The 42203-nt window shown below is 61.5% G+C and carries 39 protein-coding genes and 1 pseudogene (1 of these 40 only partly in view); 19 read left to right on the plus strand and 21 right to left on the minus strand.

The window, feature by feature from the left end:
* From glyA to NKJ01_RS20865, 6 genes are all read right to left on the minus strand, one after another.
* On the minus strand, positions 1 to 425 hold the start of the coding sequence (glyA, locus tag NKJ01_RS20840) for a serine hydroxymethyltransferase (protein WP_352730585.1). 889 nt of this gene lie to the left of the window's left edge; only the first 425 of its 1314 coding nucleotides appear in the window; the start codon lies at positions 423 to 425; its stop codon lies beyond the left edge, outside the window.
* Between the two features lie 176 nt (positions 426 to 601).
* Entirely contained in the window at positions 602 to 2248 is a 1647-nt protein-coding gene (locus NKJ01_RS20845; RefSeq protein WP_352730587.1) for a Na+/H+ antiporter, read from the minus strand.
* A 139-nt stretch (positions 2249 to 2387) separates the two neighbouring features.
* A complete protein-coding gene (locus tag NKJ01_RS20850; protein ID WP_352605224.1) occupies positions 2388 to 3641 on the minus strand; it encodes a L,D-transpeptidase family protein in 1254 nt (417 codons plus the stop codon).
* Between the two features lie 349 nt (positions 3642 to 3990).
* Positions 3991 to 4506 (minus strand): transcriptional regulator LdtR, encoded by a 516-nt coding sequence (gene ldtR / locus NKJ01_RS20855; RefSeq protein ID WP_008875359.1) that lies wholly within the window; start codon positions 4504 to 4506, stop codon positions 3991 to 3993.
* Positions 4507 to 4744: 238 nt separating this feature from the next.
* On the minus strand, positions 4745 to 5167 hold the full coding sequence (locus NKJ01_RS20860) for a DUF6163 family protein (RefSeq protein WP_352605222.1): 423 nt from the start codon (positions 5165 to 5167) through the stop codon (positions 4745 to 4747).
* Positions 5164 to 6207: an enoyl-CoA hydratase/isomerase family protein gene (locus NKJ01_RS20865; RefSeq protein ID WP_352730590.1), complete on the minus strand. Its 1044-nt coding sequence runs from the start codon at positions 6205 to 6207 to the stop codon at positions 5164 to 5166. Before NKJ01_RS20865 ends, NKJ01_RS20860 begins: the two co-directional genes overlap by 4 nt.
* Positions 6208 to 6520: 313 nt before the next feature.
* Here NKJ01_RS20865 and NKJ01_RS20870 point away from each other — a divergent pair, with 313 nt between their 5' ends.
* From NKJ01_RS20870 to NKJ01_RS20880, 3 genes are all read left to right on the plus strand, one after another.
* Positions 6521 to 7348 (plus strand): DUF2066 domain-containing protein, encoded by an 828-nt coding sequence (locus NKJ01_RS20870; RefSeq protein ID WP_352730592.1) that lies wholly within the window; start codon positions 6521 to 6523, stop codon positions 7346 to 7348.
* Positions 7349 to 7447: 99 nt separating this feature from the next.
* Positions 7448 to 8479, plus strand: coding sequence for a porphobilinogen synthase (gene hemB, locus NKJ01_RS20875; RefSeq protein ID WP_352730594.1), 1032 nt, complete (start codon positions 7448 to 7450; stop codon positions 8477 to 8479).
* 213 nt (positions 8480 to 8692) lie between these two features.
* Positions 8693 to 9340: a dihydrofolate reductase family protein gene (locus NKJ01_RS20880; RefSeq protein ID WP_023759914.1), complete on the plus strand. Its 648-nt coding sequence runs from the start codon at positions 8693 to 8695 to the stop codon at positions 9338 to 9340.
* A 60-nt stretch (positions 9341 to 9400) separates the two neighbouring features.
* On the opposite strand, the gene ppk2 is transcribed toward NKJ01_RS20880, so the two are convergent.
* Positions 9401 to 10321, minus strand: coding sequence for a polyphosphate kinase 2 (gene ppk2 / locus NKJ01_RS20885; protein WP_023759915.1), 921 nt, complete (start codon positions 10319 to 10321; stop codon positions 9401 to 9403).
* A 279-nt stretch (positions 10322 to 10600) separates the two neighbouring features.
* Here ppk2 and NKJ01_RS20890 point away from each other — a divergent pair, with 279 nt between their 5' ends.
* A complete protein-coding gene (locus NKJ01_RS20890; protein WP_352730596.1) occupies positions 10601 to 11644 on the plus strand; it encodes an aldo/keto reductase in 1044 nt (347 codons plus the stop codon).
* A 33-nt stretch (positions 11645 to 11677) separates the two neighbouring features.
* Here NKJ01_RS20890 and NKJ01_RS20895 read toward each other — a convergent pair whose 3' ends face one another.
* Positions 11678 to 12649, minus strand: a complete 972-nt coding sequence (locus NKJ01_RS20895; RefSeq protein WP_352730598.1) for a glycosyl transferase family 90 — start codon at positions 12647 to 12649, stop codon at positions 11678 to 11680.
* A gap of 349 nt (positions 12650 to 12998) precedes the next feature.
* Here NKJ01_RS20895 and NKJ01_RS20900 point away from each other — a divergent pair, with 349 nt between their 5' ends.
* Complete coding sequence (locus NKJ01_RS20900; protein WP_023759918.1) at positions 12999 to 13151, plus strand: hypothetical protein; 153 nt, start codon at positions 12999 to 13001, stop codon at positions 13149 to 13151.
* A gap of 85 nt (positions 13152 to 13236) precedes the next feature.
* On the opposite strand, the gene NKJ01_RS20905 is transcribed toward NKJ01_RS20900, so the two are convergent.
* Positions 13237 to 13497, minus strand: coding sequence for a DUF982 domain-containing protein (locus NKJ01_RS20905; protein WP_023759919.1), 261 nt, complete (start codon positions 13495 to 13497; stop codon positions 13237 to 13239).
* Between the two features lie 154 nt (positions 13498 to 13651).
* The gene (locus NKJ01_RS20910) at positions 13652 to 14317 is read right to left on the minus strand and encodes a GntR family transcriptional regulator (protein ID WP_352730601.1); all 666 of its coding nucleotides are present in this window, start codon (positions 14315 to 14317) and stop codon (positions 13652 to 13654) included.
* A 177-nt stretch (positions 14318 to 14494) separates the two neighbouring features.
* On the opposite strand from NKJ01_RS20910, the gene NKJ01_RS20915 reads away from it, so the two are divergent.
* Together NKJ01_RS20915 and NKJ01_RS20920 are read left to right on the plus strand one after the other, a co-directional pair.
* Positions 14495 to 15754 carry a multidrug efflux MFS transporter gene (locus tag NKJ01_RS20915; protein WP_352730603.1) on the plus strand — a complete coding sequence of 420 codons (1260 nt, stop codon included), beginning with the start codon at positions 14495 to 14497 and terminating at the stop codon, positions 15752 to 15754.
* A gap of 29 nt (positions 15755 to 15783) precedes the next feature.
* Complete coding sequence (locus NKJ01_RS20920; RefSeq protein WP_352730604.1) at positions 15784 to 16155, plus strand: DUF423 domain-containing protein; 372 nt, start codon at positions 15784 to 15786, stop codon at positions 16153 to 16155.
* A 51-nt stretch (positions 16156 to 16206) separates the two neighbouring features.
* Here NKJ01_RS20920 and NKJ01_RS20925 read toward each other — a convergent pair whose 3' ends face one another.
* Complete coding sequence (locus NKJ01_RS20925) at positions 16207 to 16356, minus strand: hypothetical protein (protein ID WP_023759923.1); 150 nt, start codon at positions 16354 to 16356, stop codon at positions 16207 to 16209.
* Positions 16357 to 16711: 355 nt separating this feature from the next.
* Between NKJ01_RS20925 and NKJ01_RS20930 the strand changes: the two genes are divergently transcribed.
* A complete protein-coding gene (locus NKJ01_RS20930) occupies positions 16712 to 17839 on the plus strand; it encodes a LacI family DNA-binding transcriptional regulator (RefSeq protein WP_352730607.1) in 1128 nt (375 codons plus the stop codon).
* Here the strand turns inward: NKJ01_RS20930 and NKJ01_RS20935 are convergent.
* Entirely contained in the window at positions 17805 to 19025 is a 1221-nt protein-coding gene (locus NKJ01_RS20935) for an OpgC family protein (protein ID WP_352730609.1), read from the minus strand. The genes NKJ01_RS20930 and NKJ01_RS20935 overlap by 35 nt on opposite strands.
* A gap of 201 nt (positions 19026 to 19226) precedes the next feature.
* Between NKJ01_RS20935 and NKJ01_RS20940 the strand changes: the two genes are divergently transcribed.
* Positions 19227 to 19895 (plus strand): alpha/beta hydrolase, encoded by a 669-nt coding sequence (locus tag NKJ01_RS20940; RefSeq protein WP_352730611.1) that lies wholly within the window; start codon positions 19227 to 19229, stop codon positions 19893 to 19895.
* Between the two features lie 26 nt (positions 19896 to 19921).
* Here the strand turns inward: NKJ01_RS20940 and sthA are convergent, their stop codons facing one another.
* Positions 19922 to 21310, minus strand: a complete 1389-nt coding sequence (gene sthA / locus NKJ01_RS20945; RefSeq protein ID WP_352730641.1) for a Si-specific NAD(P)(+) transhydrogenase — start codon at positions 21308 to 21310, stop codon at positions 19922 to 19924.
* Positions 21311 to 21513: 203 nt separating this feature from the next.
* Here sthA and NKJ01_RS20950 point away from each other — a divergent pair, with 203 nt between their 5' ends.
* From NKJ01_RS20950 to NKJ01_RS20960, 3 genes are all read left to right on the plus strand, one after another.
* The gene (locus NKJ01_RS20950) at positions 21514 to 21984 is read left to right on the plus strand and encodes an RDD family protein (protein WP_352730612.1); all 471 of its coding nucleotides are present in this window, start codon (positions 21514 to 21516) and stop codon (positions 21982 to 21984) included.
* Positions 21985 to 22124: 140 nt separating this feature from the next.
* The gene (locus NKJ01_RS20955; RefSeq protein WP_352730614.1) at positions 22125 to 22889 is read left to right on the plus strand and encodes an arginyltransferase; all 765 of its coding nucleotides are present in this window, start codon (positions 22125 to 22127) and stop codon (positions 22887 to 22889) included.
* 128 nt (positions 22890 to 23017) lie between these two features.
* Entirely contained in the window at positions 23018 to 23914 is an 897-nt protein-coding gene (locus NKJ01_RS20960) for a DMT family transporter (protein WP_352730615.1), read from the plus strand.
* Between the two features lie 19 nt (positions 23915 to 23933).
* Here the strand turns inward: NKJ01_RS20960 and NKJ01_RS20965 are convergent, their stop codons facing one another.
* Complete coding sequence (locus NKJ01_RS20965) at positions 23934 to 25151, minus strand: AI-2E family transporter (RefSeq protein WP_352605192.1); 1218 nt, start codon at positions 25149 to 25151, stop codon at positions 23934 to 23936.
* Between the two features lie 253 nt (positions 25152 to 25404).
* Positions 25405 to 27657, minus strand: a complete 2253-nt coding sequence (gene parC / locus NKJ01_RS20970; RefSeq protein ID WP_352730617.1) for a DNA topoisomerase IV subunit A — start codon at positions 27655 to 27657, stop codon at positions 25405 to 25407.
* A 326-nt stretch (positions 27658 to 27983) separates the two neighbouring features.
* On the opposite strand from parC, the gene NKJ01_RS20975 reads away from it, so the two are divergent.
* Entirely contained in the window at positions 27984 to 29174 is a 1191-nt protein-coding gene (locus NKJ01_RS20975; protein ID WP_352730619.1) for an aq_1923 C-terminal domain, read from the plus strand.
* 110 nt (positions 29175 to 29284) lie between these two features.
* Here NKJ01_RS20975 and aspS read toward each other — a convergent pair whose 3' ends face one another.
* On the minus strand, positions 29285 to 31075 hold the full coding sequence (gene aspS / locus NKJ01_RS20980) for an aspartate--tRNA ligase (protein WP_352730642.1): 1791 nt from the start codon (positions 31073 to 31075) through the stop codon (positions 29285 to 29287).
* Positions 31076 to 31290: 215 nt separating this feature from the next.
* On the opposite strand from aspS, the gene NKJ01_RS20985 reads away from it, so the two are divergent.
* The 3 genes from NKJ01_RS20985 (at position 31291) to rnd (ending at position 34295) form a co-directional block, all read left to right on the plus strand.
* Complete coding sequence (locus tag NKJ01_RS20985) at positions 31291 to 31710, plus strand: hemin receptor (protein WP_352608365.1); 420 nt, start codon at positions 31291 to 31293, stop codon at positions 31708 to 31710.
* A gap of 113 nt (positions 31711 to 31823) precedes the next feature.
* Positions 31824 to 33068 carry an MFS transporter gene (locus tag NKJ01_RS20990; protein ID WP_352485765.1) on the plus strand — a complete coding sequence of 415 codons (1245 nt, stop codon included), beginning with the start codon at positions 31824 to 31826 and terminating at the stop codon, positions 33066 to 33068.
* Positions 33069 to 33143: 75 nt separating this feature from the next.
* Positions 33144 to 34295 carry a ribonuclease D gene (rnd, locus tag NKJ01_RS20995; protein ID WP_352608367.1) on the plus strand — a complete coding sequence of 384 codons (1152 nt, stop codon included), beginning with the start codon at positions 33144 to 33146 and terminating at the stop codon, positions 34293 to 34295.
* Positions 34296 to 34340: 45 nt separating this feature from the next.
* Here the strand turns inward: rnd and NKJ01_RS21000 are convergent.
* The 4 genes and pseudogenes from NKJ01_RS21000 to NKJ01_RS21015 all read right to left on the minus strand — a co-directional run bounded on the left by NKJ01_RS21000 (position 34341) and on the right by NKJ01_RS21015 (position 38146).
* Positions 34341 to 34760, minus strand: a pseudogene (locus NKJ01_RS21000) (MAPEG family protein).
* 25 nt (positions 34761 to 34785) lie between these two features.
* Positions 34786 to 35409, minus strand: coding sequence for a hypothetical protein (locus NKJ01_RS21005; RefSeq protein WP_352730622.1), 624 nt, complete (start codon positions 35407 to 35409; stop codon positions 34786 to 34788).
* The gene (guaB, locus tag NKJ01_RS21010) at positions 35360 to 36862 is read right to left on the minus strand and encodes an IMP dehydrogenase (RefSeq protein ID WP_023762205.1); all 1503 of its coding nucleotides are present in this window, start codon (positions 36860 to 36862) and stop codon (positions 35360 to 35362) included. The genes NKJ01_RS21005 and guaB overlap by 50 nt, the downstream gene beginning before the upstream one ends.
* A 651-nt stretch (positions 36863 to 37513) precedes the next feature.
* Positions 37514 to 38146 (minus strand): hypothetical protein, encoded by a 633-nt coding sequence (locus NKJ01_RS21015; protein WP_352730625.1) that lies wholly within the window; start codon positions 38144 to 38146, stop codon positions 37514 to 37516.
* Positions 38147 to 38767: 621 nt separating this feature from the next.
* Here NKJ01_RS21015 and NKJ01_RS21020 point away from each other — a divergent pair.
* From NKJ01_RS21020 to NKJ01_RS21030, 3 genes are all read left to right on the plus strand, one after another.
* Complete coding sequence (locus NKJ01_RS21020; protein ID WP_352730627.1) at positions 38768 to 39016, plus strand: hypothetical protein; 249 nt, start codon at positions 38768 to 38770, stop codon at positions 39014 to 39016.
* A 13-nt stretch (positions 39017 to 39029) separates the two neighbouring features.
* Positions 39030 to 39263 (plus strand): hypothetical protein, encoded by a 234-nt coding sequence (locus NKJ01_RS21025; protein WP_352730629.1) that lies wholly within the window; start codon positions 39030 to 39032, stop codon positions 39261 to 39263.
* A 400-nt stretch (positions 39264 to 39663) separates the two neighbouring features.
* A complete protein-coding gene (locus NKJ01_RS21030) occupies positions 39664 to 41085 on the plus strand; it encodes an MFS transporter (protein WP_352730631.1) in 1422 nt (473 codons plus the stop codon).
* A 6-nt stretch (positions 41086 to 41091) separates the two neighbouring features.
* Here NKJ01_RS21030 and NKJ01_RS21035 read toward each other — a convergent pair whose 3' ends face one another.
* Positions 41092 to 41838 carry an RlmE family RNA methyltransferase gene (locus NKJ01_RS21035; RefSeq protein WP_352730633.1) on the minus strand — a complete coding sequence of 249 codons (747 nt, stop codon included), beginning with the start codon at positions 41836 to 41838 and terminating at the stop codon, positions 41092 to 41094.
* Positions 41839 to 42203: the final 365 nt, after the last annotated feature.

Raw genomic sequence — 42203 nt, forward strand, 5'->3', positions numbered from 1 at the left:
GAACCGTGGGTCAGATGCCCGCCCGAATTGAGGTCGAGGCCCATGAAAGTGTCGCCGGGCTGCAAGAGCGCCAGGAACACCGCCTGGTTCATCTGGCTGCCGGAATTCGGCTGGACGTTGGCGAAGTTGCAGCCGAACAGCTTCTTGGCCCGCTCGATGGCCAGTTCCTCGGCTATGTCGACGAACTGGCAACCGCCATAATAGCGCTTGCCTGGATAGCCCTCGGCATATTTGTTAGTCATGATCGAGCCCTGCGCCTCAAGTACAGCGCGGGAAACAATGTTTTCCGAGGCGATCAGCTCGATCTCATGGCGCTGGCGGCCAAGTTCGTTGCGGATGGCGCCGAAAATCTCCGGATCGGCATCTTCCAGCGTGGTTTCGAAGAAAGATTCAAACTTGTTCGACACTGCCGCTGCTGTTGCCATGGGCTGAAATCCTCGGGGGTTCGGGGGCAATTTTGTCTATGCATGTCGTTGCCCATAACCGCTGCACACTTTTGGGCGACATGCATTTGCCGGGCCATTAACACAGTTGTTTTCGCCCCGCCACGTTTGCGGCGCGAAATTTGCTGGCCGGTTTGCGCCAGCGAGGCAACAAGAGACTATTTCCTCGTCTTCCGACCTTTCAGCAAGGCTTCGGTGAGCGTGATCTCGGTAAACAGCGCCTGCGACGTATGGTCATTGATCTCGCCGGCGCGAAACATGTCACGCACGGCCGCGCGCTCGGCCTCGATGCCGGCGAGCCGCAGCTCCAGCTCCAGCCTTCCGGATTCGCGGGCCTCGGCGCGGCCCTCATCGGCTTCATCCGAGGCGGCGATGCGACGCCGGTAACCGGCGACGATGTTCTCGGCGGCGGCAATCCTGACGCCGGGCACCTCGCCTTCGCCCTCATCCTCCGCCGCCGCAATGCTCTCGATGCGCGCGATTGCCGCCTTGGCAGCACCGACACGCGCCATGCGTTCCTCGGCGGCACCGGCATCCCCGCCCGGTTCGACCAGCCCCTTGGCGATTGCCGGCAGAGCGAGACTGGCGAAGACCAGCGAGCAGATGATCACGCCGGCGGCGAGGAAGATGACCAGATTGCGCGCCGGAAACGGCGATCCGTCCGGCATGGCGAGCGGCAGCGACAATATGCCGGCCAGCGTGATCGCGCCGCGCACACCGGCCACGGAACCGGCGAGCCGCACGCGCAGCCCGAACGGCTCCGCCTTGCGCTTGCCCAGACGCGCGGCGATACCGGCTGCGATATCGCCGACCCAAATCCACAGGAACCGTAGCGCGATCAGGCACAGCGTCAGCGCAATGACAATCGCGATCGGTTGGATGATCGGATGCAGGCTCATCAGTTCCGGCGGCACATGGCGGATGATGTCGGGAAGCTGCAGGCCGAGCACGATGAAGAGAGCGCCGTTGAAAACGAAGGAAAGCGTCGTCCACAGCGACATCGTCTGCATGCGCGCCGAGACGCCGAGGAAGCGGAACACGCCGGAGCCACCGGCGAGCAGGCCGGCGGCGACCGCCGCCAGGATGCCGGACGCTCCGACGTGCTCGGCGCCGAGATAAGCTATGAACGGCAGCAGGATCATGACCAACACCTGCGCCTCGGCTGGCACGCCGCCGATGCGGTTGAGCACTTGCAGCAGTTTGGCGGCGACGAACAACGCGGCGACGCCGATCAGGATGCCGATAGCCACGGCATAGAGGAAACTCAGTGATGCCGCGGTGAAGGAAAAGCTGCCGGTCAGCACTGCTGCAACGGCGAAGCGGAACATGACGAGGCCCGACGCATCGTTGAGCAGCGACTCACCTTCGAGAATGTGCATCAGCCGCGCCGGAACGACATTCTTGTCGACGATCGAAGACACTGCCACAGCATCGGTCGGCGACAGCACCGCGGCCAATGCGAAAGCGACAACCAGTGGGATGCTCGGCACCAGCCAGTGCAAGGCGTAGCCGAAGCCGACGATGGTAAAGAAGACGAGCCCGATGGCAAGATCCAGGATCGGTCCGCGCAGAGCCACCAATTCACGCTTCGGCGCGCCATAGGCATCGCCAAACAGCAGCGGCGGGATGAACACCAGCAGAAACAGTTCCGGATCGATCTCGACATGGATGCCGCGCACCGGCCATGCGAGTGCGGCGCCCATGGCAATCTGCAGCACCGGTAGCGGCACCCGAACCAGGCGCACCAGCGCGCCGGAAAGCGCGACGAAGGCGAGCACAACCAGAATGAAGACGGCGACTTCCATGGTCCGGTTCCAGACTTGTCCGCCGACCATGCGCAAAGCCGGCCAATCCGTCCAGCCGCCCTCCCATGAAACTGCGGCGAGACCGAGTAACGAAAAGGCCGCCTTGAACGGCGGCCTTTTTAATAAAAGATTCAGTTACTTAAAGCGACGACGTGATCTGCAGCTCGTTGGCGCCGTCGAGCGCGTAGACGTCGTCGCGGAACTGCACGACGCCCGGACCCGTCGACCAGGCCGAGAGATAGAGGAAGTGGACCGGCACCGGGTTGGTGACCTGGATCGGCGTGTTTTCACCAGTCTTGATCGCCGCCTCGAAATGCTGGCGGTCCCAGCCGGGAGTGTCGCGCAAGATCCAGGTGACGAGATCGCGCACATTCTGCACACGCACGCAGCCCGAGGAATCGAAACGCATCATCTTCCCAAACAGGCTCTGCTGCGGGGTGTCGTGCATGTAGACGCCGTCGGGGCTCGGGAAATTAATCTTGACCGAAGCCATCGCGTTGCCCGCACCCGGGTCCTGGCGGAAGCGATACTTGGCGGCATCGTCGGTCGACCAGTCGACATTGAGAGGATCGACCTCGCTGCCGTCCGGCGCGAACAGGCGGATATGGCTGTCCTTCAGATAATCGGGATTCTTCCGCATCAGCGGAATGATGTCCTTGCGCACGATCGAAACCGGCGCGTTCCAGTACGGATTGACGATGATCTCGTTGATCTTGGAATTGACGATCGGCGTCTGGCGATCGATCTTGCCGACGATGGCGGTGTGGCGAAGCACGACGCGGTCGTTCTCGACGGCTTCGATCTGTGCGGCCGGAATGTCGACCAGCACATAGCGGTTGCCCAACGTGCCGGCCTTCTCGCGCAGCCGCTGCAGATTGGTCTGCAACTGGCCAAGCCGGATCTGCGCCGAAACGTTCATCGCCGCGTAGGTGTATTTGCCGAGCGAACCGTCGGCAGGCAGGCCGTGGCGCAACTGGAAGCGCTTGACCGCCGAGTCGACATAGGAATCGAAGGCCGTCGAAATGCCGGCGCCTTGTGCCAGGTCGCCGGAAACCATCAACCGCTTGCGCAACGGCACCACATCGGGATCATCGACGCCGAGCTGCAGCTTCTTGGTCGCGGGAACCTCTACCCAGCCGCCCTGCCCGACGATATTCTGATATTGCGCGACCGCCTGTTCGGTGAAAGCGACGGTCTGCAGGCTGAAGATCGGCAGCGTCGAGGCCACCTTGCCGCCCTCGCTGGCGCGGGCGTCGAACTGATCGTCCCAATTGCCGCGCGCCGAGGACTTCAGGATATCACCGATCACATCCTGCGCATTGGCGCCGCCGGCAACCAGCGCGGCTGCGAGCGCGGAGGCCCCGGAGAGGAAAAAACGACGGCTGGTCTTCATGGACGTTCCAGACATTTGTAGCAGTTCGATCACTTGCTGCGTTGATCACCGGGCGATCTCGCCCGCACTCTAAAATTGGCAATCTTAACAATTAGCCAACCATGCTCCGCATCACCTTGGTGCAACGCACGAGGCGCGATATGGATTGCGGGTGAACGCAGGGTCTTCACCACAGCATCACTGCCACTCTCGGTTCCATTGGAATATGGCGGCAACGTGGCTTGGCGTCCAAATCCGGCCGGCCGGCATCCCGAAAAGAAATGGACCGATGCTTTTCGGCACCGGCCCTGACTGAAGGTCGATATTTCGGCCGCGCTTCTGTGGCGCGGGCCGGATACGATGTTGCACCTTACATCCGGTAGGCGATCGTGTCGTTCCAGAAGCGGTCGAGCCGCTGCAAAGCGCGGTTCATCTGCTTGAACTCGTCGGTGTTGATGCCGCCGACCTGCTCGATCGAGCCGACATGGCGCTCGTAGAGACCGGCGACGACTTCCGCGACCTCGTTACCCTTCGGGGTCAGCGAGACGCGGACCGAACGGCGGTCGATGCGTGAGCGCTGGTGATTGATGAAGCCGAGATCGACCAGCTTCTTCAGATTGTAGGAGACGTTGGAGCCGAGATAGTAGCCACGCGAGCGCAGCTCGCCGGCTGTCAGTTCGGAATTGCCGATGTTGAACAGCAGCAGCGCCTGGATGGCATTGATGTCGGAACGGCCGTTGCGGTCGAACTCGTCCTTGATGACATCAAGCAGGCGGCGGTGAAGCCGTTCAACAAGCTGCAGCGATTCCATGTACAGGGAACGGATAGCCTCGCGGCGATCGTCGGATACGTTGGCGGTCTTCGCCGCCGGACGCGAATTGATCATTGTCTTTGCCTCTCGTTTGTCGCCCTGGTGATTTTTTGTTTTTCACCTTGATCGCGACACTATCGAATACTCATAAAATTCGACTTAAACGCTAGGGCTAACAAGAGCTTACCGGTAATAGGTTTCGAAAGAGGCTTAACGAACGGTCACCCGAGCAAGGATAATTAACCTAAAGATTTCGGCAGTGATTTCGGGGCTGAATTCAGGCAGCCGCCAGGTCGCCAATGTGCTCAAGGGCTTAGTGGCGGACGGGGCGCTTCTGCAGGTAGATGATGACGCGGAAGACGATGTAAAGCACCGCCACCGCGGCATGCGAGACGACAATCAGCAGGTGGTGGCCGAAAAGCTCGGGAAAGCCGGCATACATCACTGTCTCGGTCGCCGCGCAAATGAACCAGATCACCGGGCCCCAGGACGCCAGCATCCACAGGCCCGCAGCGGCGAAGGGAAAGAAAACGGCGAGCACCACGGCGGCGACTTGCCAGTGCACGGGCATCAGGTCAAAACGCCACAGCGGGCCCGGATAGAAGCCGATCAGCTTGATCCAGTACAGGATGCCGAACAGCAGGCAGTAACTTGATATGACCCGCTGGAACCAGGCAAAGATCACCTCCACCCCGGAAGGCTGCAGCACGACGCGTCTCGAGGTCACCTCGCTCAAAGCACGAGCTCCCGTTCCCCAAGCGGAGCGAAATAGGCGTCGACATCCGCCTCGCTGATCGCATCGAGGCTAGCCGGACGCCATTGCGGTTTTGCGTCCTTGTCGATGACGGCGGCGCGGATGCCCTCGTAGAAATCGTGGCCGGCAAGCATCCTGTTGAGGATGCGGAACTCCATCTTCATGCAAGCGTCCATGGACAGTGTCAGCCCGGCGCTGATCTGGCGCCAGGCGACGCGCAGGCTGGTCGGCGAGCGAGTGCGGATCGTCGCCAGCGTCTTGGCGGCGAACTCGTCAGTGTCCGCCGCGCGCTCCAGGCTGTCGATGACGCGTTTCAAGGATGGTTGCGAAAAATGGCGAGATATCGCCTCCAGCGTCGACCTGTCGGTCTCTCGCTTAGCGTGAGAGAAGAAGCCGCGCAGCGCCGGTTCCGGATCGCCGGTCAACGTCAGCCATTCGAGGAAGCTGCCCTGATCCTCGGCCTTGATGGTGTGGGTAGCCAGCCCCGACCACAGTGCATCGCCATAGCGGATACGATTGCCCGTCAGCGCCAGATACATCCCGAACGAGCCACTGAGATCGGGCAGCAGGTGGCTGGCGCCGACATCCGGGAAAAAGCCGATGCCGACCTCCGGCATGGCGAACTGGGCATTTTCGGTCATCACCCGGTGCGAGCCGTGGAACGAGATGCCGACGCCGCCGCCCATGACGATGCCGTCGATCAGCGCGACATAGGGTTTCCTGAAGCTGCTGATGCGGGCGTTGAGCCGGTATTCGTCGGCGAAGAAATCGACCGGCGGTTTTCCCGCCCGGCCGGTCTCATAGATATGCAGTATGTCGCCGCCTGCCGAAAAGGCCCTGCCCTCGGCCTTGACGACGACGATATCGACGCCCTGGTCGGCTTCCCAGGCGGAAAGGGCAGCGTCGAGCGCCCTGATCATGCGATGCGTCAAGGCATTGAGCGCCTGCGGCCGCGTCAACGTAATGACGCCGGCACGGCCCAGATGTTCGAAGCGGATCTCGTCGCCTCCGCCAAAATCCATCGTGAAAGAATCCCTTCTCCCGCGCCGCCGGGATTGAAGTGCTAGAGCGTGGCGCATGGGCGCGTCAATGCCAAGCCCTGCCGGTCGGGGTCAGTTTGGATCTCGAGGGCAGAAAGAGGCCATCCTTTGCGGCCCAGCCAAATCGGTGCGCATCGGCATTGGAACCTCCAACCGACTTCAGGACATTCGTCGAAGATGCAGCCGTGACCGGATCCAGGATAAAGTTAAAACTGGGCCGCCAGCGCGTCGTCTTGGCCACCGGCGGCAGCCGATGCTAGAGAGTGGCTGACAGCCTCGAACCGGACGGTAAGACATGCGGCCGTTTTTGCGCCTTGCCCTTGTTCTGGGTGGCCTGCTGGCCATCTGCGCCGCCAATGGCCTGGCCGAGGCGGCTGATATCGACGATCTCTATAAATCCCAAACCATCGTCACTGGCCAGGACGAGCCAAACCGCCAAGCAGGTTTCAAGATCTGCCTCGATGAGGTCCTGGTGCGGGTTTCCGGCGACCAGCGCCTGCTGGAAAAACCAGAGATGACGGCACTGCGCGACAAGGCCGGCAGCTTCGTCACCGGCTTCCGTTACCGCGACCGCATGGAAGGCATTCCGGTTCATGACGAGCAAGGTACGCATGACCGGCCGCATGACCTTTATTGCCAGTACACGCCGGCGACGATCGATCCGGTTCTGGCTTCGCTCGGCAGCAAGCCCTGGCTGGCCGAACGGCCGACGCTCTCGGTAGTCCTGGCTGTGGACGACTCGCGCCGACATTTCGTCCTTGCCAGTGATGGGGACGAAAACCCGTACATGATAGAGTCTTTTCAATCGGCCGCCGGCCCCATGGCGATGTCGATTGTCGTTCCGAACAAGGCCACGCTCGCCAAGGCCGGACTCACTTTCGAAGAGGTGGGTCCTATCTCACCCGAACTGCTAGGCAATGTTGCAAGAAGTATCGGCAGCCGCCAGGTCTTGGCCGGCAGCATCGTGTGGAGCGACAAGGACCTCGGCTGGATCGCCGATTGGCGGCTTAAAGCGGACGGGAAGACCTATCATTGGCAAGTGCGCGGCGTTAGTTTCGATGAAGCGTTTCGTGTCGCCATGCGGGGTGCTGCTCAGATCCTTTCGGGCAATGGATCGCCTTGACAGGCCGTGCTGCCCTCCAGGCGATTTGCTGGCACAAACGTGTCGCATTGGTCAGCGGCAAGGGCTCGTGATAAAAGCCGCCGATCTGGAGTTTTGGCGATGAACAAATTCACCCCCGCAAAGCCAGCCGGCGCTCGCAGCGTCGACGACATCACCGGCAGCCGCCGTTTGCGCCGCATGCGCAAGGCCGACTGGTCGCGCCGCCTGGTGCAGGAGAACAGGCTCTCGGTCGATGATCTGATCTGGCCGATCTTCGTCGTTGACGGCAGACAAGTGCGCGAGCCGATCGCCGCCATGCCGGGCGTCTTCCGGCTGTCGATCGATCTCGCGGTCAAGGAGGCCGAACGCGCGGCAAAGCTCGGCATTCCCGCACTCGCCACCTTCCCGAATGTCGACATTTCGCTGCGCGACCAGACCGGCTCGCACATCCTCGACCCCAACAACGTCATCAACCGCGCCACCCGCGCGATCAAGGACGCGGTGCCGGAGATCGGCATCATCACCGACGCCGCGCTCGACCCGTTCACCAGCCACGGCCATGACGGCATCCTGCGCGACGGCATCGTCGTCAACGACGAGACGGTGGAACAGGTGACCGCTGCGGCCGTCATCCAGGCGGCGGCCGGCGCCGACATCATCGCACCGTCCGACATGATGGACGGCCGCATCGGCGCTATCCGCGACGCGCTCGACGCCAACGGTTTCCAGGACGTGGCGATCATGTCCTACGCGACTAAGTTCGCCTCGGCCTTCTACGGCCCCTATCGCGAGGCGGTCGGCACCGCCGGCCTGCTCAAGGGCGACAAGAAGACCTATTACATCGACCATGCCAATTCCGACGAGGCGGTGCGCGAAGCCGAACAGGATATCGCGGAAGGCGCCGACATGCTGATGGTCAAGCCCGGCCTGCCCTATCTCGACATCATCCGGCGGTTGAAGGACGAATTCCAGATGCCGACCTTCGCCTACCAGGTGTCCGGCGAATATTCGATGATCAAGGCCGCTGCCGCCAATGGCTGGATCGATGGCGAGAAGGCGATGCTGGAAAGCCTGCTGGCCTTCAAGCGCGCCGGCTGCGACGGCATCCTCACCTACTTCGCCCCCGAAGTGGCGAAGCTGTTGAAGGGATAGTTTCTCTTCCACCGGCGGCCGGTCGCGGCGAGCAAATGCCGACCATTCGCCTCTGCATCCAACAATTTCCGGTTCTGGCGAGAGCCACGGCGATGCCTCGCCAGTGCCATCGCATGAGGTCGGTTTGCGCTGAAAAACCGCTTGCATTTCGCAAGCAGTTTGTTACAAGACAACAGCTTGCAAAAATACCAATTGGCTACCGAGGAGGCCCTTATGCCCAAACTTCGTGTCAACGCTTTCACCCTATCGCTCGACGGTTATGGCGCCGGTCCCGATCAGGATCTGCAAAATCCGCTCGGCGTCGGTGGGGAATCCTTGCACAAGTGGTTTGTCGACACTCGCACCTTCCGTGAGATGGTGCTCGGACAAGATGGCGGCACCACCGATATAAACGAGGCGTTCGCGGCGCGCAGTTTCGAGAATGTCGGCGCATGGATCCTCGGCCGCAACATGTTCGGACCGATCCGCGGCGAATGGCCCGATGACAGCTGGAAGGGCTGGTGGGGCGATAACCCGCCCTACCATGTGCCGGTTTTCGTGTTGACCCATCACAAGCGCGAACCGATCGTCATGGAGGGCGGCACGACCTTCTATTTCATCACCGACGGCATCCATTCGGCACTTGAACAGGCAAAAGCAGCGGCTAATGGCAAGGACGTGCGGGTGGGCGGCGGCGTCGCCACCATCCAGCAATATCTCCAGGAGAAGCTGATCGATGAGATGCATCTGGCGATCGCGCCGGTGCTGCTCGGTACGGGCGAGAACCTTTTTGGCGGCCTGGACATGGTCAAGCTCGGCTATGTCTGCAGCGAGCAGGTTGCGACGCCGCTCGCCACGCACGTCACCATCAAGCGGGCTTAGGTGGAGAGCCAATCTCCCCCGCGAGGGCCCCGCGAGGGGGAGATCGCAGCTTCGTCTATCTCAATACTTCTCAGGCACATAAAGCTCGCGCGGTAGCGTCTGGCGCTCGTATTCGGGGTTGAAGACGCGCTCGGGCAGTGTGATCTCCTCGTGCGGCACCTCCTCATATGGCATCTGCTTGAGCAGGTGGTCGATGCAGTTCAGCCGCGCCCGCTTCTTGTCGTTGCCCTCGACGATGAACCAAGGGGCCTCCGGGATGTTGGTGCGGATGAAAGTTTCTTCCTTGGCCTTGGTGTACTGTTCCCAGCGCACACGCGACTGCAGGTCCATCGGCGACAGTTTCCACTGCTTCATGGGATCGTGGATGCGCATCAGAAAGCGCATCTGCTGTTCCTCGTCGGTGATCGAGAACCAGTATTTGACGACGGTGATGCCCGAGCGGACCAGCATGCGCTCGAACTCCGGCACGTCGCGGAAGAATTCTTCGACCTGATCGGGCTGTGCAAAGCCCATCACCCGTTCGACGCCCGAGCGGTTGTACCAGGAGCGGTCGAACAGCACGATTTCGCCTCCGGCCGGCAGATGCGGGACATAACGCTGGAAATACCATTGCGACTTCTCGCGTTCTGTCGGCGCCGGCAGTGCCACGACACGGCAGATGCGCGGGTTGAGCCGCTGGGTGATGCGCTTGATGACGCCGCCCTTGCCGGCCGAATCGCGGCCCTCGAAAATCACCACCAGCTTTTTCTTGTGGTATGCGACCCAGGACTGCAGCTTGATCAGTTCGGACTGCAAGGTAATCAAGTCGCGAAAATACTGCATGCGTTCGATCGAAGGCGGATGCGCGTTCTTGTAGATCTTGGCGATCTCCATCGACAGCGCCGGCTCCGATATTTCGAGCTCATAGTCCTCGTCTAGCGTGTCGGCGAGCTCGGCTTCAAGCCAGTCCCTGGCTGGAGAATTCTGCTTTAGCTCGGTCATATCAGTTGCTCCGCTTGCAAGCGCTGTCGGTCCACGTCGGCGCCCCTAGTTGCTGGCTTGCGTCTTGGAGCGGCAACACCTGAGCCGACTTCAATATAGGCCGGTAATGACGGTTTTATTGCAGCCTGGAACATGACGTCGCCGCTGCAAATCCCGTGAGGCATGATCGATCCGTCGTCGTGGCATGGCGACAAGCCGCTCAAATTGTCCTACAAATAGCAGTCACATTCGGGGCACCCCTCCCCAGCCCCTTTCCCAATGCAATCACGAGGATCTGACATGGAATACCGCACTCTCGGCCGTTCCGGCTTGAAGGTTTCGACGCTGACCATGGGCACCATGACTTTCGGCGGCGCCGGCGCGTTTTCGGCTGTCGGCAAGACCGACCTCGACGAGGCGCGCCGGATGATCGACCTCTGTATCGATGCCGGCATCAACGTCATCGACACCGCCAATGTCTATTCGAACGGCATTTCGGAAGAGATCATTGGCGAAGCCCTCGGCGGCAAGCGCAAGGGCGACGTGTTGATCGCATCGAAGGCGCGGATGCGGATCGGCAAAGGTCCCAACGATGAGGGCCTGTCGCGCCATCACCTGATCCGCGAATGCGAAAGGAGCCTGAAGCGGCTCAAGACCGACGTCATCGACATCTACTTCCTGCACGAATGGGATGGCGTGACGCCGCTGGAAGAAACCATCGCCGCGCTCGATACGCTGGTTGCCCAGGGCAAGATCCGTTACGTCGGCTGTTCCAACTATTCCGGCTGGCAGGTGATGAAGGCGCTCGGCATCAGCGACAGCCATCACCAGCCGCGCTTCGTCACCCAGCAGATCCACTACACGCTGGAAGCGCGCGAGGCGGAATATGAATTGCTGCCGATTTCCGTCGACCAGGGGCTCGGCGTCCTGGTCTGGAGCCCACTGGCCGGCGGATTGCTGTCGGGCAAATACCGCCGCGACAGCCCCACCGCCCGCCAGCTCGCCGGCTGGTCCGAACCGCCGATCCGCGACGAGGACCGGCTGTGGCGGATCGTCGATGTGCTTGTCGAGATCGGCACGCAGCGCGGTGTGTCGGCGGCGCAGGTGGCACTGGCCTGGCTGCTCGGCCGGCCGGCGGTCAGTTCGCTGGTGATCGGCGGTAGAACCGAAGCGCAGTTCCAGGACAACATCGCGGCGGCGAGCCTGGTGCTCACCGGCGACGAACGCGGTCGCCTCGACGCGGTCAGCCGGCCGCCCTTGCTCTATCCCTACTGGCACCAGCAGCTGACGGCAAAGGACCGCTTCGGCCCCGCCGATCTGGTGATTGACCGAAGCGGCATCTGACGAGCGAAATTCGGCGCCAAAGCCCGCGACGCTCTAACTCTGGATAAAGCGCCAGACCTCGGGATCAGGCTCGATCTGGCCGCTGAGGACAAAATATTTGTAGAGCACGAGCAGCGAGATCGCCTGCTCGTGCTGCTGGTTGGAGAATTGGCGGCAATAGGCATTTGCCGCTGCGATAATGCGTTGCGCCTCGGCCGGGTGTCGTCCGAAATAACGCACCTTATCGGCGACATCGGCGAAATCCGGGTCGAGCGGCACATAGTGGACACCAGCCTCAAGTTGCCTTTCCGCAAACCATGTCTCGTATGTCGGCGGCGGCATCAGGCAGAGCGAATTCGAATTCAGGATCCATTTGAGGTTGGTCGCCACGTCGTTGCCTTCGATCGAGACAATGTAGCGGTAAAGCAGCTGCTGGCTGACGCTGAGAAAAGGCTTGCTGTATTCGGCCGGCGCGTTTGGCTTGTGCGAGCCGGCGTCGCAGAACGGCAAGTCACGCACAGCGTCGATAAATCTTGTCCGTTTGGGATTGTTGAGATCGCCGCGCCAGACCACGGTCGGGCGCTTGTCGGCGAATGCTGTTGTATCGGCCGGCATGTGGAAGTGCCGGAACTTGTTGAATTTCATGATCACCGCATTTTTGTCGTCAGCGCGGATCGGCCGATCCTTGACGAGCGTCGGCACCTTCGGCACCTCGATGACGTCGCCGAATTCGATGTCGACGAGCAATGCCGGATCGAAATAGCGGGCAAATTCCTTGAGGTCGTAATAGTACATGGTCGGCGTGGAAGGCAGCTTGTCGATCCGCACCGCGGCAGGGCTGGGCGTAAACGCGTCGTACAGCTTGTTGTAATAGTTCAGCCGCCGCTGCACCACCTCATCCGAGAGCCTGGCCTGTTCGAGACGGCCCGCCAACCGTCGGCGGAAGAGTGCCTGTGGAGCGATGTCGCGCAAGACGTTTCGCGCGTAGTAGAAAACCTTCGCCGTCGTTCGGGGAATCGTGGCCATAGTTCACTTGATCAAAACAAACGGGCAGCGCTCAATATGTTGGATACCTTGGCACCCCGGCTCTCCCTACATCATTGTGCCGCGCATCTTGCAAGCCCCGCATCTTGCAAGCCCCGGCCATCATCGACGCGAACGGCCCGGGGACTATCGCTTCAGCTGTTGTGTTTGACGGCTAATGCTCCTAGGCAGGACCAGAGCCGCTAAAAGCAATTCCAGGAAAAGTGTCAAACGGTTTTCCCGGAAAAAAGCGCGTGCGCTTTCTCCTAGGGGATTGCGCCAAACAAAGAGCTGGACCGCTTCTGCGTTTCCGTGAAACGACGAACCGGTCCAGCAGTGAAAAGGAGCCGATATGGCGCGACCACCAAATTACGATCAGGAACGCAAGGAACGCGACCGCCAGAAGGCGGCCAAGAAGGCCGAGAAGCTGGCGGCCAAGGTTGCGGCGAGAGAACGTTCAAAGCCCGAGGACGAGACCGAAACCGAGACCGACACCGAAAAGTGACGGCAAGCGGCCCGCGCAAGCGGGCCGCGCCACAGTCCAGATTGTCTGCCTAGATTATCGCGCTCGTATCAGGGGCGCTTGCATATCAGGCTGGCGCCTTGTCGCTGACAAAGACATCCACTTCGCGCGCTGCCGCAATGAAGGCGCGCCTGGCGTTCATGGCCGGCTTGTCGCCCGCCAGCGCATCGTGGCACGCCTGCAGCGCCGCGCGATGCTTGGGGCTGCGCTTGCCGGGCCAGCTGTTGAGGAGGTAGTCGGAAGCCTCACGCACGGTGCGCAAGAGCTGAGTGCTTCCCGCTGCGGCTGACTTCACAGTCACAGGTGTTTCAAATCGGTTGTTTTCCATCGCCGCTCCTTACGCCATCGGCGTCTGTGAAGCGAGGCCGAAAGTGCGCACACATCCAGCCGCCGCCTTTTTCCGCGACCCGCATCCTGTCGGCGCTGATCGTTTGGAGCAATTCCCAAGGGAAAGCGCTATGCGCTTTTCCCGGGAAAACGGTTTAAGCGGCGACGACGGCAAAGCCTCTGGCGCGAAGACCGCGGCGATCGTTGGCCAGCGACGTCACCAGTCGCTCGCGGCTGCCGACGATATGGCCCGAAAGCAGGCGCGCGGCTTCATCGGCATCGCCAACACGTGCCGCCGCCAGTATGGCGCGATGTTCGGCCCAGGCGCGGCTGAGGGCCGCTTCGTCGCGAACCTCCAGCCAGCGCGCCCGCGACAGGCGGGTCATGGCATCGCGGACCGCCCGGAACAGGAATTCGTTGCCCGACAGACGCGCCAGTTCGATGTGGAAATCCATGCCGACGCGATGCCATTCCTCGCGCGGCGTGTCGTTGTCGCAGGATTCGAGCATCGCCTCGATGACATCGACGGCGCTGCGGTCCACCAAGCCGCATGTCAGGCGAAGTGCCGCGACCTCGACAGCCTCCCTATAGACGGCGATCTGCTCGAGTTCAGCAAAATTGATCGGAGACACCGTCCAGCCACGCCCGTCCCTGCCGACCAGGCCCTCGGTCTCGAGCCGCAGAAGTGCTGCCCTGACCGGGGTTCGCGACGCACCGAAGCGGCTTTCGATCCAGCGCTCGGTCAGCTTCTCGCCGGGGCCGATCTCGAGGCCCAGGATCATCTGTCGAAGCTGTTTTTCGACGCTCTGCATCTGCGACATTGTCGTTTCCATTTTCTGGCCGCTTCGGACCGCTTGCCAATTGCTGTTCCCGATCACTGTGGACAGGTTGCATTGACAGCGGGCAGGCTTGCGTCCATGACGAGTACCATATTGGTATCCCAACTTGGTATCCGCAGCAACCCGTAGCTCCGTGTTGCCCGGACAGGACGTATGACAATGCGGCAGAACACGCCTCCGGCGAACGACAGCACCTACAACATCCACTGGCGGCGCAATCTGTTCGTGTGTTTTGCCGGTTCGTTCTCAACACTCGTCGCCATGACGCTGCTTCTGCCTTTCCTGCCGCTGTATATCGAGCAGCTGGGCGCCGGGGGTCACGCGGCAATCGTGCAATGGTCGGGGATCGCCTATGGAGCGACCTTCCTCGCTGCGGCACTGGTAGCGCCGCTCTGGGGACGTCTCGGCGACCGCTACGGACGTAAGGTGATGCTGGTTCGCGCCAGCTTCGGCATGGCTATATGCATGTCGCTGACCGGCATGGTGCAGACGGTCTGGCAATTGGTGCTGCTGCGGCTGCTGATCGGTTTTGCCGGCGGCTATTCCTCGGGATCGACCATCCTCGTCGCCATGCAAACGCCCAAGGAGCGTTCCGGCTGGGCCCTGGGCCTGCTGTCGGCCGGCATCACCGGTGGTGCACTGGTCGGCCCGCTGGTTGGCGGCGGCCTGCCGCCGGTGATCGGCATTCGCGCGACCTTTCTCCTGTCTGGCGGCGTAATCTTCCTGGCGTTCCTTGCAACCACGTTTCTGATCAAGGAAAATCCCCGGCCGAAACCAGCAGATGCGGCTGCGAAGCAGAAGCCGAAAGGCGGCTGGGCGCAAATACCGGACAAGCGTCCTGTTATCGCCATGCTGGCGACCGGCATGCTGTTGAGTTTCGCCACCATGTCGATCGAGCCGATCATCACCGTCTACGTGCAGCAGCTCGTCGAAGACCAAAGCCGCGTGACGTTGATATCAGGCGTCGTCATGTCTGCGGCCGCGCTTGGCGCCATCCTGTCGGCTTCGCGTCTTGGCAAGCTCGCAGACCGCATCGGTCACTGGAACGTCGTCATCGGCGCGCTTGCCGTGTCCGCGCTGCTGCTGATCCCGCAGGCCTTCGTGACGCAGAGCTGGCAACTCATCGGCCTACGCTTCCTGATGGGCCTGGCGCTGGGCGGCCTCTTACCCTGCATCACCAGCGTCATCCGCCACAATGTTCCCGATGGTGTCGGCGGCAATGTGCTCGGGCTGTCGATCTCCGCCCAGTATGTCGGGCAGGTCGCCGGTCCCTTGCTTGGCGGCTTTGCCGGTGGCCATTTCGGCATGCGCTCGGTGTTTCTGGGCACATCGGTCTTGATGGCCGGCGGTGCGGTGTATAATTGGCTGGCGCAATCGCGCCGCGAGCAGGACATGCTTGCCGATGCCGGCAAGCCCTGACGGGGTTGGCGCATCACGGAGCCCTGGACATGACAGCCGAGCAGTTTTCCGGCAACAGCAGCCGTATCCTCGTCCTGGCCGGCGGTCTCTGTGGCGCCGCCGGAGTGGCGCTGTCGGCCGCGGCGGCGCATCTGGGCGGAGCCTTCGTCGGCATCGCCGCATCCTTCCTGCTCATGCATGCGCCGGTCTTCCTCGCCGCTGGATTGCTTGGCGCGAACCGGATCCTGCGAATGGGAAGCCTGACCCTGCTGGTTGGCCTGCTCTTGTTTTGCGGCGACCTGCTGGCCCGCGACTTCCTCGGCTCACGGCTATTCCCGCTGTCGGCGCCGATCGGCGGCACCTTGCTCGTCGTCGGCTGGCTAACAATCGCTGCATCGGCGCTAGCGCGCGCGCGTTCCTGACGCCCCTGGCCCCTGCCCGATACCAGGCCTGCACCAGCGTCTGCGCAGCAATTAGTCCTGCCGGCGTTCGGGCTGGATGAGCAATTCGCGATTTGGGCGTCGCAGCCTCGCCAACCGACGCGCCGCCGGCCGCTCGGACGCCGGCGCGATGCCCCAGTAGTTGCGGTAGATGTCTTCGAACAGATAGCTCACGGGATGCATGATGTGCACTCCTTTCAACGCTTGAATCGATCCAATCGGTCGCCACGAAAATGTAGCGCCGATCAGCTCCGCTTGCGCTCCACAAGGAACCGCAACTCGCGAACCCATGGGCTGGAGGTGGCACGGCGCCTCCGCCTCGCTGCGTCTGACGAGACGCTCCAGTCGTTGCGGTAGATGTCTTCGAATAGAAAATTGACGGGATGCAGGACACACCTTCCTACTTGAATCGATCCAATCAACAGCAGCATCATTCATTGGATCGATTCAAACATACACTTCGTCTGGCCTGCCATCAAGCCAAAATTTGAACCGATCCAACGAAAGTGTTAGATGGGATGAATTCAGGGAGACGGAGATGGCGCCATTGACCTCTGCAAAGACAAGACCGGTGCGGCTGGCAGACATTGCAAAGGCGGCCGGCGTGTCGCACGGCACCGCCTCCAATGTGTTCGCCCGCCCGGAGATCGTGCGCGAGGAGGTTCGCGATCGGGTCAAGGCGGCAGCCGAGGCAATGGGATATGGCGGACCTGACCCCAAGGGTCGGCTGCTGCGCGCCGGCAAGGTGAACGCCATCGGCGTCGCCACCGCGGAACCGTTGTCCTATTTCTTCGAAGACCCTTTCGCCCGGGTGATGATGGCCAGCATCTCGCAGGCCTGTGACGCGACCGGTGCGGGGATCTCGCTGGTCTCGGCCGCCAACAGCGAACAGCTTGCCTGGAACATCCAGAGTGCGCTTGTCGATGGCTTTATCGTCTTCTGCGTCGAGGGCGGTTCAAAGCTGGTCGAACTGGCGCGCGACCGCAAACTCCCCTTTGTCGCACTCGATCTCGATTCAGACGACGACGAGGCGGTCGCGGCGATCGGCGTGGACAATATCGCCGGGGCAAGCCTGGCGGCGCGCCATCTGACCGAGCTCGGGCATCGTCGCTTTGCCGTGCTTGCCCTGCCATACGCCGATTCCGGCTTCGGTCCGACCACGCAGGAGCAGATGGAGAAGGCTCTCTATTCCGGCACGCGCGACCGCCTGCGTGGCTACTTCGCGGAACTCTCGCGCGTCGACATCGACGTCTCGCGCGTGCCGATCTACGAGACGGAAAATAACGAGGAGAGCGTTTGGGCGGGCCTCGATCATATTTTCGCCGCCGCCGAGACACCGACTGCCATCCTGGCCATGTCGGACAGGATAGCGCTCCATGCGCTGGACTGGCTACGGCAGCATGACATGACTGTACCGGGCGATGTTTCGATCGTCGGCTTCGACGGCGTCCCGGAAGGAGCGGTTTCCAAGCCGCCCCTGACCACAATCGTCCAGCCCATCGCCGAGATGGGCCGCCTTGCCGTCAAGGCGATCCTTGAAAATGACGGCTCGTTCAGCCGGCAATTGCTGCCGGTCGACCTCGTGGTGCGGGCCTCATCCGCCCCTCACCCGCCTGACGCCTCAACGCCCATCACCGGCCCATTCTTGCCGCCATCGACATACTGAAGGACGGATGGAGGGGCGGTGCCACGTTGCGTGCCGGCCTGCTTTTGCCGGACCAGCCAAGGCCCGAAATCCATTCGAGATAATAGGCGAGCGCGAACTGCATGGCGATGCCGGCTGATATCAGCAGGCAGTCATAGGCAAATCCGCCGGGATTGATCAGCTTGAGCACCTGCGCTGCCATTGCAAGCACCGTGCCGGCAATGAAAACCGGCAGCGATCGTTTGCCCAATATGGCAAGCGGATGATCGCGGCCGGTGCGGAAAATGTTCGAAACGGCCGGGAATGCAACGATCAAATAGCTCACTGCCAAAATATGCAGCAATCTCGGAAGTGAAAGAAAGGTCTTGTCGAAGCCGGTCAACACCGGAGGTAGGCCAAGCCAGGAGATATGGCCCCAGAGCGGGCTGTGCACCCAGACCAGCGCCATGAAAATGTAAGCCAAGGCAGCGCCAACCAGCCAGCGATTGACCGGGATGGCGCCACCGCGACGCACATGCAGCGTGCCTGCCAGGCCGATGTTGAAAAGAAACTGCCACGACAGCGGGTTGAGGAACCAGAAGCCAGGCTCCGGATAGTTCGCCGGAGCGATCTGGTAAATCCCCGCGACCAGCCACAGCGCGCCGGATGCGACCAGCGCTAAGACCGGCCGATAGCTGACGCAGAGCAGGAAGACCGGCGCCAGCAAGAGCAGCACCGCATACACTGGCAGGATGTTGTTGTAGCCGAGCTGGTGGCCGAGCATGACGATGCCGATCAGCACTTGCGGCGCATTCTTGATCAACGGCTCGATATTGATCATCGTCAAAAGCTCCGGTCGCCTGGCGAACACCGCCGCCGCGCAGAAGATCGCCATCACCACCATGGTGGTGACGATGTGGGCGGTATAGAGCACACCGGCGCGGCGCCACATCTTCAACGTCGCCAGCAGCCGGTTTCCAGGCTGGAACTTCTTGCCATAGGCGAGCGCGACCGCCATGCCGGAGATCAGAACGAAGACCTCAGCCGCATCCGAAAAGCCGAAATTCTTATAGGTAAGGTACTCGAAAGCGGTACCCGGCACGTGATCGACAAAGATGGTCAGCAGCGCGAGAGCGCGGAACACATCGATACGCGTGTCGCGGTCCGAGACACGCATATCGCGGTCTGGGACACGCGCGTCGCGGTCTGGGGAAATTGGGGTGGTCATCGACAAAAAGGCCTCAAAGCTGGTTGTTCATTCCGGCAATGCGACCCCCGGCGCACCGCATCGATTCCTCCCGAGGAATGTTATCGGCGAGGAAACGGACTGTAATGCGCCCGGTTCAATCAACTTTCGCGGAACTTGAAAATATTACGTTTTGAAGCCGGCAAACTGACCGAAGTCATCATGAAATCAAAAGGATGAGGCATGACTGAAGAGACCTCACAAGATGGTGCGTTACGGCGTGATCTCGCCTTCCTCTATCGCCTTTACTGCCCGGTGGATTCAACTGGCGACTGCTTCTTCCTGCTGCATGGGTCGGGCGTCGACGAGACGACATTAGTACCGCTGGCACGAGAGATAGCGCCGCATGCCATGCTGATCGCGGTGCGCGGTCGCATTTTCCAGGAGGATGGTTTCCGCTGGTTCTCGCGCATCACGCCGACGCGCTTCGAACAGCCGAGCATCCGAACCGAAACGGATGCCTTTGCGGGCTTCGTCACCGACGTGGCCGCGCTCCACAATCTCGACCTCTCCCGCACGAATTTCCTCGGCTATTCGAACGGCGCCAATCTGGTCTCGAGCCTGATGCTGCTGCATCCCGGCCTAGTCGAACGTGCCGCGCTGCTGCGGCCGATGCCGGTGATCGACGACGTGCCGGCGACGGATCTGTCAAGGGTGCGGGTGCTGATCATCGCCGGCGCCGCGGATCTCACCTACGCGCCCTTCGCGCCGGCGCTCGTGACGCTGCTCAGCCAACACAGCGCAGAGATCGATGCCCGGATTGTTCCAGCGGGTCATGAATTCGGCAGCGCCGACGCGGCTATAGTCAGGCAATGGCTGTCGGGATCGGCGGCGGTGGCGCAGGCAGGCTGACGGGCTCACCAGCATGACCAGCCTGCCTACCCTCGTCCCATCCGGTTCCAGGCATCCAGCCCGGCGATCTTGTAGGCTTCGGCGAGCGTCGGATAGTTGAAGGTGTTGTTGACGAAGAAGTCGACTGTGCCGGCGAGATTGATCACCGCCTGGCCGATGTGGATGAGCTCGGTGGCGCCCTCGCCGACGATATGCGCGCCGAGCAGGCGGCGCGTTTCGATCGAAAACAACAGTTTCAGGAAGCCGGTGTTGACGCCCATGATGTGGCCGCGCGAGGTCTCACGAAAACGCGCCACGCCGACCTCGTAGGCCGCACCGCTCTCGCGCACCTGTTCCTCGGACTGGCCGACGGTCGAAATTTCCGGCACCGCATAGATGCCGTAGGGGAAGGTTTCCGGCGGCGGCGGCAAGGGCACGCCGAAAGCATGGCAGGCCGCCACCCTGCCCTGCTCCATGGAAGTCGAGGCCAGGCTCGGAAAACCGATGACGTCGCCTGCGGCATAGATGTTGGGCACGCTGGTCTGGAAGGATTGCGGATCGACCTTGATACGTCCTCTGGAGTCGGCCTCGATGCCGACGATATCCAGGCCAAGGCTGCCGACATTGCCGGTGCGGCCGGCGGCGTAGAGCACGACCTCGGAACGGATGGTGCGGCCATCGGCCAGTTCGACCTCGGCAGCATCCGGCTTGGAGCGGATTTCCTTGACCGCGCTGCCAAGCCGGATGGTCATGCCACGATCTCGCATCTGGTGGATGAAATCGTCGACGATCTCGCGGTCGACGAAATCGAGTATGGAGTTGCGCGGCTCGACCAAGGTCACCGGCACGTCGAGCGCGGAAAAGATCGTCGCATATTCGACCCCGATGACCCCGGCGCCGATCACCGTCAGCGTGCGCGGCAAACGATCCAGCTCCAGCATCTCGTCGCTGTCGAAGACGCGCGTCTTGTCGAAAGGCACCTCGCGTGGCCGATGCGGCCTTGTGCCAACCGCGATCAGTGCATTGGCAAAACCGACCTCACTGTAATCGCCGGTGTCGGTAGTCAGGCTGACCCTGTTGGGGCCGAGAAATTTTACCGCGGCGCGGGCGCTCTTGACCGTGTTGCGCATGAACTGGTGCTGCAGCACCTCGACCTCGTGGTCGAGCGTCTTATGCAGGCGCTCGACCAGATCGCCGACCGAGATATCCTGCTTGACCCTGTAGCCGCGCCCGTAAAAACCACGCTCGCGCCAGCCGGACAGGTTGAGCACCGTTTCACGCAGCGTTTTCGACGGAATGGTGCCGGTATGCACGGAGACACCGCCCAGGCGCCGGCCGCGGTCGACCACCAGAACCGATTTGCCGAGCTTGGCCGACTGCACCGCGGCGCGGCGGCCGGAAGGGCCGCTGCCGATGACCAGCATGTCGTAGTCCATATTGCCCCGACCCTCGAGCGCTTTGTTGCGCCCCAGCAAGCTAATGCCATCCGCACCGCAAATTCAACCAATTCAGATTGCATCTGACGCCGTATGAGCTTGCGCGCCGCAAAAAGCCCGATCTTGATTCCGCTACAGGTCTTCACCATTTCACTACTGAGCGGCCCGCACCCTATGCCGGGTCCCTGTCACGAGGAAATGACATGAACGCGCGCGTTCTCGATGGCGAAATTATCACCAGCAGGCTCGACGATGTCAGGGCCTTTGATGGCGTGCGCACGCGGCGCATCCTGGCCTTCGTGATCGACTATGTCATCGTCGCGCTGCTCACCATTCCGTTTGCCATCCTGGTGTTCTTCCTCGGGCTTTTGACCCTCGGGCTTGGCTGGATGCTGTTTGGCGTCCTGGTGCCGGCCGTCGCCATCCTCTACATCTGGAACACGCTTGGCAGCGCCGATCAGGCCACTACGGGCATGAAGCTGATGGGTATCCGTCTCGACCGGCTCGACGGCAGGCCGATCGACGGCCTCACCGCGGTCGTCCATTCGGTGCTGTTCTGGGCTGGCAACGTCATCCTGTCGCCGCTGGTACTGCTGGTGACGCTGTTTTCCGACCGCAAGCGAACCTTGCACGATCTTTTGCTTGGCACTGTCGTCAGTCGTACCGACCGCTGAAACGGCCCTCTGAAGAGCAGTCGCAACCGATAAAGCGCAAATGTGAAGGCGTCGAGTCAGCCACGCCCTCACAATCCTGTTGAATTTTTCGCCGTCCGCGCCAAAGGTAGAGTGATTCGAAGGAGTGTTTCCAAGGCTCGATGACGCAGCATCCGACCCAGTCGCCGCAGTTCTTTCTGACCGCGCCATCGCCGTGCCCCTATCTCGATGGCCAGTTCGAGCGCAAGGTGTTCACGCACCTGGTCGGCGACAAGGCCGCCGAGATGAACGACCTGTTGACGCAAGGCGGCTTCCGGCGCTCGCAGAACATCGCCTACAGGCCGGCATGCGAGACCTGCCGCGCCTGTGTCTCGGTACGCATCCTCGCCCAGGAATTCGTCGCCAGCCGCAACATGAAGCGCGTGCTGCAGCACAATTCCGACCTTGTCGGCCACATGCACAATGCCGAGCCCTCGACCGAACAATATTCCCTGTTCCGCAGCTACCTCGATGCCCGCCACCGCCGTGGCGGCATGTCCGACATGACCGTGCTCGACTACGCCATGATGGTCGAGGACACCCATGTCGACACCAAGGTGATCGAGTACCGCCGTCGCGGGCCCGATACCTTCATCACCGGCAAGGGCCAGGGCGAGCTGATCGCGGTGGCGCTTACCGACAAGATGGCCGATGGCCTGTCGATGGTCTATTCGTACTTCAATCCCGATTTCGAGGAGCGATCGCTCGGCACGTTCATGATCCTCGATCACATCGCCCGCGCCAGGGCGATGGGCCTGCCCCATGTCTACCTCGGCTACTGGGTCAACGGCTCGCGCAAGATGAATTATAAGATGCGCTTCATGCCGCAGGAGCATCTCGGCCCCAAAGGCTGGGAGCGCTACACCAACGAAGCGGTTTCACGCTGAGTTTTTCCACGATCCGCGCTTAACACTGTTTCAAGGCAGGAGATGCTGGTCGTTCAGCCGGTTGGCTGGAGAGAGTGCGCCATAGCACCGGCGGCCGCCAGCCTGCTCTTCATTGCGAAAGTTCCTGCATGTCCTCTCACCGTGATCACCAGAAGGGTCTTCTGATAACCGCCATCGGCGGGCTGGCGCTGACTGCCGACATACCGTTGATCCGCCTCGCCGACGGTGGAGCATGGACGATCATGCTGCTGCGCACCGGCACTACATTCGTCGCGGCGATGGTGATCTGGTCGGTCTGGCGCGCCCTGAACCGGAACGCCCCACCACTTATCCCCGGCTGGTCCGGCCTGATCGTGGCGATCTGCTATGGGCTGACCGGGATCACCTTCGTCACCGCCGTCTATACGACCTCGACCGCCGATCTGGTGTTTATCCTGGCCTTCAACACCGTATTCGCGGGGTTACTGTCCTGGATATTCCTGCGAGAGAGGCCGCGGCTGGTGACGATAGCCGCGATGTTGATCATGATCCTCGGCGTGCTGGTCATCGTCGGCGGTTCCGTCGGCACCGGAAAGTTGTTCGGCGATTTCATGGCGCTGTGCTCGGCCTTCTTCATCGCCGTGGCCATCACCATCTCGCGCGGCAGCGGCAAGGACATGGGATTCACCTCGCTCGTCGGCGTCCTTCTGCCGCTTGGGCTGGCAGCCTTCATGGTGACAGGCGAAGGCTTCCATGTGAACGCGCCGTGGTGGATCATCTTCAATGGCGCCGTGATCATGCCGATCTCGTTCTTCTGCCTTGCCGCCGGGCCGAAATACATTTCGGGGCCGGAAGTGGCGATGTTCTACCTGCTCGAAACGGTGCTGGCGCCGGTCTGGGTGTGGATGATCTTTGCCGAGACACCGACCCGCAACAGCCTGATTGGTGGTGCGATCCTGATCGTGACGCTGATCGCACATTCGGCCTGGCACCTGCATGACGGGCGCAAGCGCCGTAGCGACTTTGCGGTGCATCATCCGGTGTAGGGCAAGCCGGCTTCCGAGATCAGGCGCTGGCCTTCTTCTTGGCCAGGTCGGGTTCCGGCAGGGCCTCGATTTGCGGGCCGGCTTCAATTTCGGCCGGCGAACCAAGTGCGATTTCGTCGGCCAGTTCCACCTCACGCAGCCATTCGCGCCAAATTGCGACCAACAGGGCCATCAACACGGGGCCGATGAACAGGCCTAGGAACCCCATGGTCTTGACGCCGCCGATCAGGCCGAAGAACGTCGGCAGGAAAGGCAATTTTATCGGCCCGCCGACCAGCTTCGGGCGCAGTGTCTTGTCGACGATGAACAGCTCGACCGCGCCCCATAGAAACAGCGCCAGCCCGGCCATCGGCGATCCGCTGGCGGCGAGATAGATCGAGACCAGGGTGAAGGACAGTGGCGCACCGCCGGGGATCAGCGCCATGACGCCGGTCAGGGCGCCGAGCGTTACCGGCGACGGCACGCCGGCCAGCCAATAGGCAATACCCAATACCAGCCCCTCGCCGATGGCGATGACGGTCATGCCGGTCACGGTCGAAGAGATCGTCGCCGGCACGACGCGCGAAATCCGCTCCCACCTCGTCGGCAGGATACGTTCGCCGAGGCGGTCGACCTGGCCGGCAAAGTGTTCGCCGTCGCGATAGGCGAAGAATAGCGCAATCATCATGAACAACAGCGTCAGGAGCAGGCCGAACGCACTGCCGCCGGCGGCCAGCACGCCGCGATAGATGCTACCGATGTTGGCGCCGCTGACCAGCTGGATCAGTTCACCAATGCCGCCGGGATGGCCAAAATTCGTCGTCCATTGCTCGTTCAGCCACTCGCCCACGACAGGCATGGTGGCGATCCAGTGCGGCGTCACCGCACCGTGCCGGTTGGTCTCGATGGCCCAGGCCACCCACTCGCGGACCTCGTTGATCGCATAGGTCCCGGCGAAGGCGATCGGTATCACCAGGAAGGCGAGGATGAAGAGGATGGCAAAGGTTGCGGCGATGGTGCGGTTACCGCCGACTGCGACAAGCAGGCGGCGGTAGAGCGGCCAGCTGGCGAAAGCGATGACGAGCGCCGCCAGCACCGGAAACAGGAAGCCATGAAAGAAATAAACGCCGGCGGCGACGATCAGCACCAGCAGCCAGCGCGCCGCCGACAGTGGCGGAATGACGGCGGCCCGCAGCGGCGTCGACAGGCCGAACAAGCGCTGCTGCCGTTCCGGTTTCTGGATTTTTGCTTCCTTCAAACGCCTGCCTCTTTCAAACACCCTTCCCGCTTATGCACTGACATAGTGCAGCAATCGTGACGATAGTCCAAATGGTTGGGATCTCCCCCCTCGAGGGGGAGATGTCGCCAAAGGCGACAGAGGGGGTCGGGACGACCTGACGCCGGCCCTGTTGCAGACAGAAGAGGAGGCTGGCGCTTTGTGCGCGGCGACCCCCTCTGGCCTGCCGGCCATCTCCCCCTCAAGGGGGGAGATTAGCTATGGGGGAGATTAGCTATCCAAATTTCCCCGTCCTCGGGAAGCCCTTCGGCACCATGCGTCCGGCCGAGGCGCGGGCGCCGATCCATTCGGCCAGTTCCTCGCGCGACCGGGTGAAGGTGCGGTCGGCTGAATCCTGCCAGGTGAGACCGCTCTCCAGCGCGAACGGCTTGAGGTCGAGAAGGCCGCCGTCCTTGTATTTCTGCAGCCGCACGCCCTTGCCGCGGCCCATCTCCGGAATCTCGGAGAGCGCGAACACCAGCATCTTGCGATTCTCGCCGACGATGGCGAGATGATCACCCGTCACCGGAATGCAGCGCTTGGCTTCGTCCGGCGCCTTGACGTTCATCACCTGCTTGCCCTTGCGGGTGTTGGCGACCACTTCCTCCTCAGGCACGATGAACCCGTTGGCATCATGCGAGGCCAACAGCAGCTTGCGCTTCGGATCGTGAACGAAGGCGGTGACGATGTCCTGATCATTGTCCATGTCGACGATGATGCGGATCGGTTCGCCATGGCCGCGGCCACCTGGCAGCCGGTCGGCGCCGATGGTGTAGAATTTGCCGCCGGTCGTGAAGACCAGCACCTTGTCGGTGGTCTGGGCATGGAAGGCGAGCTTGAGGCTGTCGCCTTCCTTGAAAGTAAGCGTCGAGAGATCGGCCAGATGCCCCTTCATTGCCCGCAGCCAGCCCTTTTCCGAAACGACCACGGTGACCGGCTCGCGCTCGATCATGGCATGGGCAATGTCGGTCAGATCGTGCTCGGGCGCGTCGGCGAACTGGGTGCGGCGCTTGCCGAGCTCGGTCTCCGGACCGAACTTGTCGCGGATGTTGGTGACCTCCCACTTGATCGTCGCCCACTGCTTCTCGTTCGAAGCAAGCAGCGCCTCGATCTGCTTCTTCTCGGCGCTCAGGCCGTCGAATTCCTTGCGGATCTCGAATTCTTCCAGCTTGCGCAGAGCGCGCAGCCGCATGTTGAGGATTGCTTCGGCCTGCGTGTCGGTGAGCGACCAGCGGGCCATCATCACCTGCTTTGGCTCATCCGCCTCGCGGATGATCCTGATCACCTCGTCGATGTTGAGATAGGCGATCAGATAGCCGGCAAGAATCTCAAGACGCCGTTCGATTTCATCGAGCCGATGTTTCGATCGGCGGATCAAAACCTCGCGGCGATGCTCGAGCCACTCCTGCAGCACGCCCTTCAGCGACAGCACGTTGGGCACCTTGCCGCGCGACAGGACGTTCATGTTGAGCGGGAAGCGGCTTTCGAGCTCGGTCAGCTTGAACAGCGATTCCATCAGGATGCCGGGATCGACCGAGCGGCTCTTCGGCACCAGCACGACCCGGATGTCCTCGGCGCTCTCGTCCCTGATATCCTCAAGCAGAGGCAGCTTGCGCGCCATCAGCAGCTCGGCGATCTTCTCGATCAGCCGGGCCTTCTGTACGCCGTAAGGGATTTCGGTGACCACGATGCTCCAGGTGCCCCTGCCCTGATCTTCCTGGATCCATTTCGAGCGCACGCGAAACCCACCTCGACCGGTCTCATAGGCTTCGAGGATAGAGGCGCGGCTGTCGACGATGATGCCGCCGGTCGGGAAATCCGGCCCCTGGACGAAATCCATCAGCTTGGCCACCGGCGCGTCGCGATGCTCGATCAGGTGAAGTGCCGCATCGCAAAGCTCGGCCGCGTTGTGGGGCGGGATCGATGTCGCCATGCCCACCGCGATGCCGGACGAGCCGTTGGCCAGCAGGTTCGGGAAAGCGCCGGGCAAAACCACCGGCTCTTCGTCTTCTTCATTGTAGGTCGGCCGATAGTCGACGGCGTCCTCGGTGATGCCGGACAACAGTTCGGTCGCCACATCGGTCATGCGCGCTTCGGTGTAGCGCATGGCGGCGGCGTTATCGCCGTCGATGTTGCCGAAATTGCCTTGTCCGTCGACCAGGGGATAGCGCATCGAAAAATCCTGCGCCAACCGCACCAGCGCGTCATAGATCGATTGGTCGCCATGCGGGTGGAACTTGCCCATCACCTCGCCGACGATGCGGGCGCATTTGGCAAATCCCTGGTCCGGATTGAGCCGCAGCAGGCGCATGGCGTGCATGATGCGGCGATGGACCGGCTTCAGTCCGTCGCGCACGTCGGGCAGCGCCCGGTGCATGATGGTCGACAGCGCATAGGCAAGATAGCGCTCTTCCAGCGCCTTCTTCAGATCGACCGGCTCGATATGATCGCCACCGCCATTTTCAGGCGGCAAAAGCCTTTTTCCCATGGGCTGGGACTAGCCGAGCGGGTGATTCGCGGCAAGAGGCAGGCAGCTATGCCGGACCTTCTGCAACATGAAACCGTGCGCCAAGGGATATCGACCAACATCAGCCTGTTACATGCGGGTTCTAAGGCCAAGCGCGATGATATCGCCCACCGGCTCTTCATGATAAATTAGCCGGTTCGCACGTAGACGTTGGGATCGGGTTTGCCTTTCACCGTGATTTTTGACCATTGTGCCGGGACACGCCTTTTTCCCGTCCAGTTCGTCACGGAATGGTGATGGCGCAAAGAATTGAAAAACAATTTCAGGACACTCTCAGGGACCTTGCGATGACAATCAAACGCTCAACTCTCCAGAAATTTGCCTTTTCGAGCTTTTTGCTCACGTTGCCGCTGAACGCCGCCCTTGCACAGGACGCGGCAGTCGCCGACCGGCTGAAGGCAGCCCTTGCTGCCCAGGGCGTCGACATTTCCTGGACCGGCGTGACCGGTGACAACGCCAGCATGGTGCTGCAGGGCGTTGCCGTCAAACCGGCGGCGGAAAAGGAAGCCCTCACCATCGGCGACGTCAAACTCGAAGGCATCACCGAGGCCAATGGCGGCTATGACATCGCCACCGTATCGACGGCGGCCTTCGAACACAGCAAGGACGGCGTCACCCTCGATCTCAGCCCGTTCGTCATCCACGACATGACCGTTCCGGCCGACGGCGCGACCAGCCCCTTGGGCTCGCTGATGATGTACAAGTCTGCCGAACTCTCGAACATGACCGTCAAGGTCGCCGACAAGACCGCCTTCTCGATGGACGGACTGGCCATCGAGATCACTCCGCCGGCGGACGGCAAGGCGATGGAATTCAGCGCCACCACGGAAAAGTTCAACGCCGACCTGACGCTGGTCGACGATCCCAAGTCCAAGGAAGTCATCAACGCGCTCGGCTACCAGAACATCGCGGGCAATCTTGAGATGGCCGGCACCTGGCAGCCCTCGGACGGCAAGATGGAACTGTCGAAATATGACATCTCCGTCGAGAATGCCGGCACGTTCGGAATGACCTTCGATCTCGGCGGCTACACGATGGATTTCATCAAGTCGCTGCAGGAAATGCAGAAGAAAATGGCGGCACAACCTGAAGGCGCCGACAATTCGGCGCAGGGCATGGCGATGCTCGGCCTGTTGCAGCAGCTTTCGTTCAACGGCGCCTCGATCCGCTTCGACGACGATTCGCTGACCAACAAGGTGCTGGACTATGTCGGCAAGCAGCAAGGCATGTCCGGCAAGGACATTGCCAACCAGGCCAAGGCGATCGTGCCGTTCGGCATGGCTCAGCTCAACAACCCGGAACTGACGGCACAGGTCACGGCCGCGGTCGGCAAATATCTCGACGATCCGAAGAGCATCGAGATCTCGGCAGAGCCACCGGCATCGGTGCCGTTCGCGCTGATCATGGCGGGCGCCATGTCAAACCCGCTCGACCTGCCGAAGACGCTCGGCGTCACCGTCAAGGCCAACGAAGACTGATCGAAACGACCTCAAGACGAGAAAAGCCCGGCAGCGATGCCGGGCTTTTTATTGGGATTAGCGAACCAAACGAATTCGGGTGGTTTTTTAAAGCAGAGCCCGAAGCGCGATCAGGCGTCCTTCTTGGGCACAGCCACGCGCAGCGCCAGTTCGCGAAGCTGCTGTTGGCTCGCTTCCGAAGGCGCGCTCATCAACAAATCATAAGCCTGCTGGTTCATCGGGAACATGGTCACTTCGCGCAGATTCTTCGCCCCGACCAGCAACATGACGACGCGGTCGATACCGGCAGCCATGCCGCCGTGCGGCGGCGCGCCATATTGGAAAGCGCGGTAGAGGCCGCCAAAGCGCTCCTCGACCGTAGCGCGATCCAGCCCGACCGTCTCGAACGCCTTGACCATGGTTTCGGGCAGATGGTTGCGGATACCTCCGCTAGCGATCTCGAAACCGTTGCAGACCATGTCATACTGGAACGCCTTGATGCCGAGCAGATCCTCGCCATTCAGAGCATCGATGCCGCCTTGCGGCATCGAGAACGGATTGTGAGCGAAGTCGATCTTCTTCTCTTCCTCGTTCCACTCGAAGAACGGGAAGTCGACGATCCAGCACAGTTCGAAGCGCTCGCGGTCGACAAGGTTCAGCTCCTCGCCGGCGCGCGTGCGCGCCGCACCTGCAAAGGAGAGGAACTTCTTCGGATCGCCGGCGACGAAGAAGGCGGCATCGCCTTCGGCAAGGCCGAGTTGAAGGCGGATCGCCTCGGTGCGCTCCTCGCCGATGTTCTTGGCGAGCGGGCCGGCGCCTTCGAGCTTGTCGCCCTCCTTGCGCCAGAAGATATAGCCCAACCCCGGCTGGCCCTCGCCCTGCGCCCAGGAGTTCATGCGGTCGCAGAAGGCGCGGCTGCCGCCGGTCTTGGCCGGAATGCCCCACACCTCGGCCTTCGGATCGTTGGCCAGGATGTTGGCAAACACCTTGAAGCCGGAATCGCGAAAATGGTCGGAGACGGCTTGCATCTCGATCGGGTTGCGCAGATCCGGCTTGTCGGTGCCGTATTTGCGCATGGCGACATCGTAAGGGATGCGCTGGAAGTTCTGCGTCACCGGCTTGCCATTGGCGAAGGTCTCGAAGACCTCGCGCATGACCGGCTCCATGGTCGACAGCACGTCGTCCTGCTCGACGAAGCTCATTTCGAGGTCGAGCTGGTAGAATTCGCCGGGCAGACGGTCGGCGCGCGGATCCTCGTCGCGGAAGCAGGGCGCGATCTGGAAGTAGCGGTCGAAGCCCGACACCATGATCAGCTGCTTGTATTGCTGCGGCGCCTGCGGCAGCGCGTAGAAGGTGCCGGGATGGATGCGCGACGGCACCAGGAAATCGCGCGCGCCTTCCGGCGACGAGGCGGTGAGGATCGGAGTCGAGAATTCGGTGAAACCAACCTCGCCCATGCGCCTGCGCATTTCGGCGATGATTTTCGTCCGCGCAATGATGTTCTTGTGCAGCGTCTCGCGGCGCAGGTCGAGGAAACGGTATTTCAGCCGGATATCCTCGGGGTAGTCAGGCTCGCCGAACACCGGCAGCGGCAATTCCTTGGCCGCCGACAGCACTTCGATCTCGCGGGCGAAAATCTCGATCTCCCCGGTCGGCAGGTTGGCATTGGTTGTCTCGGGCAAGCGCGCCTTGACCTCGCCGTCAACGCGGATGACCCACTCGCCACGCACGGTCTCGGCAACCTTGAAGGCCGGCGAATCGGGATCGGCGACGATCTGGGTCAGACCATAATTGTCGCGCAGGTCGATGAACAGCAAGCCGCCATGATCGCGCACGCGATGCACCCAGCCCGACAGGCGAACGGTCGAGCCGACGTCGCTCTTCCTCAACTGGGCACAGGTATGGCTGCGGTAACGGTGCATTGTCATTGGTACAGTCCGGGGTGCTGGGTTGCGGCCGACGGGCCGGCTCGAAAATTTGCGCGAAAAGCGCATGAGAGGCCGCCTTTGTCAAGGCAAGCGGCTTTGGTTGCCTGTTGGTTCGACCTTGAGGGATCCAAGTCTCTGCCGGTCTTCATGCATTGCCGTCAGAAGCATTTCTTGCAACGATGCAGCCATCACGATTTGGGAGATGCTTTGTGCCGAAACGCTCTTCGCAAAAGGGCATCGGGCCACATAATGGCCGCGAGTTGGAACTGATGCTGCGGGGCGACAAGCCGATGGCGTTGTTCGCGGCAGAACCAGGCGTGGACGCCGAAGATATTGGTGAAGCGCATTTCAAGCAGTTTGTCGACGAAGGCCGAATTCTGAAGTTCTCCCAGGTTGATCCCAAAACGTCCGTGGAAGAACGCAGCTACTGCCTGCCGACAGAGGAGTGGCGCTGCAAGCTCAGCCTGCTGATCGCTCGCATGTGCCGCAGCGGAGAAGCCTTTGACGTCTTCACATCGAATGATCTGGCGAGACTGGAGGGCGCTCTCCTTGGCTATTCAAAGGAGAGTGTTGAAGCGTTCGTTGCACATGCAGCGTCGCTGAAGCTGCAGAATTCCAGCACGGATTGAACGGCCTACCCATTCCCGACCCAGGCCGAATTCGAACTATGCCACCAGGATTGCCGCTGGCAATAACTAAGGCGATAGTTCAAGAAGGGTCACCGACACGTGATCACCCCTTCATGTCCTCCATCCGTCCGCTGATCCCGCTCCTGCTCGCCGCCGGCATTCTGCTTGGCGGCAATGGGCTGCAGAGCACGCTCATCGCGCTGCGCGGCGCGCAGGAAGGTTTTTCCGCCTCCGTCATCGGCCTGATGGGCACGTTCTATTTCGCCGGTTTCCTGCTCGGCTGCCTGGCCATCACCCGCATCATGAAGGCCGTCGGCCATATCAGGGCATTTGCGGCACTGGCGGCAATCGCCTCGGTCGGCACCCTTTTGCTGGTGCTGGTTCTCAATCCGGTAATGTGGTGCGCGGTACGCTTTGCCGGCGGTTTCTGTTTCGCCGGGCTGTTCACGATCGTCGAAAGCTGGCTGAATTCCGGCGTCAGCAATCGCGACCGCGCGCGTGTGCTGGCGATCTACCGGATGGTCGATATCGGCTCGGTGACCGGCGCCCAGTTCCTGATCCCGATCTTCGGCGCCGGCGGTTTCGCCATCTTCGCCATCATGTCGATGATGATCACGTTCTCGGTTGTGCCGGTCTCGCTCGGCGACCGCTCCAACCCGACGCCGCCCGAGGACGTCAAGCTTGACCTGGCGCGTGTCTGGCGGATTTCGCCGTTGGGCTGCTTCGGCTGCATCGCCGTTGGCGTCACCAACAGCGCCTTTCGCACGTTGTCGCCGGTCTATGCCGAGCAGATCGGCATGTCGGTCGCCGACGTCGTCACCTTCGTCAGCGTCGGCATTTTCGGCGGCGCCATCATCCAGTATCCGCTGGGTTACCTCTCCGACCGCTGGGACCGGCGCCGGGTGCTTTTGATGACGACCTGCTGCGCGATGCTTTCAGCATTGGCGCTGGCGTTCATCGCCGGCAGCAATCCGGCGCTCAACTTCGTCCTCGTCTTCATCTTCGGCTGTTTCGCCATGCCACTCTATTCGCTGTCAGCCGCGCACTCCAACGACCGCGCCGATACCGGCGAATTCGTGCTGATCAACGCGGCGCTGATGCTGTTCTATTCCTTCGGCGCCATTGGTGGGCCGTTCGCCGCCTCAGCCGTGATGCAATATTTCGGACCGAGCGCGCTGTTTGTGTTCAGCGCCGTGGTCTATGCGATCTTCATTGCTGTTATTCTCTATCGGATGCAGGCCCGTTCCGGCGTGCCGGCAGGCAGGCGCCGCCGTTTCACCGCGCTGTTGCGCACCTCGACGGTATTCGCACGGCTGGCCAGAAGAAACAGCGATTCCGACGGGCCGGCTGGCTCGTGAAGATGGCGCCAAAGCTTGACGAAAGCCCCGCCGGCTGAAATCTAGGAAAACCTTACTCCTGCCAAAAGCGATTTGATGCACGTCATCACCACCCAGAAAGAACTCGAGACCGCTCTCGCCGCTTTCGAAAAGTCGGCGTTCGTCACCGTCGACACCGAATTCATCCGGGAAACGACCTTCTGGCCGATCCTGTGCCTGATCCAGATGGCCGCACCCGGCGTGACGGCGCTGATCGATCCGCTGTCGCCCGATATCGATCTGAAGCCGTTCTTCAAGCTGATGGCCAACGAGGCGGTGGTCAAAGTCTTCCACGCCGCGCGGCAGGACATCGAAATCATCGTCCATCTCGGCGACTTGGTTCCGCACCCGGTGTTCGACACGCAAGTCGCGGCGATGGTCTGCGGCTTTGGCGACAGCGTTTCCTACGACCAGCTGGTGCAGCGGATCACCGGTGCGCGGCTCGACAAGTCGTCGCGCTTCACCGACTGGCGTCACAGGCCGCTTTCCGACAAGCAGCTCGACTATGCGCTGGCCGACGTAACCCATCTGATCGAGGTCTATCAGCACCTCAGCGCCGAGCTGGAGCGGGAGAACCGTGCCCATTGGCTCAACGAGGAAATGGATGTCCTGACCTCGCGCGAGACCTATGATCCGCATCCCGAGGACGCTTGGAAGCGGTTGAAGATGCGGCTGCGCAAACCGCAGGAACTGGCGATCGTGCAGGCCGTGGCCGCGTGGCGCGAGCGCGAGGCCCGCGAACGCGACGTGCCGCGCGGCCGCGTGCTCAAGGACGATGCGATCTACGAGGTGGCGCAGCAGGCGCCGCGCGACGCGACAGGCCTTGGCAAGCTGCGCACCACGCCGAAGGGTTGGGAACGCTCCTCGACGGCCACGGCGCTGCTGGGCGCGGTCAATACTGCCCTTGCCTTGCCCAAGGAGCAGATGCCGAAACTGCCGAAGAGTTTTCAGCCGCCGGAGGGTTCGAACGCTGCCGCGGAACTGTTGAAGGTGCTGCTGCGGATCGTCGCCGAAAGGGAAGGCGTCGCCTCGAAAGTGCTGGCCTCAAGCGACGACATCGATCGCATCGCAGCCGAAGGCGAGGATGCCGACGTACCGGCCCTGCAGGGCTGGCGGCGCGCAGTGTTCGGCGAGGCAGCGCTCAAGCTGGTGCGCGGCGAGATCGGCATCAAGTTCGACAAGCGCAAGATTGCACTGTTTGATCTTTAGCTTCAGCCTCGTCCTCCCCCTGTGGGAGAAAGGCAGTTGCCCGGCTCAAACCATTCCGAGCAGGTGCGCCGCAAACCAGATCCATCCCAGCAAAAGGACCACCGCGCCGAACGAGAAAGAGCGGCTGCGCAGCAGCAGATGGTTGCTGGTCAGGTGAATCTAGGCATGGAAATACCGCGACGCGACAAAAATCCACATCAGCGCCAGAGTCAGATAGTTTACGCCGTTGGTCAGGTGCAGCATCAGGCACAGCACATAAAACAGCACCGGCAGCTCGAACTGATTGATGAGATTGGCGGCAACGGCAGAGCTGGAACTCGGCTCGGTCGAGCGCACCTTGTACTGGTCGGGCTTGGCCTCGCCTGACCTGACCGCGCCATATCTGCGACGACCCAGGACGACATAGACGATGTAGATCAGCAGCACATGCGCCAGAACAGGCCAGAAGATCGTGGTCTGGTTCATGAAGTGCCCCCTGCCCCGTCTGGCATCAAGGTTGGTGTCTCTGACCTGTCAGCCAGAAGGCGGCAATGACAATCACCGGAATGGCGAAAAGCGCGAATTTGGTGACGATAAGCGCAGAGGCGAAAGACAGCGAGTCCGGGTTAGCCGACAAGAAATCCGACAGCAGCCGCGCCACCGCGATGTTCTGGGCGTAGTCGGCAAGCGTGTAGGGCAGTACCAGAACCAGCGCGACGATCGATTGCAGCTGTCCCGGCAGCACGCGGAAATGCTTCAATCGCCGGCCCGTGGCCAGGATCAGGCTGATCAGCGTCACCGACAGCAGCGCCGGGAACAGGAGATCGAAGGTCAGATAGTGCCAGACGAGAATGATCTCGCCGCCGCGCCGGCCGAGCGCCGTCAGCCAGGCCATGCCTTCGTCGGGCGTGAAGCCCCAAACGCGCATGTCGAGTGACGACAAGCCGCCGCTCAACCGCCGGAAGTAGAAGAATTCCATCGCCGTCATGGCGATGAAAACCGCCGCCGACAGGAAACACAGTGCGGCCGCATGGCGCGACAGCCGCAGGATCGATGCGGTCAGGTTTCGTCCAATCCCGTACTGGTCAGGCTCCGCCCGGATAGTTCGGGCTTTCGCGGGTGATCGTGACGTCATGGGCGTGGCTTTCACGAAGTCCGGCGTTGGATATACGCACAAAAGTGGCGCGTTCGCGGAAATCGGCAAGATCGCGACCACCAACATAACCCATAGCGGCTTTCAAGCCGCCTGCAAGCTGGTGCAGCACGCCAGACACAGGTCCTTTGTAGGGAACCTGCCCTTCGATGCCTTCCGGGACCAGTTTCAGCGTGTCGCGCACCTCAGCCTGGAAGTAGCGATCGGCGGAACCGCGGGCCATGGCGCCGACCGAGCCCATGCCGCGATACGCCTTGAAGGAGCGGCCCTGGTGCAGATAGACCTCACCGGGGCTTTCGTCGGTTCCGGCCAGCAGCGAACCGATCATGGCGGCACTTGCACCGGCGGCGAGCGCCTTGGCGAGATCGCCGGAGTACTTGATGCCGCCATCGGCGATCACCGAGACACCTGATTTGTGCGCCGTTTCGACTGCCGACATGATCGCCGAAAGCTGCGGCACGCCGACGCCGGCAACGATGCGCGTGGTGCAGATGGAGCCCGGACCGATGCCGACCTTGACGGCGTCTGCGCCGGCATCGATCAGCGCCTGCGTGCCTTCGGCGGTGGCGACGTTGCCGGCCAGGATGCGGACCGAGTTGGAAAGCTTCTTGGCGCGCGTGACCGCGTCCAGCACGCGCTGCGAGTGGCCATGCGCGGTGTCGATCACCAGAAGATCGACCCCGGCGTCGATGAGACGCTCGGCGCGCTCGAAACCGTCATCGCCGACGCTGGTGGCGGCGGCGGCGCGCAAGCGGCCCTGCACGTCCTTAGTGGCGTGCGGGTTGAGCTGCGACTTCTCGATGTCCTTGACCGTGATCAGCCCGACGCAATTGCCCTGCCTGTCCACCACGACCAGCTTTTCGATCCTGTGCTGATGGAGAAGCCGCTTGGCCTCGTCCTGGTCGACGTTCTCCTTGACGGTGATCAGGTTGTCGCGGGTCATCAGTTCATGGACCTTCTGCGCCGGATCGGACGCAAAGCGAACGTCGCGATTGGTCAGGATGCCGACCAGCCGCCCGACCTTGTGGCCGCCACTGCCGCCATTTTCGACCACTGGAATGCCCGAGATCGAATAGCTGCGCATCAGGCCCAGCGCGTCGGCGAGCGTCGCGTCGGGGCCGATGGTGACGGGATTGACCACCATGCCGGATTCGAACTTCTTGACCTGCCGCACCTGCTCTGCCTGTTCAGCCGGCGAGAAATTGCGATGGATGACGCCAATGCCGCCGGCCTGGGCCATGGCGATGGCAAGCCTCGCCTCGGTGACGGTGTCCATAGCCGCCGATAGGATCGGCACGTTGAGGTCAATGTCGCCGGCGATGCGGGTGCGGACATCGGTCTCGCCAGGCATGACCTCGGAGTGACCGGGCTGCAACAGCACGTCGTCAAAGGTCAGCGCCAGTGCGCCGGTGGACGTTTCGATGATTTTTGCCATGGCCAGTCCTCGGAATACAAAAAAGCGCTTGACCGGAATGGACAGCGCCGACTCGTCTTCTTCCCTTTCAGGATTGGCGCTGGCTCGTAACACGTCCCGGCGCCGATGAAAAGCCGATGATTTCACGCCCCAGGCTCCGAAGTCAGGTTAACAAAAGACCTGACGACAGCCAGTTCAGTGTCGGCAGCTTTTGTGCCGGCAGCTTTTCAGGATAGGAATTTTTTCTTGATTTCGTGCCCTCAGCTATGGTACATATTCCCCTATGGTGCTGATTTGCGCCAGTGACCCGCCGCTCAGGCGGGTTTTTCGTTTAATGCTCCGTCAGCCAACGCGCCGGCAAAGGCTGCGAAGGAACCCGTCAACCCGAGTTCGTTGCCGTGTTTCACGCTCCCGGAAAGCGGCTGGCTGTAACAAAAAAGGGCCGCTCGAAGGCGCCCCTTTTGATATGCCACCCATGTGGCACGCTAAGCTCGACGAGGGTCGTGCTCGCCTTCAACCGCACTTCGGGGATTGGAAATAGGCATTTACGATTCGGTTGCGAAACCATAGCCAAAGCGCCACTAGACGTGTTTGCATTCAACGTGCCAGAATCGAGGCGCCCGGAGCCGTCACTGCCTGCGTTTGTGACGGTCTTAAGTGTACGCGCAGTTTCTATGAATATTTGTAGCCTTCAAAGCGCCAAATATTTTGTAGCCGACGGTGCCAGACAGGAATAATCAAAAGTTTAGCACTGTCCCCATAGACCATTTCCTGAGCCGCGTTCCATGACCCATTTAAGAGGGCCTGGTACGCGGGTTCTTCGTCGGCGCTGTATCGATGCACACAGGCTTCCGCCTGCACTATGGTCTTTTGCCCTTCGCGAAGATCAGAAAGCAATTCAAAATAGCGACGCTTCATAAGCGAGTGCGTGCGCGCTCTGTTTGACAAATCGAACGCCAGATCGGCTGCACCTAGGATCGCTGCAACAGTGCCGAGCGCCAAATTGACGTAAGGAATCTCGCCAAACAACGCTGAGACTGCGCCAGCACCGCTTATGACAACGCCAAACATAAACCAGCGATGAACCGCGTCCAAGAAAGCCTCGCGCGCGCTGTGGTAGCGCGCATTCATGAGGCAACTTAGGGTTATCCCCTCTTCCCCGGTCGGGGGTCCGGATGCGGTGCCGGCGGGTGTCTGACTTCCCCCGGCGACGGTCGGGACGGCACTTGCACCGGGGTCGGCCTCGGTGGCGATGGCGGTGACGGTCGTGGCGTTGGGTTTTGTGGTTCGCGTGCGGCTTCCCATGCGTCGGTCCCCATAGTCTCTCTCCCCTTTTTTAGTTGGGAAACAGAATCTGCCAACGGATCCAAGAGTCAACAGTCTAGTTCGCATAGGGCTAGTCAAAAATTTGGTGGTGAGGAAGATTTGTGGCACGCCTTGCTCCAAGTCTTCCGTGAAGAGACGTGAGAAGGCGGTTCATCGGGGACTTGTTTACATTAGACAGAAAGCACGGCATTCGCGGCACCTCGCGCCAACTCGCCTCCTTGTCCATAAGGAGGCATCGGAACGATAGTTGCAACAATGACTCTTCCCCGCCCAAACCGGTCATTGTAGGTAGCGGATGGGCTTACGTTGGCTATCTGAACAAGACCCAGAAAGTTTGGTCTGTCGGTCCGTTTGTCAACATTGCAAGTTTCAGCGGCTCCCCAGATCGACCCTACCCAATACGCATTGGGGACGTAGTCCGCCCTCGCAAGACGTTGCCCAGGTGATTAGTCGGCAATGCCTCACTATGCAACGTTCGGTCGTTATTTTTGCAATTATCTCCGCAAATTGTCGTTGCAATTGCACATGCAATATATTATTCATCGTTCATCGCAATGAGGCGACGGGACAGGGTGCGGGACAATGACCAATCACGAAGACATGATCGCCAACTACGAGATCCGCTCGTTTGGTGGATTCGAAATCGTCAATATCTATCCGATCCACATGAAGCGCACCGCTAACGACCGCAACGTGCCGAACGGCGACAATAAGACAGCCCTGCGTGGCATGGCCTCGCGCCTCGGTATGTTCCAGGCAGGCCGCCGCGAACTGATTGATGACAGCGGCGCCGAGTTCACGACCCACGCCTATGCCCGCGCGATCCTGAAGCAGTTGAACGCGAAATAAGGAGCGCCCAGTCGTGAAGAATATCAAACAGGTCATGGCCGCAATCGCCGCGCTGCGGGCACAGCTCGACATCCTCGAAATGTCGCTGAGCGCCGACGTGACCGAAGGCCTTGGCCCTGTCGAGGCAGTGCGCAGGTTTCGCGAGGCAAACCCTAACGCAACGACAGCCGAGGCGATCGCGGCGCTCGTACCGCTGGGTTACAATGCGGCGACGATACGAACGCAGATGTCGCGCCAATCTGCCTGAACCCCGACGCTCGCGATCGATGGGCGTCCCTCGGGGCGCCCTTTTCGCTTGCGCATCGACGCAAGGGGGTGAAATGGTGCGGAAGTTCCCGTACTGCGTCAGGGGTTCGAAGGTCATCGCGCATCTGCCTGTCAGTCAGCGCATCGAGAACTCACGGCGGGTTTTTCATTTGCTAGCAGAAATGCAGATGCCGTCGGCCTCGACCTCGCGGCGACATAGCCGATGAAAACCGATCGTTGCATTGCACAACAGCGTTCGAACACACAATCGTGCCACCTATGGTTGCCGGTCGCACAAAAGTGACAGCAAATTAATGCGACATCCCGGCGAAGGCATGATACCCGCCCTCCTGAAGCCGACATGCTAGCGGCGACGCAACATTCACGTCTGGACGCGTTCCTTGAACCGCACCATTCCGCTCATACTGGCGGTCGCTCTTTTCATCGAAAACATGGATTCGACCGTCATCGCGACATCGCTGCCGGCGATCGCAATCGACATCCACACCAGCCCGATTGCGCTCAAGCTGGCGCTGACCGCCTATCTGGTGTCGCTGGCGATCTTCATTCCGATCAGTGGCTGGATGGCCGACCGTTTCGGCGCCAAGAACGTCTTTCGTGCCGCGATCGCGGTCTTCATCGTCGGCTCGATCGCCTGCGCTCTTTCCCGTTCGCTGCCGGCCTTCGTGGTGTCGCGCCTCCTTCAAGGCATCGGCGGCGCCATGATGACGCCGGTCGGGCGGCTGGTGCTGGTGCGCGCGACCCCGAAAAGCGAACTCGTCGCGGCAATGTCCTGGCTGACCGTTCCGGCACTGGTCGGGCCGCTGGTCGGGCCGCCCGTCGGCGGCTTCATCACCACCTACTTCACCTGGCACTGGATCTTTCTGATCAATGTGCCGATCGGCGTGGTCGGTATCTGGCTGGCGACGCGCTTCCTGCCGGAGACCGAACCCGCGCAGACCCCACCGCTTGATTTCATCGGCTTCGTGCTGAGCGGGCTGGCGGCATCCGGCGTGGTGTTCGGCCTGTCGGTGGTCAGCCTGCCCTATCTGCCGCCGATCGTCGGTGTCGTCACCGTGACGGTTGGCCTGCTGTCGGGCGCGCTCTATCTGCTGCATGCGCGCCGTGCCAAAAACCCGCTGCTGGCGCTCGAACTGTTCCGCAACCGGGCGTTCCGCTCCTCGGTACTTGGCGGCGGACTGTTCCGCATAGGCATTGGTGCCGTGCCGTTCCTGCTGCCGCTGATGTTCCAGATCGGCTTTGGGCTGACGCCGTTTCAGTCCGGCATGATCACCTTCGTCTCGGCGATTGGCGCCATCGGCATGAAATTCGTCACCGCACTGATCTTCCGCGTCGCCGGCTTCCGCCGTGTGCTGGTCATCGGTTCGCTGGTCGCCGCGGCCTCGATCGCCATCAACGGCCTGTTCACACCAGACACACCCTATCTGCTGGTGCTGGCCATGCTGCTGGTCGGCGGCTTCATCCGCTCGATGTTCTTCACCGGCGTCAATGCGCTCGCCTATGCCGAGGTTTCGGCTGAAGACACCAGCAAGGCGACGCCGATTGCCGCGGTCTTCCAGCAGCTGTCGATCGCGCTTGGCGTGGCGGTGGCCGGCGGCATCCTGGAAGTGTCAACGAGCCTGAATGGCAGGTCACTGACGCTGGCGAATTTCCACACCGCGTTTTTCGTCGTCGCGGCGATTTCCGCCGCCGCATCGCTATCATTCATGCGGCTGGCGCCCGATGCCGGCAACGCCGTCTCCGGACATGGCCGGTTGACAAGGCCCAAGACGCTGGAAACGGTAAGCCCGCCCGGCACCTGACGCGAGTTACACTTCGGGCTCGCCCTCTGGAGGTTCCGATTCACCTGACGGCGGCTCTCGCCCCTTGAAGTCCTTGGCCAAGAGATAGAGTTCGACCGATTCGTCGCGTGACGCCGGCGGCTTGACGTGATGGACGGAGCGAAAATTCCGCTTGAGCATCGAGAGCAGCTCGTTTTCGGCGCCACCCTGGAAAGTCTTGGCGAGGAAATGCCCACCCGGCTTCAGGACCGACAGAGCGAAATCAGCCGCCACCTCGCACAGATGCATGGTGCGGATATGGTCGGTTCGCTTGTGGCCTGTGGTGGGTGCCGCCATATCGGACAGCACGATATCGGGGTCGCCTCCGAGCGCCTCGGCCAGCTTTTGCGGAGCCAGCGGATCGAGGAAATCCATCAACAGCACCGGTGCGCCGGGCACGGCGTCCATTTCCAGATAGTCGATGCCGATGACATGCGGCTTGTCGGCCGTCGATTTCGTCCGCGCTGCCGCGACCTGGCACCAGCCGCCGGGGGCGGCACCGAGATCGATCACCTTCATGCCGGGCTTCAACAGATGATGCTTGTCGTCGATCTCGATCAGCTTGTAGGCCGCGCGCGATCGATAGCCGTCAGCCTTGGAGCGCTGGACATAGGGATCGTTGATGTGGCGCTGCAGCCAGCGCCGCGACGATTCCTTCAGCCCACTCTTCTTCTTGATCCGCGTCTTCAGCACGCGAATGCTGGCAGATCCTGGTTTTTCCGGTTTCTTGGTCATTGCCTGATTTCTTTTCCGAGCATGATCTCCGAACAAACGGAACGGTTTGTCCGCGACCGGTCGCTACTTTTCGCTAACGCGGTCCTGCGGTTCGGGATCATGATTTCTTGTCTGAGTTTTCTCGCTCGCCAAGTTTTGGCAGTTTTTCGGCGACTGTGCGTTTCGCGGAGGGCTTCCCCCACTCCGTCGCCGCTTCGCGGCGCCACCTCTCCCCCCTCCGGAGGGAGAGGAAGGGAGCCAGCCTGTATAAGTTCGCGCCTTTCCTCTCCCCCGTCGATCGGGGGAGAGGTGGGGAGCGCATGGCGCCCGAGGGGGGGGGGGGGGTTGAACAAAAAAAAGCATAGGGGGTGATTCGGAGGCCCCCC

This window comes from Mesorhizobium sp. M0276 (genome assembly GCF_040321755.1).
Taxonomy (GTDB): Bacteria; Pseudomonadota; Alphaproteobacteria; order Rhizobiales; family Rhizobiaceae; genus Mesorhizobium.

Excerpts from the sequence above, each read along its gene's own strand:
- NKJ01_RS20920 (WP_352730604.1), top strand. The coding sequence starts at position 15,784 with ATGACAGCCGAGCAGTTTTCCGGCAACAGCAGCCGTATCCTCGTCCTG.
- hemB (WP_352730594.1), top strand. The coding sequence starts at position 7,448 with ATGAACAAATTCACCCCCGCAAAGCCAGCCGGCGCTCGCAGCGTCGAC.
- NKJ01_RS20895 (WP_352730598.1), bottom strand. The coding sequence starts at position 12,649 with ATGGCCACGATTCCCCGAACGACGGCGAAGGTTTTCTACTACGCGCGA.
- NKJ01_RS20930 (WP_352730607.1), top strand. The coding sequence starts at position 16,712 with ATGGCGCCATTGACCTCTGCAAAGACAAGACCGGTGCGGCTGGCAGAC.
- NKJ01_RS20870 (WP_352730592.1), top strand. The coding sequence starts at position 6,521 with ATGCGGCCGTTTTTGCGCCTTGCCCTTGTTCTGGGTGGCCTGCTGGCC.
- NKJ01_RS21035 (WP_352730633.1), bottom strand. The coding sequence starts at position 41,838 with ATGACCAAGAAACCGGAAAAACCAGGATCTGCCAGCATTCGCGTGCTG.
- NKJ01_RS21020 (WP_352730627.1), top strand. The coding sequence starts at position 38,768 with ATGATCGCCAACTACGAGATCCGCTCGTTTGGTGGATTCGAAATCGTC.
- parC (WP_352730617.1), bottom strand. The coding sequence starts at position 27,657 with ATGGGAAAAAGGCTTTTGCCGCCTGAAAATGGCGGTGGCGATCATATC.
- NKJ01_RS20900 (WP_023759918.1), top strand. The coding sequence starts at position 12,999 with ATGGCGCGACCACCAAATTACGATCAGGAACGCAAGGAACGCGACCGC.
- NKJ01_RS20850 (WP_352605224.1), bottom strand. The coding sequence starts at position 3,641 with ATGAAGACCAGCCGTCGTTTTTTCCTCTCCGGGGCCTCCGCGCTCGCA.
- NKJ01_RS20975 (WP_352730619.1), top strand. The coding sequence starts at position 27,984 with ATGACAATCAAACGCTCAACTCTCCAGAAATTTGCCTTTTCGAGCTTT.
- NKJ01_RS20915 (WP_352730603.1), top strand. The coding sequence starts at position 14,495 with ATGCGGCAGAACACGCCTCCGGCGAACGACAGCACCTACAACATCCAC.
- rnd (WP_352608367.1), top strand. The coding sequence starts at position 33,144 with ATGCACGTCATCACCACCCAGAAAGAACTCGAGACCGCTCTCGCCGCT.
- guaB (WP_023762205.1), bottom strand. The coding sequence starts at position 36,862 with ATGGCAAAAATCATCGAAACGTCCACCGGCGCACTGGCGCTGACCTTT.
- NKJ01_RS20960 (WP_352730615.1), top strand. The coding sequence starts at position 23,018 with ATGTCCTCTCACCGTGATCACCAGAAGGGTCTTCTGATAACCGCCATC.
- NKJ01_RS20910 (WP_352730601.1), bottom strand. The coding sequence starts at position 14,317 with ATGTCGCAGATGCAGAGCGTCGAAAAACAGCTTCGACAGATGATCCTG.
- NKJ01_RS20935 (WP_352730609.1), bottom strand. The coding sequence starts at position 19,025 with ATGACCACCCCAATTTCCCCAGACCGCGACGCGCGTGTCCCAGACCGC.
- NKJ01_RS20880 (WP_023759914.1), top strand. The coding sequence starts at position 8,693 with ATGCCCAAACTTCGTGTCAACGCTTTCACCCTATCGCTCGACGGTTAT.
- aspS (WP_352730642.1), bottom strand. The coding sequence starts at position 31,075 with ATGCACCGTTACCGCAGCCATACCTGTGCCCAGTTGAGGAAGAGCGAC.
- NKJ01_RS20950 (WP_352730612.1), top strand. The coding sequence starts at position 21,514 with ATGAACGCGCGCGTTCTCGATGGCGAAATTATCACCAGCAGGCTCGAC.
- ldtR (WP_008875359.1), bottom strand. The coding sequence starts at position 4,506 with ATGATCAATTCGCGTCCGGCGGCGAAGACCGCCAACGTATCCGACGAT.
- NKJ01_RS20955 (WP_352730614.1), top strand. The coding sequence starts at position 22,125 with ATGACGCAGCATCCGACCCAGTCGCCGCAGTTCTTTCTGACCGCGCCA.
- NKJ01_RS20940 (WP_352730611.1), top strand. The coding sequence starts at position 19,227 with ATGACTGAAGAGACCTCACAAGATGGTGCGTTACGGCGTGATCTCGCC.
- NKJ01_RS20925 (WP_023759923.1), bottom strand. The coding sequence starts at position 16,356 with ATGCATCCCGTGAGCTATCTGTTCGAAGACATCTACCGCAACTACTGG.
- ppk2 (WP_023759915.1), bottom strand. The coding sequence starts at position 10,321 with ATGACCGAGCTAAAGCAGAATTCTCCAGCCAGGGACTGGCTTGAAGCC.
- sthA (WP_352730641.1), bottom strand. The coding sequence starts at position 21,310 with ATGGACTACGACATGCTGGTCATCGGCAGCGGCCCTTCCGGCCGCCGC.
- NKJ01_RS20845 (WP_352730587.1), bottom strand. The coding sequence starts at position 2,248 with ATGGAAGTCGCCGTCTTCATTCTGGTTGTGCTCGCCTTCGTCGCGCTT.
- NKJ01_RS20865 (WP_352730590.1), bottom strand. The coding sequence starts at position 6,207 with ATGGATTTTGGCGGAGGCGACGAGATCCGCTTCGAACATCTGGGCCGT.
- NKJ01_RS20990 (WP_352485765.1), top strand. The coding sequence starts at position 31,824 with ATGTCCTCCATCCGTCCGCTGATCCCGCTCCTGCTCGCCGCCGGCATT.
- NKJ01_RS20890 (WP_352730596.1), top strand. The coding sequence starts at position 10,601 with ATGGAATACCGCACTCTCGGCCGTTCCGGCTTGAAGGTTTCGACGCTG.
- NKJ01_RS21015 (WP_352730625.1), bottom strand. The coding sequence starts at position 38,146 with ATGGGAAGCCGCACGCGAACCACAAAACCCAACGCCACGACCGTCACC.
- NKJ01_RS21005 (WP_352730622.1), bottom strand. The coding sequence starts at position 35,409 with ATGACGTCACGATCACCCGCGAAAGCCCGAACTATCCGGGCGGAGCCT.
- NKJ01_RS20905 (WP_023759919.1), bottom strand. The coding sequence starts at position 13,497 with ATGGAAAACAACCGATTTGAAACACCTGTGACTGTGAAGTCAGCCGCA.